At 42.0% G+C, this 57,671-nt stretch carries 59 protein-coding genes (2 of these 59 cut by a window edge); 55 read left to right on the forward strand and 4 right to left on the reverse strand.

Annotated elements, in window-relative coordinates; translation table 11 throughout:
- The 34 genes from MUB35_RS17520 to MUB35_RS17685 form a co-directional block, all read left to right on the forward strand.
- On the forward strand, positions 1–1,883 hold the 3' portion of the coding sequence (locus tag MUB35_RS17520; protein ID WP_006567789.1) for a VirB4-like conjugal transfer ATPase, CD1110 family. It extends 514 nt beyond the left edge of the window; only the last 1,883 of its 2,397 coding nucleotides appear in the window; its start codon lies beyond the left edge, outside the window; its stop codon occupies positions 1,881–1,883.
- A gap of 17 nt (positions 1,884–1,900) precedes the next feature.
- On the forward strand, positions 1,901–2,326 hold the full coding sequence (locus MUB35_RS17525) for a DUF4313 domain-containing protein (RefSeq protein WP_024739152.1): 426 nt from the start codon (positions 1,901–1,903) through the stop codon (positions 2,324–2,326).
- A 19-nt stretch (positions 2,327–2,345) separates the two neighbouring features.
- Positions 2,346–3,128, forward strand: a complete 783-nt coding sequence (locus MUB35_RS17530) for a hypothetical protein (RefSeq protein ID WP_024739151.1) — start codon at positions 2,346–2,348, stop codon at positions 3,126–3,128.
- A gap of 12 nt (positions 3,129–3,140) precedes the next feature.
- A complete protein-coding gene (locus tag MUB35_RS17535) occupies positions 3,141–3,920 on the forward strand; it encodes a DUF6674 family protein (protein ID WP_006567786.1) in 780 nt (259 codons plus the stop codon).
- A 5-nt stretch (positions 3,921–3,925) separates the two neighbouring features.
- Positions 3,926–4,615, forward strand: a complete 690-nt coding sequence (locus MUB35_RS17540) for a hypothetical protein (protein WP_006567785.1) — start codon at positions 3,926–3,928, stop codon at positions 4,613–4,615.
- Positions 4,616–4,771: a hypothetical protein gene (locus tag MUB35_RS17545; RefSeq protein ID WP_006567784.1), complete on the forward strand. Its 156-nt coding sequence runs from the start codon at positions 4,616–4,618 to the stop codon at positions 4,769–4,771.
- The gene (locus MUB35_RS17550; RefSeq protein ID WP_024739150.1) at positions 4,728–5,597 is read left to right on the forward strand and encodes a JAB domain-containing protein; all 870 of its coding nucleotides are present in this window, start codon (positions 4,728–4,730) and stop codon (positions 5,595–5,597) included. The genes MUB35_RS17545 and MUB35_RS17550 overlap by 44 nt, the downstream gene beginning before the upstream one ends.
- Positions 5,598–5,678: 81 nt before the next feature.
- Entirely contained in the window at positions 5,679–6,008 is a 330-nt protein-coding gene (locus MUB35_RS17555) for a nucleotidyltransferase domain-containing protein (protein ID WP_006567782.1), read from the forward strand.
- Complete coding sequence (locus MUB35_RS17560; protein WP_006567781.1) at positions 5,996–6,394, forward strand: HEPN domain-containing protein; 399 nt, start codon at positions 5,996–5,998, stop codon at positions 6,392–6,394. Before MUB35_RS17555 ends, MUB35_RS17560 begins: the two co-directional genes overlap by 13 nt.
- Positions 6,395–6,571: 177 nt before the next feature.
- Complete coding sequence (locus tag MUB35_RS17565) at positions 6,572–7,072, forward strand: hypothetical protein (RefSeq protein WP_233458274.1); 501 nt, start codon at positions 6,572–6,574, stop codon at positions 7,070–7,072.
- Positions 7,073–7,283: 211 nt separating this feature from the next.
- Positions 7,284–9,278, forward strand: coding sequence for a C40 family peptidase (locus MUB35_RS17570; RefSeq protein ID WP_006567779.1), 1,995 nt, complete (start codon positions 7,284–7,286; stop codon positions 9,276–9,278).
- 164 nt (positions 9,279–9,442) lie between these two features.
- Positions 9,443–10,000, forward strand: coding sequence for a DpnD/PcfM family protein (locus MUB35_RS17575; protein ID WP_233458273.1), 558 nt, complete (start codon positions 9,443–9,445; stop codon positions 9,998–10,000).
- Entirely contained in the window at positions 9,997–10,530 is a 534-nt protein-coding gene (locus MUB35_RS17580) for a hypothetical protein (protein ID WP_006567777.1), read from the forward strand. Before MUB35_RS17575 ends, MUB35_RS17580 begins: the two co-directional genes overlap by 4 nt.
- Positions 10,531–11,273: 743 nt before the next feature.
- The gene (locus MUB35_RS17585) at positions 11,274–11,645 is read left to right on the forward strand and encodes a TnpV protein (protein ID WP_025483324.1); all 372 of its coding nucleotides are present in this window, start codon (positions 11,274–11,276) and stop codon (positions 11,643–11,645) included.
- A 71-nt stretch (positions 11,646–11,716) separates the two neighbouring features.
- A complete protein-coding gene (locus MUB35_RS17590) occupies positions 11,717–16,966 on the forward strand; it encodes a DEAD/DEAH box helicase family protein (RefSeq protein ID WP_242355638.1) in 5,250 nt (1,749 codons plus the stop codon).
- Complete coding sequence (locus MUB35_RS17595; protein WP_001129922.1) at positions 16,947–17,321, forward strand: TnpV protein; 375 nt, start codon at positions 16,947–16,949, stop codon at positions 17,319–17,321. Before MUB35_RS17590 ends, MUB35_RS17595 begins: the two co-directional genes overlap by 20 nt.
- Before the next feature lie 366 nt (positions 17,322–17,687).
- Positions 17,688–19,607 carry a tetracycline resistance ribosomal protection protein Tet(O) gene (gene tet(O), locus MUB35_RS17600; protein WP_002596250.1) on the forward strand — a complete coding sequence of 640 codons (1,920 nt, stop codon included), beginning with the start codon at positions 17,688–17,690 and terminating at the stop codon, positions 19,605–19,607.
- A gap of 54 nt (positions 19,608–19,661) precedes the next feature.
- Positions 19,662–19,832: a cysteine-rich KTR domain-containing protein gene (locus MUB35_RS17605; protein WP_224783670.1), complete on the forward strand. Its 171-nt coding sequence runs from the start codon at positions 19,662–19,664 to the stop codon at positions 19,830–19,832.
- Positions 19,833–20,322: 490 nt separating this feature from the next.
- The gene (locus MUB35_RS17610) at positions 20,323–20,832 is read left to right on the forward strand and encodes a sigma-70 family RNA polymerase sigma factor (RefSeq protein WP_002596252.1); all 510 of its coding nucleotides are present in this window, start codon (positions 20,323–20,325) and stop codon (positions 20,830–20,832) included.
- Between the two features lie 95 nt (positions 20,833–20,927).
- Positions 20,928–21,359, forward strand: a complete 432-nt coding sequence (locus tag MUB35_RS17615) for a sigma-70 family RNA polymerase sigma factor (RefSeq protein ID WP_002596253.1) — start codon at positions 20,928–20,930, stop codon at positions 21,357–21,359.
- A 76-nt stretch (positions 21,360–21,435) separates the two neighbouring features.
- Entirely contained in the window at positions 21,436–21,909 is a 474-nt protein-coding gene (locus MUB35_RS17620; RefSeq protein ID WP_002596254.1) for an RNA polymerase sigma factor, read from the forward strand.
- A gap of 155 nt (positions 21,910–22,064) precedes the next feature.
- On the forward strand, positions 22,065–23,096 hold the full coding sequence (locus tag MUB35_RS17625) for an AAA family ATPase (RefSeq protein WP_002596255.1): 1,032 nt from the start codon (positions 22,065–22,067) through the stop codon (positions 23,094–23,096).
- Between the two features lie 330 nt (positions 23,097–23,426).
- On the forward strand, positions 23,427–23,606 hold the full coding sequence (locus MUB35_RS17630; RefSeq protein WP_004613323.1) for a hypothetical protein: 180 nt from the start codon (positions 23,427–23,429) through the stop codon (positions 23,604–23,606).
- A 6-nt stretch (positions 23,607–23,612) separates the two neighbouring features.
- Positions 23,613–24,578, forward strand: coding sequence for a MobV family relaxase (mobV, locus tag MUB35_RS17635; RefSeq protein WP_002596256.1), 966 nt, complete (start codon positions 23,613–23,615; stop codon positions 24,576–24,578).
- A gap of 8 nt (positions 24,579–24,586) precedes the next feature.
- Complete coding sequence (locus tag MUB35_RS17640; protein ID WP_002596257.1) at positions 24,587–25,441, forward strand: ParB/RepB/Spo0J family partition protein; 855 nt, start codon at positions 24,587–24,589, stop codon at positions 25,439–25,441.
- 45 nt (positions 25,442–25,486) lie between these two features.
- Positions 25,487–25,717 (forward strand): YdbC family protein, encoded by a 231-nt coding sequence (locus MUB35_RS17645; protein ID WP_002596258.1) that lies wholly within the window; start codon positions 25,487–25,489, stop codon positions 25,715–25,717.
- Between the two features lie 70 nt (positions 25,718–25,787).
- Complete coding sequence (locus tag MUB35_RS17650; protein WP_002596259.1) at positions 25,788–25,979, forward strand: hypothetical protein; 192 nt, start codon at positions 25,788–25,790, stop codon at positions 25,977–25,979.
- 54 nt (positions 25,980–26,033) lie between these two features.
- Positions 26,034–28,004, forward strand: a complete 1,971-nt coding sequence (locus tag MUB35_RS17655) for a recombinase family protein (protein WP_006567773.1) — start codon at positions 26,034–26,036, stop codon at positions 28,002–28,004.
- A 128-nt stretch (positions 28,005–28,132) separates the two neighbouring features.
- Positions 28,133–28,795, forward strand: coding sequence for a hypothetical protein (locus MUB35_RS17660; RefSeq protein WP_155858395.1), 663 nt, complete (start codon positions 28,133–28,135; stop codon positions 28,793–28,795).
- A gap of 32 nt (positions 28,796–28,827) precedes the next feature.
- Positions 28,828–29,445, forward strand: coding sequence for a septation protein SpoVG family protein (locus MUB35_RS17665; RefSeq protein WP_006567771.1), 618 nt, complete (start codon positions 28,828–28,830; stop codon positions 29,443–29,445).
- 3 nt (positions 29,446–29,448) lie between these two features.
- A complete protein-coding gene (locus MUB35_RS17670) occupies positions 29,449–29,850 on the forward strand; it encodes a hypothetical protein (protein WP_006567770.1) in 402 nt (133 codons plus the stop codon).
- A gap of 6 nt (positions 29,851–29,856) precedes the next feature.
- Positions 29,857–30,588 carry a hypothetical protein gene (locus MUB35_RS17675; RefSeq protein ID WP_141709597.1) on the forward strand — a complete coding sequence of 244 codons (732 nt, stop codon included), beginning with the start codon at positions 29,857–29,859 and terminating at the stop codon, positions 30,586–30,588.
- 510 nt (positions 30,589–31,098) lie between these two features.
- A complete protein-coding gene (locus tag MUB35_RS17680) occupies positions 31,099–31,431 on the forward strand; it encodes a helix-turn-helix domain-containing protein (RefSeq protein ID WP_006567768.1) in 333 nt (110 codons plus the stop codon).
- Positions 31,432–31,612: 181 nt separating this feature from the next.
- Complete coding sequence (locus tag MUB35_RS17685) at positions 31,613–32,530, forward strand: hypothetical protein (protein WP_008724762.1); 918 nt, start codon at positions 31,613–31,615, stop codon at positions 32,528–32,530.
- 164 nt (positions 32,531–32,694) lie between these two features.
- On the opposite strand, the gene MUB35_RS17690 is transcribed toward MUB35_RS17685, so the two are convergent.
- Positions 32,695–33,507: a hypothetical protein gene (locus tag MUB35_RS17690; protein WP_008724765.1), complete on the reverse strand. Its 813-nt coding sequence runs from the start codon at positions 33,505–33,507 to the stop codon at positions 32,695–32,697.
- Positions 33,508–33,757: 250 nt separating this feature from the next.
- Between MUB35_RS17690 and MUB35_RS17695 the strand changes: the two genes are divergently transcribed.
- The 9 genes from MUB35_RS17695 to MUB35_RS17735 all read left to right on the forward strand — a co-directional run bounded on the left by MUB35_RS17695 (position 33,758) and on the right by MUB35_RS17735 (position 43,365).
- A complete protein-coding gene (locus tag MUB35_RS17695) occupies positions 33,758–34,084 on the forward strand; it encodes a helix-turn-helix domain-containing protein (protein ID WP_233458272.1) in 327 nt (108 codons plus the stop codon).
- Positions 34,085–34,633: 549 nt separating this feature from the next.
- Positions 34,634–35,938, forward strand: coding sequence for a group II intron reverse transcriptase/maturase (gene ltrA, locus MUB35_RS17700; RefSeq protein ID WP_024739147.1), 1,305 nt, complete (start codon positions 34,634–34,636; stop codon positions 35,936–35,938).
- 371 nt (positions 35,939–36,309) lie between these two features.
- On the forward strand, positions 36,310–36,681 hold the full coding sequence (locus tag MUB35_RS17705) for a helix-turn-helix domain-containing protein (RefSeq protein WP_006567762.1): 372 nt from the start codon (positions 36,310–36,312) through the stop codon (positions 36,679–36,681).
- A 211-nt stretch (positions 36,682–36,892) separates the two neighbouring features.
- Positions 36,893–37,255: a helix-turn-helix domain-containing protein gene (locus tag MUB35_RS17710; protein ID WP_006567761.1), complete on the forward strand. Its 363-nt coding sequence runs from the start codon at positions 36,893–36,895 to the stop codon at positions 37,253–37,255.
- A 108-nt stretch (positions 37,256–37,363) separates the two neighbouring features.
- On the forward strand, positions 37,364–37,621 hold the full coding sequence (locus MUB35_RS17715) for a DUF6870 family protein (protein ID WP_006567760.1): 258 nt from the start codon (positions 37,364–37,366) through the stop codon (positions 37,619–37,621).
- A gap of 182 nt (positions 37,622–37,803) precedes the next feature.
- Positions 37,804–39,489 carry a recombinase family protein gene (locus MUB35_RS17720; RefSeq protein WP_006567759.1) on the forward strand — a complete coding sequence of 562 codons (1,686 nt, stop codon included), beginning with the start codon at positions 37,804–37,806 and terminating at the stop codon, positions 39,487–39,489.
- Entirely contained in the window at positions 39,482–41,140 is a 1,659-nt protein-coding gene (locus MUB35_RS17725) for a recombinase family protein (protein ID WP_024739136.1), read from the forward strand. The genes MUB35_RS17720 and MUB35_RS17725 overlap by 8 nt, the downstream gene beginning before the upstream one ends.
- Positions 41,141–41,142: 2 nt before the next feature.
- Positions 41,143–42,726: a recombinase family protein gene (locus MUB35_RS17730; RefSeq protein ID WP_006567755.1), complete on the forward strand. Its 1,584-nt coding sequence runs from the start codon at positions 41,143–41,145 to the stop codon at positions 42,724–42,726.
- A 33-nt stretch (positions 42,727–42,759) separates the two neighbouring features.
- Complete coding sequence (locus MUB35_RS17735; RefSeq protein WP_006567754.1) at positions 42,760–43,365, forward strand: hypothetical protein; 606 nt, start codon at positions 42,760–42,762, stop codon at positions 43,363–43,365.
- Between the two features lie 554 nt (positions 43,366–43,919).
- Here the strand turns inward: MUB35_RS17735 and MUB35_RS17740 are convergent.
- Positions 43,920–45,644, reverse strand: coding sequence for an ABC transporter ATP-binding protein (locus MUB35_RS17740; protein ID WP_006567752.1), 1,725 nt, complete (start codon positions 45,642–45,644; stop codon positions 43,920–43,922).
- The gene (locus MUB35_RS17745; protein ID WP_006567751.1) at positions 45,645–47,399 is read right to left on the reverse strand and encodes an ABC transporter ATP-binding protein; all 1,755 of its coding nucleotides are present in this window, start codon (positions 47,397–47,399) and stop codon (positions 45,645–45,647) included.
- Positions 47,400–47,525: 126 nt separating this feature from the next.
- Between MUB35_RS17745 and MUB35_RS17750 the strand changes: the two genes are divergently transcribed.
- The 5 genes from MUB35_RS17750 to MUB35_RS17770 all read left to right on the forward strand — a co-directional run bounded on the left by MUB35_RS17750 (position 47,526) and on the right by MUB35_RS17770 (position 51,702).
- Positions 47,526–48,143: a TetR/AcrR family transcriptional regulator gene (locus tag MUB35_RS17750; protein WP_006567750.1), complete on the forward strand. Its 618-nt coding sequence runs from the start codon at positions 47,526–47,528 to the stop codon at positions 48,141–48,143.
- A 78-nt stretch (positions 48,144–48,221) separates the two neighbouring features.
- Complete coding sequence (locus MUB35_RS17755) at positions 48,222–48,809, forward strand: MptD family putative ECF transporter S component (RefSeq protein WP_006567749.1); 588 nt, start codon at positions 48,222–48,224, stop codon at positions 48,807–48,809.
- On the forward strand, positions 48,809–49,534 hold the full coding sequence (locus MUB35_RS17760; protein ID WP_006567748.1) for an energy-coupling factor transporter transmembrane component T: 726 nt from the start codon (positions 48,809–48,811) through the stop codon (positions 49,532–49,534). Before MUB35_RS17755 ends, MUB35_RS17760 begins: the two co-directional genes overlap by 1 nt.
- Positions 49,535–49,547: 13 nt before the next feature.
- Complete coding sequence (locus MUB35_RS17765) at positions 49,548–50,807, forward strand: ABC transporter ATP-binding protein (RefSeq protein ID WP_331477563.1); 1,260 nt, start codon at positions 49,548–49,550, stop codon at positions 50,805–50,807.
- Between the two features lie 286 nt (positions 50,808–51,093).
- Entirely contained in the window at positions 51,094–51,702 is a 609-nt protein-coding gene (locus MUB35_RS17770; protein WP_117802443.1) for a DUF6664 family protein, read from the forward strand.
- Between the two features lie 52 nt (positions 51,703–51,754).
- Here the strand turns inward: MUB35_RS17770 and MUB35_RS17775 are convergent, their stop codons facing one another.
- Positions 51,755–52,006 (reverse strand): helix-turn-helix domain-containing protein, encoded by a 252-nt coding sequence (locus MUB35_RS17775; protein WP_015513363.1) that lies wholly within the window; start codon positions 52,004–52,006, stop codon positions 51,755–51,757.
- A gap of 132 nt (positions 52,007–52,138) precedes the next feature.
- On the opposite strand from MUB35_RS17775, the gene MUB35_RS17780 reads away from it, so the two are divergent.
- From MUB35_RS17780 to dcm, 7 genes are all read left to right on the forward strand, one after another.
- The gene (locus MUB35_RS17780; RefSeq protein WP_117802442.1) at positions 52,139–52,489 is read left to right on the forward strand and encodes a hypothetical protein; all 351 of its coding nucleotides are present in this window, start codon (positions 52,139–52,141) and stop codon (positions 52,487–52,489) included.
- Positions 52,490–52,607: 118 nt separating this feature from the next.
- On the forward strand, positions 52,608–53,378 hold the full coding sequence (locus tag MUB35_RS17785; RefSeq protein ID WP_015513364.1) for a phospholipase D-like domain-containing protein: 771 nt from the start codon (positions 52,608–52,610) through the stop codon (positions 53,376–53,378).
- A 13-nt stretch (positions 53,379–53,391) separates the two neighbouring features.
- Positions 53,392–54,171, forward strand: a complete 780-nt coding sequence (locus MUB35_RS17790) for a hypothetical protein (protein WP_117802441.1) — start codon at positions 53,392–53,394, stop codon at positions 54,169–54,171.
- A 257-nt stretch (positions 54,172–54,428) separates the two neighbouring features.
- Positions 54,429–55,337: a ParM/StbA family protein gene (locus MUB35_RS17795; protein ID WP_158293346.1), complete on the forward strand. Its 909-nt coding sequence runs from the start codon at positions 54,429–54,431 to the stop codon at positions 55,335–55,337.
- Positions 55,325–55,618, forward strand: a complete 294-nt coding sequence (locus MUB35_RS17800; protein WP_055155764.1) for a hypothetical protein — start codon at positions 55,325–55,327, stop codon at positions 55,616–55,618. The genes MUB35_RS17795 and MUB35_RS17800 overlap by 13 nt, the downstream gene beginning before the upstream one ends.
- A 218-nt stretch (positions 55,619–55,836) precedes the next feature.
- Complete coding sequence (locus MUB35_RS17805) at positions 55,837–56,409, forward strand: hypothetical protein (RefSeq protein ID WP_055155765.1); 573 nt, start codon at positions 55,837–55,839, stop codon at positions 56,407–56,409.
- A gap of 75 nt (positions 56,410–56,484) precedes the next feature.
- On the forward strand, positions 56,485–57,671 hold the 5' portion of the coding sequence (gene dcm, locus MUB35_RS17810) for a DNA (cytosine-5-)-methyltransferase (RefSeq protein ID WP_255786097.1). 115 nt of this gene lie beyond the right edge of the window; the window shows 1,187 of its 1,302 coding nt (coding positions 1–1,187); it begins with the start codon at positions 56,485–56,487; its stop codon lies off the right edge, out of view.

A 57,671-nucleotide genomic window follows, 5' to 3' on the forward strand; every position in this document is an offset into this window, starting at 1 on the left:
AGTTGGAGCCGCTTGACGCGGCGGAACGGCTCCGGGTTCTGTATAATTTTTATCGCATTGGTGACGAAGAAACATTTTCTTTTGATTTTGATGCGTATGTAAAAAGTAAAACAGATTACAAAAATGATATCTGCGGTTCCATGATTAAGTATTCCCCGAATGACTTTGAAACAGACCGGAAAATCTGCAGGGCTGTATTCATCAGAAGGTATCCGACAAGCCTGCCGGACACTTTCATTAATGAAATTACCAATGTTCCTGTACACAGTATCACCTCTATAGATATTGTGCCTGTGCCAAAGGACCTGACAACAAGAACATTGCAGAAAAAATATCTGGGTGTGGAGTCAGATATTTTACGCCAGCAGCGTGTCCGTAATAAAAACAATGACTTTGCAAGTGACATCAGTTATGGAAAGAAAGTGGAAAAGAAAACCCTGGAAGCGTTGATGGACGATGTACGGGAGAATGACCAGAACCTGTTCTTTGCAGGTGTAAATATGGTACTGATTGCGGATACCAGGGAAGAACTTAACAGTATTACAGAGACAATCCAGACGATAGGAAACAAATATCTCTGTAATATGGAGGTACATCATCTCCAACAGCGAGAGGCATTAAATACTGCTCTGCCCGTAGGGGTGCGACAAGTCGAAACCATGCGCACCATGCTTACACGGGATATCGCGGCTTTAATGCCTTTTAATGTGCAGGAGATTTATGAACCCACGGGCTTATGTTATGGAACGAACAGGATTTCTAAAAACCTGTGCGTGGCAGACCGGAAAAAACTGACCAATGGAAACGCTATGGTATTTGGCGTACCCGGCAGTGGAAAATCCTTTTTCTGTAAGTCCGAGATGTTGGGGGTATATTTGCAGACAGGTGATGATATCATCGTCATCGATCCGACACTGGAGTATTTTGATATTGCCCAGAACTTAGGGGGTGTATGCATCAACCTGTCAAATTACACCCAGAATTATATAAATCCGCTCTGGCTTGATGTGAATGAATTGGACCTTGCCGACAGTAAAGGACTGATCCGAGATAAGGGCGAATTTATGCTTGGTCTGTGTGAGCAGGCGATGTCGGAAATGCTAAACAGCCGGCATAAATCCATCATTGACCGTTGTATCCGTAAGCTGTATCTGGATATTGCCATGAGCAAGGAAAAATATGTGCCGGTTATGTCGGATTTTTATGACCTGCTGATGAAGCAGCCAGAGGAGGAAGCCAGGGATATTGCCTTGGGGCTTGAGCTGTTTGTAAGCGGTTCCTTGAATATTTTCAACCATCAAACCAATTTAGACGTAGACAACCGGTTCATTGTTTATGGAATCCGTGATCTTGGAAAAGAGCTGAGTGCGATTGCGATGCTGGTCATGCTGGAAAATGTCCGGGCACGGATTGCCAGAAATGCAGAAAAAGGAAGAGCTACATGGCTATACATAGATGAGTGCCATGTGTTGCTGGGAACCGGGGAACATTCTGGACGCAGTGAATATTCGGGAAAATTTCTCTATTCCCTGTGGAAAAAAGTAAGGAAACAAGGCGGCTTGTGTACCGCCATCACCCAGAATATTTCTGATATGCTCCAGAATTACACAGCCGTAACCATGCTGGCGAACTCTGAATTTATTGCTTTGTTAAAACAGGCAAATGTGGACAGCCAGGAGCTTTCACGGGTAGCGGGGATTCCGGAAGCACAGTTGAAATACGTGAACGGCTGTAATTCCGGTATGGGAATCCTGAAACACGGTGAAGTCATTATTCCTTTTGATGCCAGGGTAAAGAAGAATAATATCATATATGATTTGTTCAATACAAATCTTCATGAAAAAAACAAACAGGGAATAAAGACGGATGACCAGTATTCATAATTATGAGAGGTAAGGAAATGGAAGAAGAGAAAAAAACATTGGGTTATGATTGGGAATTTGGGCATGAGGAGCTGATGCTTGAAGTTGATGCCTATCGTTATGACAACAGACTGTATATCGGTCTTACCCATATGGAGGAGGGATATGAGGAATCTTTTGCTGATCTGACCATCAATCTGGCTCATATGCCTGTCGAAAGAAATGAGGCATACATTGACGCCTTTGCCAGTAAAAGCAAACTGGACTTTATTAAAAAGCACAAACTTGGAAAGGTGCTTCCGGAAATGGGTTATTCGGGCATGGAAAGTTATTATAAGGTGGCGTTTGACCTTAAACGCCTGGAGGAATTTGACAGGGCAGGAGTAGAGAGATACTGCTCCATCAATGGAATGGCAAAACCAGAGCAGACAAAGGCAAATAAAAAACCACCAAAGACGAGGTAGAAAGATTGGAGGAACATCGTTGAATAGAGATATCTTTGTGTTAGTAGTAAAGCATCTGCTGGAACTGCAAACAGACGGGGAACTTAGGACCTGGGTGAAATGGGCGGAGGACTGTGTTGCCATGGGGCAGTATGCTGGTTTTAGGGAACTGCCGCAAAATAAAGCGGTAGAGAAGTGGTTGGATTCCTATTATCATGTTTTTTCTGCTATTCAGTCTGAGTTTAGCAAGGAAACGGCGATTAAGGTCCTGAATTTATCACAAGAGAAATTGTGCTTGTATCCATATGAGATGCGGGCAGCGGCACGGGTCCTTAAGGCTGGAGGGACAGGAAAGGATATTTTACAGATGATTGTCGAAGGAACATTGGAAGATCCAGAACCCGTTGTGCCAGAACATTGCGAGAAGGGAAAGATAGAAGAAGCGGATACATGGTCCTGCAATACAGAAACATTGGACTGTATCCTGCGGAGTGTGCGGACCTGGCAGGAGAATCCGGAAATCCCTCTTTTGTATAAGCGTGGGGATTCACTGGCAGAACAGCTTTTCAACGCCTGTTTGGAGCTGTTACAGTATGAATTTGAGATAACATCAATTCCAAAATCCGATTATGATTTGATATCCGAACATGCTTTTTTCCTCGTAAACTCTTACCAGGTCCTTGAACCGGAAGATATTGACCTGGATGCAATCTTTGAGTGTTTTAACGATGCAAAAATAAATGAACGTATGATTGAAGCAGAGAATCGGGATAAAAAGGAAAAGGTAAGCAGTATTTCAGGAAAATCAGAAAAAAAGAGATAACAGGAGGCAGCTATGATGGAGGTATCGTTGAATGTTCCCTTGGGGGAACAGCCGCATTTAAAAGAAATGTTTGCCATGATGGAGGAAAACCGCATGGACGCGCAGGCGCAGAACCTGGAGGATTTTTTACAGTATTTTAACCAGATGGAAAAGTATTTTGAGGATATGCAGGACGAACTGCTGTATCTGCGCGGGCAGTTAGACGAATTAAATGATAAAACCCTGAAAGCTAAAATAGACAATTTTGTGAAGGCGTCCGGAGATAGAGTGCACGCAGCGAAAGTATGGCTGGGAGCTTTAAGAAATGAGGTATCGGAAGGCATTAAACAGGCAGTGGGGCATGTAAAGAGGCATGTAAAGTATTATGGAGAACAGGCACTATACACGTTTATTGATAAATCAAAAGCAGGCAGGGCGCTGTCGGTAATTCATGAGCATCTGGAACAATCTGCCAAAAACCTGGAAGATGGAGCACGGACCATGGGGGATATTGGGATGGAACTTAGCGCAGCGAAGGGACACCGGAAAAATGCTAAAAATCTTCTTATGGGGAAAGATGCAGCGGATGTTTTTGAGTATGACTACGATAAGGGTATTGTGGCAAAGATCAGGCAAGCCATAGAATTTTGTGGGAAAATTGTGAAAAGTATGGCGGGGCACACAGAAAATATGCAGAAATCATTGGACGGTTTTACGCAGAGGGCTTTGGATAACAGAGCCGGACGGGATAGTAAAGTTCCTGACAGTATGGAAGAAAAGATGAAATTGGCTGGACATGGGAAAGGAAGATAAACATCATGCCTGAAATGAAAGTAAACGGGGTACAAAAGTTATTCCCTCCAATAGAGTGTAGGGTTTTGAAGACAGGAAACAGAAGCAGATGGATATCTGTTAATCTGGATGATTTGAAACATGATCGTTTTGAGGAAGTCAAAGCCAGTGTAGTTGCAACGGTTGAACTTGCAGACCCGGATTTTGACAGATTGTGTTACCGCGGCCTTAATTCGCACGACTATCCCTTCGTAAGCCAGGTATATGGTAGGAAACGAAAAATACTGAAGAATGAGGCTGGAAGGGATGAATTTGAAGTGATACGCATAGAAAATGAAAAGATGGACTGGCTGTACATGGCAGTCAGACAGTATGGCAGTATTCCACTTTTCTCTAAGCAGCTTCTTAATATGGAAACTTTACGGGATTGGGAACAAAAGTTTGATGCTATGGAGAAATTTGTGAGTGACAACAAAATAGGGTACTTAGAGGATAAACTTTACTTTGATCCGGATATACCACCCAGTAGAGCAGATTTAATATTGTCGGCCGTGCGCGATGGGCGCGATTGGGGAGATTCCTTCGAGGGCAGTTTGAGTCTGTATTCTGCTGTGTCTCGCCATATTCACTCTTCCATAGATGAAGCGGCAGAAAAGTATCTGGACAAAATATACGGTAGCACACAGATACAAACACATAAGGAGGCAAAAAGATAGATGGATAGCCAGGATAACAATAATGTGGAAATACTGACACAGAGCGAACTTACTATGCGTATAAACTGTATTGAAGATGGTGAGTTACTGGTGATAGATAGGAGGGGTGCGGATGAAGGCAAATGGGCTGAAAATGGTAAGTATTCGTCTGGTTGATGATCCACCCATATACAGTGAGGATAAAATCCAAAATCCGAATGATGCAGTCCAACTCTTATTAAAGGAATTCGATTCTGTTGACAGGGAATTATTTTTCGTCCTTAACCTGAAGACCAATGGGCAGGTGATCAACGTAAATATAGCCAGCATGGGGACACTAAATAGCTGCATACTCTCCCCGAGGGAAATCTTTAAAGCCAGTATCCTTTCCAATGCGGCCAGTGTTATATTAATGCATAATCACCCATCAGGGGACTGCACACCTTCCAAACAGGACGTTTTAATGACTAAAAGGCTTGTGGCTTGTGGAGAACTGATTGGTATCACTGTGTTAGACCACGTTATATTAGGAAAGGAAACCTATTTAAGTATGAAGGAGGCGAATATGATGCCCGATGGGAAGAAAATATATAATGAAATAGCTGCAGAAAACGGAGTAGAGTATGGAAAGAAGCCGATTCCCACAATATCATTTTACGTGGCGGAATGTATGGAGTTTCCCTCGTTGGGGAAAGTGTATCAGTGCAGGAGCCTGGAACAAGCTGTGAAACGATACAGGAATCTCCCGGAAGAAATGGCGTGCATGGGGAATGGGATTGGATTCACAATCAAGGACGATGATTCTATCTATTCCGGTGAGTTTGATCTGGTGTCAGCAAACCGGCTGGATGTGGATATTATCAACTCTATCCCATATTATCGTGACAGCCCATTGGTACAGAAAGCAATTGAGGATATCAAACGACTGATGCCGGAAGTGAAGATTATTGAACCGGTACAGCACGGGGTACAAAATCCAAAGGAGCGAAAGCAGGCCAGATAACAGGCTTTCATATATGCATTGAATAAAAGCAAAAAATACGGTACAATATCCATATAAAAGATAAGACAGGAGGGAATCGGCGTGGATAAGAATAAGGAAATGTTTGACAGGCTGGTAAAGGGCCTGCGTGATATTTACGGTGATAAATTGGTAAGTATTTTACTATATGGTTCATTTGCCCGTAAAACCAATACAAAGGAATCGGATATTGATATAGCAGTTCTACTGAACGGAAAAGAAACAAAAGAGATGCATGACCGTATGGTGGACCTGGCGGTGGATATGGATTTGGAATATGATCAGGTCTTTTCCATTCTGTATATTGACTATAAAAACTTTTTGGAGTGGGAGGATACTTTACCATTCTATAAGAACGTGAAGGAAGAAGGGGTGGTACTGTGGGCAGCTTAGAGACATTAGCAAAGTACCGTTACCAGCGTGCGTTAGAGGATTTAGCTGCGGCAAAAGAAATGTTGTCAGGCGGTATGTATAAACCATCGCTGAACCGTTCCTACTATTCTATTTTTCATGCCATGCGTGCCATTACAGCACTGGAAGGATTTGATTCCAGTAAACATAGCGGCGTGATTGCGTATTTTAACCAAAATTTCGTGAAAACTGGGATTTTTGCGAAGGAGACTTCTAAAATAATCAAAAATGCCTCTATCATGCGTGAACAATCGGATTACTCGGATTTTTTCATTGCCTCAAGGCAAGACGCAGAGGAGCAGATTGAAAAGGCAAAGGAGTTTATCGGTGAGATTGAAAGATATTTAAAGGATAAAAATGTTCTATAGGAGATAAAATACAGGCGCACCAGTACGTTGTGGCTGTCTGGAAAACGGTCTGTGGATAAATAAAAATTGAAGAATGTATTACAAGAAAAAGTGGTTGCTTCTAGTGGCCACTTTTTTTATTGGAAAAACGGCTGCGAAAATTTGCAGCCGTTTTTTGCAGAAAGGTGGGTTGAGAATATGAGATTTGGATTCAGTATTGGATTTCAATTGTATGAGTGGGAGGTTGAAATCGAAATACCGAGAGAATACCGATTCCGTTCCGAAAGGGAAGCGCGGACAGCCTGCAGGGAAATGAATGTGGAGGCTATTGTGTTTCCAAATCAGATCGCCGTCCTGTTTGAACGGGATTATATGATGCTGGAAGACAGGGAGTTATACAATTTTCGGAAACTCAAGGATGAAGTATATGAGAAGTGTGGAACTTTACTTACTCCGGAGGAAGTTAGTGAACTGATTGAGAAAGGAACTTTAGAAGAAGTAGTCCTTTTCAGTGATAAGTATATGCCTGACGGAACGGAATACATGGAACTGGATGTGTCGGCAGAGGAAGCATACAAAATGTTGAAAGAAAAGTATGATCCACATTATCAGCTTCCTTTTGGTTTCTGCAGTCCTGCAATAAAGGGTGTAAAAGGATTCCACTTTGAAAGCCTCTATTATCAGGTGAAAAAGATATGAGCAATAGCTGAAGGGAGGAATACGAATCATTGACAACCGATTTAAAAGTAAAAAAGAAGCACAGATAAAGCTGAAGGCAGACGCAGAAGTAAAATTACAAACGCATAATTACCTGGGAACTGAAAAAAGTTCTGCATCGGGACTTCTTGGAAAAAAGATTGTTTCCGGGGGTATAGATGAAAAAGCCTCATTATCGGATAAAAAGATCCACATGAAGTCCACGGAGATTCATCCTGTATCAGAGCCGAAGGAACAAGAAGATAAGAAAAGTGCGGTTCTTGCAGCGAATTCTGTATCAGGGTTTAGAAAGCAGCCAGGAAAGAAAGAGAGTTCCCTGGATTATAAAAATACAGACAGGAAACCCAGACAAGAGAAAAAGAAGTCAGGTCAGGAATCACGCCAGGAATCAAGGGAAGAAACTTATCCCAGATATTTGGCTGGAAGTGAGAAGAACGCAGATTTTGAAGATGATGGAGTGCGGAAGAGTAAGGAGAAACCAAAAGAGAACTTTGTCCGGGAAAAGCAGAAGCAAAAAGCCAGCAAAGATCCTAAGTTTCACTTAGACAATGTTTCCGGGCCGGATATTAAACGGAAAGATTATGATTTTGGATTTAAAGATACCGTGACCCTCACACGAACGGAGCGAGGGTCTGAAGCAGTGGACCAGAAGTCTGAGGACAGATTTCAAAGTCAACAAATGCCGGGAGAGGACCGGGATACATTAAAGACCAGAAAAAAAGATGAGAAGATATCCTCAAAGAATGAAGTAAGACGAGGAAGGGTAAAAAAGGAACAGGAAAATACCCGGATGAAAAAAGCTATCCGGAGGCGCATGTATGCTTTCATGGTGAACAAGCTAAGCGGTGAGGAACAAAAGGACAGTTTTGCAAAAGCCGCAAAAGATATCGCCGTCATGAGGGCTGGATTGGTTGTCAAACAGCTTGTTTTGTATCTTCTGGGGCTGTTGGGGCCGTTATTGGGAGGGCTGGTTACGATTGCCTTGCCCTTTGTCCTGATTATTGTAATCCTGTATAACACCCCTTTGGCTCTCTTTCTACCACCATTACAGGAAGGGGATACGGTACAAAGCGTATTATCGGAGTATTACCGGGAATTTAACGAGGAAGTAAGGGCGGCGGAAGAAGACAGTGATGAGGATGTAACCTACAAAAATATGCAGAGTGGCGTGGCTCGTAGCAATTTTACCGATGTGATGATGGTATATATGGTGCGTTATGGAACCGGGCAGGGAAATTTCTCAACCGTCATGAGTGATAAGAATAAAAAGCACTTAAAGGAGATTTTTGATGAAATGAACCACTTTGCATCTGAGACAGTGACAGATACGATCCGGGCCGGTGAAAGCCTTGGAATCATGACATTCAGTGGTTATTGCAACTGTTCTATCTGCTGTGGCCAATGGTCGGGAGGTCCTACGGCAAGCGGCGTCATGCCGAAAGCAGACCACACCCTGGCCGTTGATGCTTATAATCCCACGCTTCCTATGGGGACACATATCATAGCAGGCGGAAAGGAATATGTGGTGGAGGATACCGGAGATTTTGACCGTTATGGTGTAGACTTTGATATGTATTTTGGAGACCATGGGACAGCCCAGAATTTTGGACATCAGGATATGGAGGTATTTTTGGCTGATTCCAATGGCAGCAACACGGTGGAAGTAACACACACCTCATTATATGTGTACAACCTTACCTATGAAGATTATATTGAACTTGGCAAACTGACACCCAGTCAGGAGAAGTTGCTGCGTGAGGTCATGAGTGACGAATTCCTGCACAGTATGCCTGCAAGCGGCATTGGCGAGCAGGTGGCACTTGCGGCGTTAGATAAGGTTGGCTGCCAGTATAGCCAGGATTTGCGGTATGAGGAAGGATATTATGACTGCAGTTCTCTGGTACAGAGGTTATATGCAGAATTTGGTATAAACCTTCCATCCGTTGCATCAACACAGGGACAGTATATTGTAGACAATGGTCTACAGGTTAGTGAAAATGAACTACGGCCAGGAGATTTGATCTTCCATTCCCGTGATACAAATGCGGGGGAATTTATGTCTATTGGGCATGTGGCGATTTATGTAGGAAATGGGATGCAGGTGGACGCACGAGGGACAGCATATGGCGTGGTTTACCGGCCATTGGTTCCGTCTAACATCGGTTTGTATGGAAGGCCATGTCGGTAGCATCAGCATACAAATTTGCTTTGAAGTTCTAATCGTAATGTAATTTAAAGGTAATGAAACTGAGGAGGGATAAACATGCTGTAAATGAAAAGAAGAAATCAATAAGAAATGAAGAAAAAATTGAGGGCAGTCGGCAAGACTGCCTTTTTGAAAGGAGAATGCCAATGTCTGACTATATGGAGGACAATTTTTATTATCTTGAAAAGGTCAGGATGAAAGGGGAATACCATGTAATACTGTATAAAGCCTGGATGGGGCTGTGGGAGGCACGGGAGGCGTTTCTGGACGGTCTGCAGGAAGGTATGATAAACAGGCAGCTAGTCTTGGGAGTAGAAAAGGATGGAGAGAAAATCCCATTTTTCCAGTGTGATGATGGTAAATTCTATATACCAGAAATAAAATCCAGAGATATGCTAGGGAAGCCTGCAGATACATTACTGGAAGAATTGAGTGGGCGTTTTGGGATAGAAGAATGTGGGGAGAAGCAAGTTGTTTATATAAGCGATACCAAAGAACAGGATTATGATATCCGCATAACCGAAACATTAAGTAAAATAGTGACGGTCAGGGCACAGAGCATGGAATCATCCTTATCAGAGGCACATGACAATTATTCGGACGCAAAAAGTGGTTATGTATTGGATTACAGCGACCTGCGGGGTGTAACCTTGTCAATGGTGGGTATCCATCGGGAAAAGCCGCGGAATATGGGTGGGAGATGAGTAGGGAAACATTAAAAGAAAGACTGGAAGACTCTTTTTGCCGCTGGGACAAGGAACTATTAAGTGGAGGCAGTGATCCTTATTATACTGACGGGCAAAATATGAACCTGTTAAGAAACCATATCATTAGCGCGAAGTATGATATGAAGGAGGCAGGGGAATTTCCAGAAATTTACCACCGAAAGACACCGGAGAAGCTGCCGGAACATTTTATGGTACAGGCGGAAAAGATTTATTGGGCAGCCGTTGGTATCTTCCGTCAATGTAGGGACGATGTGGACTATCAGTATTTATGCGGACTGGAACTAAGTCCTAAAATGGATAATGGGCTTGAAATCAGAAATGCATTAAGAAATGTAAGGGAATTGGAGGATGCAATCAGGAACCAGGATTTTGTCATTATGAGAAGGCACCGTGAGATACCTGATTTTAAAAAATACAGACAGATTATTGAAAGCAGCCCAGAGAAAATAGAACCCAAAATGGAACAGATGAGTTTATTTACTATGGCAGACCGGGAAAGAAGGTGAACCTATGGATCAGCACACCATGAAGGTATCAGATTTGTATGATATTGCAATTTTTGATATCTCGCGTGACGGTGAACAGTGGAGAAAATATCTGGAGTTTTCTGCCAGGGGGAATTTATATCGTTTTGACTTTTTGAATACATGTATCATTTACGAACAATACCCGGAGGCAGAAATCCTCCTGGGATTTTCAGACTGGAAGAAAGCAAAGCGTTATGTCAGGGGCGGTGAGATTGGAATCGCAACATTTCCCATTGAGATGCTGGGAGGTGCGCAGTATGTCTATGATATCAAAAGCACCGGCGGAAGGGTTATGCCTTGGATATGGGAAATCAATGAAGAAAATGCTCCTGCTTTTGCAAAGAGGCTATTTCCAGAACAATATCAGGAAGAAAATAATTTCAGGATAGCAATAAAAAACTTTACGAGAACATATGTACGTGCTATAATGGAAGAGGAAAACGACAGGATTCATGAAATAGCAGTTCTTACCAGCAAGGATGAATTGGACGATAAACAAATGTCACCAGTTGAAGAATTCATCCTGCAGAGCACCGCATACTTGGTATTAAGGCGATGCGGGATTGATACTTTTGATACAGGACTGTCTGCAATAACAAACTACCAGGAAGAGGTGATACTATCCAAAATAGGTATCCTCATATCGGATATTGCAGAGAGGACGTTGCGGAGATTTGCAGAGATTGCGAAAGAGATCCGGGAAGATGAAAGGAGAAATCAAGATGGTAGAACTGAATTACAGGAAAGAAAAGGACGGGCTGCTGTACCCGATGCTGGAGACAGGGAGCCAACAGGCGGAAGGGCTGGAGACGCTGGGCAGATACGCGAAGCTGGCACAGGAATACCTGCTGGAGAAGGAGGAAAGCCGGTACAGCCTGTTGCTGCGGACGGGCAAACTGCCGGAGCTGCTGAAACAGATAGAGGCGGAAGCGTGGGAGCTGCACGACCAGATCGTGGAGGACTACGTGAGGATAAAAGCGGTGGAGAGGAACATCAATCCGGCGGATACGATGGAGATGACCAGACTTCGAAACGAAGCAGCGATGATAGCTCAGGAAACCGTGATGCAGGAAGTAATCTGCAAGCCGAGGTAATAGATACTGATATAGAGGAAGGAACTGCTGTTGCGGTTCCTTCTTTTTCTGTTGAACCAGTGCCTGTAGAAGTGACAGATGAATTATGCAGAGAAGTGGTATTAGCAGGCGCACTGGAACCTATCCTAAAGAAAAAGATCTATGATTTCTTTGAGTTAAATGAAGGGATAGAGGAGCGTGTTGAATTTCTTTATCAGATTTACGAAGGTGGAGACACCATTATTACTGGTGAGGGACTTGAATTTGAATATGAGACAGATAATACGGGAATCCAGTTATACTGGCATGAGCAGAGGCAGTATCTAAGTGGGTATCTTCCATTTAAGATAGTGGCAGAAGAAATCCTATTATTAATCGAAAGCGGGGAATACTATCAGCCAATAAAAAAGGACGTGGAAATACCGGAATCATTGGCCGAAACAGTAGAAAATTTCCTGGAAACGGCAGATGGCAGGATAGTATTTGACATGATTTATGATGTAATGACCATAAACTTACTGCCCCAGCAGGAAACCGAATTTATACGGCAGAGTTTCCTTTCCCTGCTTGGTTCAGATGTGGATTGGATATTTACCTCAACACTGACCTTCCATGCTGGAGAGATTTCTTGTTCTTTTGACGGTAATAAGGTGCAGACCTATCCGTGGCGTGTGATCCGGGACATTCTGGCCCGGATAATCGAATTAGATCAATATCCTGAATCCAGCCAGGATTTCTCTGTAGAGGAAATTAAAAGAATTCCCTGGTTTCAAAATCTGGCGTCCCAATACCAGGGGTTATTAGAACAGGCCGGCGAGACACCGGCAGTAACAATACCATATTTAAGTGCGGATACCGTAATTGAGAAAGATGACAAAAGAACAGAGGATACAGGAGAAGAAATACAGGAGACCCAGGCTGATGGAAGAAGTGAACGGTTAAAGGCAGTATTTGAAGAGGCTGCAAATGCATATGCCCTTCATTCCATGGCATTGATTCCCTCCAAACCATTGATTCAAAGGTTCTTTGAACAGGCAGGGGAAAAGGAAAAACAGGAATTTCTTTCAAAAATTTTGAAAGTTCAGTCTAAGCAGGACTATGGAAAGTCTGCGCTAAATACAAGCTGGGGATTGATCCATTACACGTATGGTGAAAGTGGAGTCGTTGAATTCCGCCTTGTGAATGGAGAAAATGAAGGACATGGGGCTTTTACCATGCAGGAAGTATCGCGTGCAATCCAGGCAGCCATTGATGTGGGAGAGTACCTGCCACCGGGGGAATATGAAGCGGCACGCAAAGAAGAATTTGCCCTATGTCCGGAAGAAACCTTCCTATTATATAAGGAAATGAGTAACCGAAACCAAAACGTCATTCAGGTTTCGGATTTTTTTTACCCTGATGGATGGGAATTCCCTTCCGGTGACAAGACAAAGTATAAGAGTAATGTCGCAGCAATCCGTCTGTTAAAGGAACTGGAACAGTCCTCCCGCCCGGCTACACCAGAGGAACAGGATATCCTCGCCAAATACATAGGATGGGGAGGTCTTGCTAATGTATTCAATCCTAAGAGTCCAAACTGGACAAACGAGTATCAGGAACTGCAGACGCTGTTGACAGAGGAAGAATATGAGCAGGCCAGGGGAAGTATTAATTCCGCATTTTACACGCCGCCCGTTGTCGCTAAGTCAATCTATAAAGCATTGGAGCAGTTTGGGTTCACAAATGGTTCCATCTTGGAACCCAGTATGGGCGTCGGGAACTTTTATAGTGTCCTGCCGGAAGATATGCGGGATTCCCGTCTTTATGGAGTGGAATTGGACAGTATCAGTGGAAGGATTGCAAAACAGCTTCACCCTCATGCCGCAATTGAAGTCAAAGGATTTGAAAAGACAAAGTTTGAAAAGGACAGCTTTGATGTCATCGTGGGAAATGTTCCTTTCGGCGCGTACAAAATTTTTGATCCTGAATATAAAAAGTATGGTTTCCGTATTCACGATTATTTTTTGGCAAAATCCATGGACCTGCTTCGCCCTGGAGGAATCATTGCGGTTGTCACAACAAAATTCACCATGGATAAAGCCAATTCCACGATACGAAAATACTTGGCGGAGCGTGCAGACTTTATCGGCGCGGTACGTCTGCCAGGGATTGCCTTCAAAAAGGACGCGGGAGCAGAAGTGACATCTGACATTATCTTCCTTCAAAAGAAGGGAAGTGTACTGTCCACAAATAAATCAGAGGAATGGATGAACATCACCTATACCGATGATGGGGTGCCGGTCAATGAGTATTATATGAACCATCCGGAAATGATGCTGGGAAAGATGGCTTTTGACAGGCATACCTATGGTCAAAACTCTAATTATACAGAACTGATCGTAGAAGATGAGGAAAATTTTAATCTTGAAGAAGATTTGAATCATGCTATTTCTTTTCTATCAGCCGATTATTGTCCGGTAGAGGAAAAAACGCTGCTCCCTGATGTAAACAGCAAGGAAGAACTTCCCAATACCATGCCGGCCCTCTTAGATGTGGCAAATAACACATATACAGTCATAGAGGGAGAAATCTATTACCGGGATAATGATATCATGGTGAGATGGTCGGGAAACGAGACGCAACGGAATCGTATCCTTGGAATGCATGCTATCCGGCAGTCGGTCAGATACCTGATTGATATTCAGACACATGGGTGCAGTACAGATCAACTTGTTGAGGCACAGGAAAAGCTAAATAAGATTTATGATCCTTATGTAAAGAAGTATGGATATCTGTCCAGCCGTGCCAACAAGTTAGCATTCCGGGAGGACAATGACTACTATCTGTTATGCAGCCTGGAAACGGAAGATGAAAACAAGAATATAAAGAAGGCGGATATCTTTTATAAACAGACTATTGCGCCAGTTTCCATAGTTAAGAAGGTGGATACAGCCATGGACGCGTTGAAAGTCAGCCTGGCGGAATATGGGAAGGTACATATCCCCTATATGCTGAGTGTCTATCCGGTAGAACGGGAACGGCTCCTGCAGGAATTAAAAGGGCAGGTATTCTTAAACCCAGTCAAAGCGGCTGATGGGAATCCTAATCAGGGATGGGAAACGGCAAGTGAGTATTTGAGCGGTCCGGTTCGGAATAAACTAAAGGCTGCAGAAGTGTATGCAAAAGATAATCCCGTCTATTTGGCAAATGTAGAAGCCCTGAAAGCGGTGCAGCCGGAAGATTTGACGGCAACGGAAATCGGCGTAAAGTTGGGAACCTCTTGGATTGATCAGGAAGATTATGAGGCATTTATCTATGAGACGCTGAATACGCCGGATCAGTACAGAGACGGGACTTATGCAATCAAGGTACAGTTAAACCGATATACTATGTCTTACAAGGTTACTAATAAATCCAGCGACTATTCTTCTGTGGCGGCAAGCCAGACATATGGAACAAAAAGGATTGATGCATATTCCATCATAGAGGCGTTACTGAACCAGAATGTAATTACCGTCAAAGATAAGATTGAAGTTGGGGACAGTGAACGGTATGTAGTAAATCAGAAAGAAACAACTCTGGCAAGGGAAAAGGCAACCCTCATAAAAGATGCTTTTAAGGAGTGGATATGGAAAGATCCGCAGCGTAGAAAAAAATATGTGGATTTTTACAATCAGAACTTCAATGATAACCGTCTGCGGGTTTATGACGGTTCTTATTTATCGTTCCCCGGTATGAATCCGGAAATAAATATGCGGGACCATCAACGGAATGTTGTAGACCGGGCACTGCATGGAAGCACTTTGCTGGCCCATGCGGTTGGGGCTGGAAAAACCTATGAAATTGCGGCTATCTGTATGGAGTTGAAACGGCTGAAGCTGATGCATAAAGCAATGATTGTCGTACCGAATCATCTTGTGGGGCAGATGGCGGCAGAATTCCTGCACTTATATCCCAGTGCCAATCTACTTGTGACATCGAAAGAAGATTTTAAAAGTGAAAATAGAAGAAAGCTGACATGTAGGATTGCTGCAAATAATTATGATGCCGTGATTTTGGGACACTCTCAATTTGAGAGGATTCCCCTGTCTGCGGAAAGGCGTGCGAAAATTCTTGAAAATCAGGTGGAACGAATTTCGGGGGCCATTGCGGAGATGAAGGAGGAGCAGGGGGCTAAATGGGGGATAAAAGATATGGAGCGTCAACGGAAAAATCTGGAATCCCAAATTTTAAGTCTGAGAAATGATGCAAAAAAGGATGATGTTCTGGATTTTGAACAGTTAGGGATAGATGCATTGTTTGTAGATGAAGCGCATGTGTTTAAAAACCTGTCTATCTTTTCAAAAATCCGTAATGTGGCAGGTATTTCCACCAATGGTTCCCAGCGGGCTATGGATATGTTCCAAAAGATCCAGTATATCCAGGAACTGACCGGAGGAAGAAATGTTATCCTTGCAACCGGGACGCCTATCTCCAATACCATGTGTGAAATGTATGTCATGCAGTTGTATCTGCAGTCACAGAAACTACATGAGAAGGGGATTGACCATTTTGACAGTTGGGCGGCCAATTTTGGCGAAGTTACCACTTCGCTTGAAATGTCACCAGAGGGCGGATACCGAATGCGGAGCCGGTTCAATAAATTCTGTAATCTGCCGGAGCTTATGAATATGTTCCGGGAGGTGGCTGATATCCAATTGCCTTCAATGCTGAACCTGAATGTACCTAAGTTAAAAGGTGGGAAATACAAAATTGTGGAGAGCGTGGCGTCTGAGAGTGTTGAGTACATGATGCAGGAACTGGCTAAACGCGCGGAAGCAATACGAGCAGGGAATGTAGATCCAACGGTCGATAACATGCTCAAGATCACCAACGAAGCAAGGTTGCTCGGCACCGATCCCCGGCTGATTGACCCAGATGCGGAAGTAGATGGTGACGGCAAACTCTTTCAGGCGGCAGAGAATATTTATCAGGAATACATTGGTTCCCAGGAGTTTAAGGGGACACAAGCTGTCTTTTGCGATATTGGCACGCCCACAGGAAACAAGAAATTTAATGTATATGACTTTCTGAAACAGGAGCTGATCAGGAAAGGAATACCAGAAGATGAAATTGCATTTATTCATGATGCCCATAGTGATAAGCAGAAAGAGGAATTATTTGCAGACATGAGGAGCGGCAGGAAACGAATCCTCCTGGGAAGCACGTCCATGATGGGAACAGGAACCAATATCCAAAAACGCCTTGTCGCGGCTCATCACATTGATTGCCCGTGGAAACCTTCGGATGTAGGACGGATTTTGCGGACATTCAAAATAAAAAAGAATGTGGAGGTAACAGACAATGGCAAAATCATTATTTGAGGAACTGGGCGGCAAATACGAAAGGCAAGGGGATTATTTGATACCGTGCTTAACTGTACCCGCCGAAGAAGAACAGGCAATAGGCATCTGGGGGCAACGGCATTTAGATTATCTAAAACAGTACCGTAAAGTTACATACACCAATCTTCTTACAAGCGGCAGGCTAAACGCCTACCTTGCCGACATCAACAGACAGGCACAGGAACGCTTTGAAAGGCTCATAGAGGGTATGAAACAGGCACAGGGCATAACGGAACAGCTAAAGGCAGAAAACGCCTTAGAATGGACAGGATGCCTCAATAACATAAGGGCTTGTGCGAGGGAGATTGTGGAAAAGGAAATTATTTTTGCATAAACAGATGATTAGTGGCAGGGGGAAATCCTGCCGCTTTTTCTGCTTTAGTTTGTCAGCTTGACAAATAAAGGGTTAAGGAATATAATTAGATTCAGTATTATACAAGGAGTTAATAAATATGCGGCAAGGTATTCTTAAATAAACTGTCAATTTGATAGTGGGAACAAAAAGTAGCAGTCTCGTTTCACTTTTAATATGGGGCTTAGTTTTTTGTACCCAGTTTAAGAATACTTTTATCATGTAATTTTATATGCCCGAAAACATATAAGTGTTTTGGGGCTATTGGAGTTATTTACCCAGTGATAGGAGTATTTATCACTGGGTATTTTTATGCCCTTTTTTGGGTGTTGATAGGAGGAAAATCACATGAAAATAATTAACTTAGGCATTCTGGCTCACGTTGACGCAGGAAAGACAACATTAACGGAAAGTTTATTGTATACCAGTGGTGCAATTGCAGAACTAGGGAGCGTAGATGAAGGCACAACAAGGACAGATACAATGAATTTGGAGCGTCAAAGGGGAATCACTATCCAGACAGCAGTGACATCTTTTCAGTGGGAGGATGTAAAAGTCAACATTATAGATACGCCAGGCCATATGGATTTTTTGGCGGAAGTATACCGTTCTTTATCCGTATTAGACGGAGCAGTATTATTAGTTTCTGCAAAGGATGGCATACAGGCACAGACCCGTATACTGTTTCATGCACTACAGACAATGAAGATTCCGACAATTTTTTTCATCAATAAAATTGACCAAGAGGGGATTGATTTGCCAATGGTATATCGAGAAATGAAAGCAAAGCTTTCTTCGGAAATTATAGTGAAGCAAAAGGTTGGGCAGCATCCCCATATAAATGTAACGGACAATGACGATATGGAACAGTGGGATGCGGTAATTATGGGAAACGATGAACTATTAGAGAAATATATGTCAGGGAAACCGTTTAAAATGTCAGAACTGGAACAGGAAGAAAACAGGAGATTCCAAAACGGAACGTTATTTCCCGTTTATCACGGAAGCGCTAAAAACAATCTGGGGATTCGGCAGCTTATAGAAGTGATTGCCAGTAAATTTTATTCATCAACGCCTGAAGGTCAATCTGAACTATGCGGGCAGGTTTTTAAGATTGAATATTCAGAGAAAAGGCGGCGTTTTGTTTATGTGCGTATATATAGCGGAACATTGCATTTGAGGGATGTTATTAGAATATCTGAAAAAGAGAAAATAAAAATCACAGAGATGTGTGTTCCGACAAACGGTGAATTATATTCATCCGATACAGCCTGCTCTGGTGATATTGTAATTTTACCAAATGATGTTTTGCAGCTAAACAGTATTTTGGGGAACGGAATACTGTTGCCGCAGAGAAAATTTATTGAAAATCCTCTCCCTATGCTCCAAACAACGATTGCAGTAAAGAAATCTGAACAGCGGGAAATATTGCTTGGGGCACTTACAGAAATTTCAGATGGCGACCCTCTTTTAAAATATTATGTGGATACTACAACGCATGAGATTATACTTTCTTTTTTGGGGAAAGTGCAGATGGAAGTCATTTGTGCCATCCTTGAGGAAAAATATCATGTGGAGGCAGAAATAAAAGAGCCTACTGTTATATATATGGAAAGACCGCTTAGAAAAGCAGAATATACCATCCACATAGAAGTCCCGCCAAATCCTTTCTGGGCTTCTGTCGGGTTGTCCATAGAGCCGCTCCCTATTGGAAGCGGAGTGCAGTATGAAAGCAGAGTTTCACTTGGATATTTAAATCAATCGTTCCAAAATGCGGTTATGGAGGGGGTTCTTTATGGCTGCGAGCAGGGGCTGTATGGATGGAAAGTGACAGACTGTAAAATCTGTTTTGAATATGGATTGTATTATAGTCCTGTAAGTACCCCCGCAGACTTTCGGCTGCTTTCCCCTATCGTATTGGAGCAGGCTTTAAAAAAAGCAGGGACAGAACTATTAGAGCCATATCTCCACTTTGAAATTTATGCACCGCAGGAATATCTCTCACGGGCGTATCATGATGCTCCAAGGTATTGTGCAGATATTGTAAGTACTCAGATAAAGAATGACGAGGTCATTCTGAAAGGAGAAATCCCTGCTAGATGTATTCAAGAATACAGGAACGATTTAACTTATTTCACAAATGGGCAGGGAGTCTGCTTGACAGAGTTAAAAGGATACCAGCCAGCTATTGGTAAATTTATTTGCCAACCCCGCCGCCCGAATAGCCGTATAGATAAGGTTCGGCATATGTTCCACAAGTTAGCTTAACAGCTTGCAAAAGTCATATAAAATGAGATTTGAAAGGATTAGAGACTAATTATGATGAAATGCGAATGGATATTGTGTCCTGTTTGTGGGAACAAAACCCGTAATAAAATTAGGAAGGACACTGTTTTGGAGAATTATCCCCTTTATTGTCCAAAATGCAGACAAGAAAGATTGATTAAAGTTGACAACTTGAAGATAACTGTCATCAAAGAGCCAGACGCTTAAGACGCAGAGCCGATGAAATTGTGGAACAATTCACGAATCATCGGCTCTTTTTGTTTCGTATTTGAAAGAACAAACTCACCAAATAAAAAAAACGATATTCGGGTGGGTTATTTTGTTATACCCTAAATTACCCTCTGAATTTGTTTTTAAATTTGGAGGGATTTTTTTATGTCCTTTTTTCGGGCAGTTATCTATCTGCTCATACGAAGCAAAATTTATCAATACATAGCATATCAGAGAACGGCAGGAAACCAGTTAAAAAAATTTCTGCCTATGCAACGGCACTTCCTGCCTTGAATGTAGAAGTACAATCTCCATACAACAGAATTAATATTTCCCATAACCGTAAAGGTCATAGAGCCTTTGCGGTTTTTCTTTTGTCGATTTTTGTTGGAAAGTGCCATAGGGCTATTAGTGGTGTTAGGTGTCGTTCGCCACCTCTCCATCTGGATTTTGAACATTTCAAAAATTCAGATGGGAGGTACTTACAGTGAAATACGCACCGAGAAAGGTATATATCAAGGAAAGCGGCAGATATGTGGAACTGTCCTATACGGATTTCTGCCGCCGCAGGGAATCCGACCAGACCTATATGGACAAGCTGTTTATCCCCATTCAAGGCTGTCTGCTTGAAGTCGTGAGGGAGCAATACACGGACTTCTACCGAGATAAGGAACGGTGGCGTTATCTGAAAAAATTAGATACGAAGAACAGCCTGCTTTCTCTGGATGGATTTACGGACAGCGAGGGGAAGCCTTTAGACTTTATCGCTGATGAAGCGGCAGACATTGCGGAAACCGTTGTCAATGCGGTTATGGTGGACAGGCTGAAAGCCGCCCTGCCTTTGCTGTCGGATAGTGAACAGGAATTGATACAGGCAATCTTTTTTGACGGACTTTCTGAGCGTGAAGTCGGGGCGAGGTTCGGCATAACCCAGAGCGTTGTGAACAAACGCAAAGCCAGAATCCTAAGAAAACTAAGAAAGATAATAGAAAATTAAAATTTAAGGCGTTCAGCCCCCTTGTTTTTTCCTTTGGGAAAATGAGGGGGTTTTTCTCTGCCCTCTCAATCAATTCTGATTGGAGGAAAAGAAGCATGGCATATAACCACGGACGGGAGGACAGGAAATGGCGTATCTGGAAAGAAGCGGAGGAAAAGCTGCTGCGTGAGTGCGGCGTTGATGAAGCGACCATTGAGCAGATACGCATTGCGGACAGGGCAGACTTCAATTCCAACAGGCGGTTTTACCGATGGACGAATGACATTGCGGAATACCTTGAGGACATGGCAGACAGGGAGCGGCAGACGGAAGTGGGTACGGTTGCGGAGTTACTGGACGAGATTGAGAGCGAAAATCTCTATCAAGTATTAGTCGCGGTGGACGGGCGTACCTTGAAAATCGTCCTGCTGAAAATGCAGGGGTATTCCACAAAGGAGATTGCCCCGCTCGTGCATTTGACGACTGGTGCCATCTATGCGAGGTTAGACCATCTGCGGAAGAAGCTACGAAAATTTTATAGCGTCTAAAACAGCCTGCCGTCCTGCGGGCTACTGGGTGAGGGATGGAAATCCCCTCACTTATTTTTTGCAGGAGGCAAGCGGGATGGCATACAGAGTTAAGGCGTACACGCTTCGGGAGGAATCCACGGAAAGCGGCACAAGGTATTTTATCAGCTTTAAGGACGGGCAGGGCAAATCCCACGAGTTGGAAGTGTCGGAACAGTTCTTTATGGAGTTTCGGCAGATGGAACGCAGGAACAGGAATCTCCTCCAATGGGACGAGCGGCACAGGGAGTTTTCGGAAGTATGGGACGAAACGCTGAACAGGCGGGCGTTGAAGCTGCCTAAGAGCATAGAGGAACAAATGATTGAGGCAGAACGGGCAGAACTGCTCTGTAAGGCGGTTGACGGACTGCCAGAGATACAAAGGCGGCGTTTCCTGCTCTACTACGAGTATGAGTTCAATTTTTACCAAATCGCCGCTATGGAGCATTGCACCGCTTCGGCAATACAGAAATCTGTTGCGATTGCAAAGGAGAAAGTAAAGGCGGAAATGAGGAAGTATCTCCAACCGTGACCGACACCGCCCGAAAAAGAAATCTGTTTTTTATTTGTGTGGGATTGGCGGCATTACATACTCTCACTTTTTCTTCGTGGGAGTAAATCTATTTTTAAGGAGGTCAACGCCTATGTGCAACGAAAACAAAAACACCGCCCGAAAGGAGGAAAGCCATGCAGAAGTTACAGACAGTCAACGCCGAAACGCTCCTTTATGAACCGCTTGAGAAGCCGTCCTTTGTGGTGGACAGCCTTATCCCCACAGGCTTGTCGCTGTTCTGCGGCTCACAGAAGATAGGAAAGAGCTGGCTCATGCTGAAGCTATGTTTATGCGTGTCGCAGGGACTTCCCTTGTGGGATATGCCGACAATGGAGGGCGACGTGCTTTACCTCTGCCTTGAGGACACGTTCTGCCGTATACAGGACAGGCTGTTCCGATTGACGAACGAAGCGAGCAGGCGGCTTCACTTTGCCGTGGCAAGCTGCAAGCTGTCAGACGGTCTTATCGTGCAGCTTGAAGATTATCTGAAAGATTACCCAAACAGCAGGCTTATTGTCATTGACACTTTGCAGAAAGTCCGTACAGCTTCAAAAGACAATGCCTACGCAAGCGACTATGGGGACATCTCACTAATCAAAGACTTTGCCGACAGGCATTCATTGGCGGTCATTGTCGTACACCACATCCGAAAGCAGAATGACAGCGATGTGTTCAACAAGGTGTCTGGGACGACAGGCTTAACGGGGAGTGCGGACGCTACCTTTGTTCTGGAAAAGGAGAAACGGGCATCCGACACCGCCAAGCTGTATGTGACGGGCAGGGACACGCCCTATCAGGAATACACGCTGCGTTTCCGTGATTGCAGTTGGGAACTTGTGGAGAGAAAAACGCAGGAGCAGCTTGCGAAAGAAACGATACCAGACGTCCTTTTTCGGTTGGTGGATTTTATGAGGGATAAGGAAGAATGGGCAGGCACGGCAACGGAGCTGTTAGCCGCTATGAGGGAAACGGAAACCATACCCACGGTGATTACGAAATGGCTCAATGAATACCGCACCACATTTTTAAATGAGAACCATATCGTTTATCAGTACAGCCGCAAAAAACACGGCAGGCAGATTTCGCTTGCAAAGCGGGCGGGTGACAGCGGTGACGGTGGTGACAGCGATATTGGGATACCCCCTGTTACTGTCATTGACGCTTAAAGCCGTGTAAAGCTGGCGACTCTGCCCTGCGGGTGACAGCGGTGACGGCGGTGACAGTGATTTTAGGATACCCTGCCGCTGTCATCCCTGCGGGAGAACACCCCGTAAACGCAAAGTGCAGGCGTAGGATTTACCCGCCCTTTTCGGCGTGTAAAACCACCCCTGCGGTCAGAAAAATCCTTCCGATTTTTCCGACTGCGTTTACAGGGTGTAACACACTACACTTTGCCCTGCAAAGTCGTGTGCCAGACGTTCCCTCTGGACTCCCTTATGGCAGGTCTTACGCCCTGCTTATCCTACGCTCCACGCTTCGGATAAAAGAATGGCAGCATGACGGTGACGGCTCTTGCGAGGGGGTATTCCAAAAACACCGTCATCATCGACATGACCGTCATGCAGGGAATAAGGGTGACAGTTGAGGCAGTCGGTAGGGGGTATCCCAAAACTGCTGTCACCGCCGTCACCGCTGTCACCCAAAGGGCAGTTTACCCGCCGAAGAAAGGAAGATGATGAATTATGCCCTATGCAATCCTGCGTTTCCAGAAACGCAAAGCGGGCGGCGTTGCGGCTTGCGAACGCCACAACGAGCGTAAAAAAGAAGCCTATAAAAGCAATCCAGATATAGATATGGAACGCTCGAAAGATAACTACCATCTTGTGAATCCGCCGAGGTACACCTACAAGAAAGAGATTAACCGCATGGTAGCCGAAGCAGGGTGCAGGACGAGGAAAGATAGCGTGATGATGGTGGAAACGCTTATCACGGCTTCGCCAGAATTTATGAACAGCCTGCCGCCCAAAGAACAGAAAGCGTATTTTACGATGGCTCTGGATTTCATTTCAGAGCGTGTCGGGGAGAAAAATATCCTCTCCGCAGTCGTCCACATGGACGAGAGAACGCCGCATATGCACCTCTGTTTTGTGCCGATTACACCAGACAATAAGCTGTCTGCCAAAACAATTTTAGGCAATCAAAAGAGCCTGTCCGAATGGCAGACCGCCTACCATGAGCGGATGTCCTCACGGTGGAATCAGCTTGAAAGAGGTCAGTCCTCAATGGAAACGAAGCGGAAACATGTCCCCACATGGCTCTATAAGTTGGGCGGCAGGCTTGATAAACAGTATGAGGAAATTGTGTCTGCACTGTCCGACATCAACGCCTTTAATGCAGGGAAGAAGCGTGACAAGGCTCTGGAACTGATTGCGGCATGGCTCCCAGACGTGGAGAAATTCTCAAAGGAAATCAGTAAGCAGAGTGCCTATATCAATAGCCTAAAGGAGCAAATCGGGCAGGAATCAGACTATGCGGGGCGTATGCGTGATGAAAAGTATGAGCAGGAACTAAAGGTGCAGAAAGCGAACCAGAAGATATTTGAGTTGCAGAGAACCAACGAGCAGATGGGGCGGCTGCTCTCAAAGATACCGCCCGAAGTGTTGGAAGAATTGCAGAAAAACCATAAAAGCAGAGCGAAAGAAAGGTAGATATGTGAATGAAGAAACAGGATTTTAAGGTGTTAAAGACCAAAGACTTGTACCCGTTTCCCGACAATCCGTTTCATGTGGCAGAGGATGAAACGCTGTCAGAATTAGCGGAAAGCATCAAGGAATTTGGCATTGTCACGCCGATAATCACACGCCCGAAAGAGGACGGGAACGGCTATGAAGTGATTGCAGGGCAGCGGCGTGTCCGTGCGTCTGAACTTGCAGGGATAAATACCGTGCCTGCGTTTGTCCTGCCCTTAGACCGTGACCGAGCCATCATCACCCTTGTAGACAGTAATTTACAGCGTGAGAATATCCTGCCATCAGAGCGGGCGTTTGCCTACAAGATGAAATCCGAAGCCATGAAGCGGCAGGGTTTCCGCACAGACTTAACCTCGTCACAAGTTGTGACGAAGTTGCGGACGGACGACAAGGTGGCACAGGGCTTCGGCGTAGGCAGGATGACCGTACAAAGATTTATCCGTTTGACGGAACTGATACCGCCGATTTTGCGGATGGTGGACGAGGGGAAAATCGCCCTCACGCCTGCGGTGGAACTGTCCTTTTTGAAGAAAGACGAGCAGGAAAACCTCTTTGCCACGATGGAGAGCGAAGAAGCAACGCCCTCACTCTCACAGGCACAGCGGATGAAAAGCCTAAGCCAGAGCGGGCGGCTTGACATGGATACGATATTTGCAATTATGACGGAGGAAAAGGGAAACCAGAAAGAAACCTTGAAAATCAACACAAGCAAGCTGAAAAAGTATTTTCCGAAGAACACAACGCCGAAGCAGATGGAGGAAACCATCATTAAACTTTTGGAGCGTGAATTGCAGAGGAAACGGGGCAGGGACAGCCGCTAATCTTCTCTTTTCGGGAGGTAAATGCAGAAAATTGAGGTATGAAGAATGAAAGAAATCCAGTATGAGATTGTAAAGGAAATCGCCGTATTGTCTAAGGGCGACAGCGGCTACACAAAAGAAATCAATCTTATCTCATGGAACGGAAGAGAGCCGAAATATGACATCCGCAGCTTTTCCCCGAACCGTGAGAAGTGCGGAAAGGGTATCACGTTGAACGCTGATGAAGCAGCAGCACTCCTTGAAGCATTACAGAAAGAAGTAAACAGCGGGGATTGATGGTATCTGATTGACAGGGCGGGGCGTTTCCAGACGTTCTCCTGCCCTGTCTGGAAAGGAAGATTTAAGTATGGGCGAGGATAAGAAAGCAGATAAAAAGAGAAAGCGTATCGTGCCGAAAGCACCAGTTCAGATGATAATCAGCCGTGAATATGTCGGCACGCAGACAGTCACAGAAGCGTTTATCCCGATTATTTCCGAGGATATTCGGAAGAAGATTGCCGAGGGCGACACCTTCGACAATGAGGGGCTGTCCGCTTAGAATGTACGCAATGGAACATGAAAACAGATAGGACAGATATGGAGGTTTTACAGTATGGCAGGAATAAGAATGGAGAACAAGATTTATGAAGTCGGCATGTACTGCCGCTTGTCAAAAGACGATGGCACGGATAACGAGAGTGCGAGCATTGCGACACAGAAATCCATCCTCACGGATTATGTGAAAAAGCAGGGATGGCACTTAGCAAAAACGTATGTGGACGACGGTTACTCTGGTACAAATTTCCAAAGACCAAGTTTCCAGAACATGATTAAGGACATTGAAAGCGGTCTGATAAACTGCGTTATCACGAAAGATTTATCTCGTCTGGGGAGGAACTATCTTGATTGCGGACTGTATCTGGAAGTGTTTTTCCCAGAGCATAATGTGAGGTATATAGCGGTCAATGACGGCGTGGACACGCTCAATAAATCCGCTATGGACATCACGCCTTTCCGCAACATCCTAAACGAAATGTATTCCGCCGATGTGTCGGTCAAGATAAAATCGGCGTACCGAGCGAGGTTTCAGCAGGGGAAATTCATGGGGACGACAGCACCATACGGTTACGTCAAAGACCCCGCCGACCACAACCATCTGCTGATAGATGACAAAGTTGCCCATGTGGTAAGGGAAATATTTGACCTTGCGTTAGCGGGCAACGGAATCGCCAAAATCCGCAAGCACATCAACAAACAGCATATCTTACGCCCCGCCGCTTATGCGGCGGAGCAGGGGGCAACAGGCTATGAGAGGTATTTTGAGGAGAATGAGGAGAACCGTTATATTTGGAGCGAGAACAGCGTAAGGGGCATTTTAAGAAGCCCGATATATGCGGGAAACCTTGCAGGCTACAAGCGGATTGCCGCCAACATGAAAAGCAAGAAACGCCCCTCTAAGCTGCCCGAAGAATGGGAAGTGATACCAGACACCCATGAGGGGATAGTCACGCAGGAGGAATTTGATACCGTACAGCAGCTTATTACAAGCCGCAGATTACCAGAAAACAAGGGCGGCTTTGAGAACATCTTTGCAGGCGTTATTAAGTGTGCGGACTGCGGCTATGCGATGCGGGCTATGAGTGCCAACAGGAGGAAACGCCCCGACATCATCGACTGCGTACAATATTCCTGCAATAATTATGGCAGATACGGTAATATCATGTGTACCGCACACAGCATTGAAGCGAGGGACTTGTTCAACGCTGTCCTCACCGACATCAACCGATTTGCGGATATGGCAGTCAATGATGAAAAGGCAGTGAGGGCGATTGAAAAGCGGCTCACGGAAACAGACCAGAGCAAGGCAAAGGCACTGGAAAAGGAGCAAAGAAAACTGAACAAACGCCTTGCAGAACTGGACAGGCTGTTTTCCTCACTCTATGAAGATAAGGTGATGGAGCGTATTACCGAGCGGAATTTTGAGATGATGTCGGGAAAATACCAGAAAGAACAGCTTGAAATTGAAGCAAGGCTGAAAGAGGTAACGGAAACGCTCAGCGACAGCTATGAGAAGACGCAGGGTGTCCGTGATTTCCTCTCCCTAATCCGCAACTATCAAGGCATTAAGGAACTGGACGCAACCATCATAAACGCACTTATAGACAAGATACTTGTTTCGGAACGTGAGAAACTTACAGACGGAATGGTGCGGCAGGAAATCAAGATTTATTATAAATTCATCGGCTTTGTCGGTGAATTACATATCACACCGACAAAGCGGTGGACTGCGTTAAAGCCTAAGAATTGTACGGTGTGCGGTGTTGAATATGTTCCCCGCTCTGGCATATCGAAGTATTGTCCTGCTTGTGCCAAGAAGATACAGAGGGAGAAATCAAACGAGAGCAAACGCAGGAGCAGGGAGCGAAACAGACAGGCATGTATTGAACTGTCCGCAAAAAATGACCGACTGATATTGAGCAGAGGGAAGGGCGTATCATACGCCAGGGAAATGATAATGAAGAAGTCAATATATACCGCTATATCACGAAAAAGACATTTGACAGTTACCTCTGGGGGATTGTAGAAAATAAGCAGAGGTTTATCAGCCAGATAATGACAGACAAAACGGTTGAAAGGGAATGTCAGGACGTAGACGAAACCATTTTATCCTTTGCGGAAATCAAGGCAATTGCGTCTGGGAATCCTATGATTATGGAAAAAACCGAGGTAGACACGGAAGTTTCGCGTCTGCAGGTCTTGAAGGCAAGCTATGAGAGCCAGCGCTATGTCCATCAGGATAATTTCCTTTTCAAATATCCAGAATTGATTAAGAAGACTGAGAACCGATTGTATGCTATGGAAAAAGATATCAGGAAACGTGACCAGGCACTCTGTATGGAGCCGGACTTTTTCGTTACTCTGAACGGCCTTAGATATGATGAACGTGAGGCGGCGGGCAGCGTTATCTTAGAGATGGCACATTCCCTTGAAAGTATGGAAAGCAGGACGGTGGGCAGCTATAAGGGGTTTGATGTAGTGGTAGAAAAAAAGTATTCTGACTGTATCATAAAGCTGAGTGGGGAACTGACTTATTCGGCAGATATGAGCAGCAGTGCTTCCGGAAATATGGTCCGTATGGAGAACCTGTTGGGGAGTTTGGAAAAGAGAGTTGCCGCACATAAAGAAAAACTGGAAGAGTACAAAAGAAATATGGAGGAATCTAAAAGGGAGTTTAATAAAGAATTCCCCTATGAATCGGAGTTGAAACAAAAACTAATCCGCCAGCAGGAAATCAATAACGAGCTGGAGATAAAAGATGAGGGAGAAGAACTGGTGGTAACAGAGGAACTCCCGGAACCGGCGATGTCCAGATAGAATTCATTAAAAAAGTAGAAGGAGACTAAATTATGAAATATACAGTAAATATTTATGAGGTATCAACAGAGAAAGATAAAAAACTGAGGGCATTTGCTGCGGTAACGTTCGGTGACAGATTTAAAGTAACCGGTATCACTATCAGGGAGGGAAGATCAGGGAATCTTTATGTGAGTATGCCGCAGTATCCAACGGGGGAAAAAGATGAACAGAATAAGCCGATATACAGTGATGTGTTTTTTCCAAAAACTACGGATTTCAGTACCGCATTAAGGGGAGAAATTCTGGAGGCGTACCAGGAACGTATGGGAGGGAAAAACGAAGTTGACCTCACTTATGGGGAGGAAGATTTTGACTATTATGTTCAGGTAGTAAACAACAGAGATTTGTCCAATACCACTAAGGCATATGCCAGACTTGTGATTGGTGATGTATTTGTAGTTAATCAGATTTCTGTCAAACGATCCTTTGCAGGAAATAACTTTGTGGCTATGCCTTCCCAGCGACGCATGGTTGAAGGAAAGGCGGAATATCAGGATATCTGCTATCCAGTGACAAAGGATTTTCATGACAGGCTGCAGGGAGATATTATGAGCCAGTTTGAGCAGAATAGGGAAAAACTGCGCTCTGCAAAGGAAAAAGCGAGGTGACTTATGGAGAAGAAAATCAATACTACAATAGGCCGTCTGGAGGAATTGGAAGAGGAAGAATGGGATGGCGAGAACTTCCTTTTTGAAACGGATGAGGAACATCAGGTCTGGCTGGACAAAAAACACTTGGTTATCCAGGAACTTGGCTTGCAAATACATAGCGGTGTCTGGTATGAAAAATATGAAGATGATGAGGACGACAGCTTTGAACCGGATTTTGATTTTTATATGTTTTTTGATGCCGGTACAAAGGAGTATCTGTACATGGAACAGGGAAGTTCCCTAATTACCTGCATTCATAATTTTACCGGGTTGAGCTGGGAAGAGATTGAAGGACGGGCGTGTGAGGTTATCCAGACAGATCGTGATATTCAAGTCGAAGAACAGACATTAATCTATCAATAGGAGGTGGTGAGCATAGAAATAAACATGGAACATGTAGGCTGGACATTGAAAGGAAGATGCCGGGAAGTGGCGGTGTCATTTGAACACGAATTTGCCGGTTCAGTCATATATGGAGAAACCATAAAAGAAGGGCGCTGGTTTTATACTCTTCCTTACCGGAAATCTGGCGGTGCAATTGAAGAACCAAACGCAGGCAACATTGATTACAATGGAAAAATAATTGGAAACGACCTTGGTAGTGCGGAATTGGGTGAGATATTTTCAAAATCTATATCTGAAGATTACGAAATGCTAAAGACTATCCAGAATATTGTCCAACAAATGGAATTGATAGAGGATATCTCCATAAATAAGATGGTATCAGGAGAAATTTATGGTTTTGAGGATGATGGCTGCCACTCTCTTATTATCTCTGCCTTATCAGAGGATATAATCTATTTTCTGCGGCTTGATCAGGACGGCAAAGACTATATTTTTGCAGATGATGAGGATGAAAAGGTTGAATGCTGGCCATTGAATTGTCTGCAAAGTATGGCGGAATATAAGCCGGAGGATTTCGGATATGATGCTGGAACCTTGCGGGGATTATATTATTATGCTGATACAGAAATTTATAATCTGCCAGAAAAACTTGTAGACTATGAAAAAACGGAGTTTGTTAGCGCAATGGAGTTTGCGGAGCGGTTAAAACTACAGATTCCAGATATTATCCGGCCAGGAGAAAAGAAAATTCGATAATGCGCAGAAATGATTTAGAATAAGCAGATGGAATATGGAGGAATAAGTGGTGGATAACAAAAAAGTAATCAATCAAACTAGATATGAGGCACTGATACAGGAGGGATTCCCAGAAGGGATATTGTGCGTATAGCAGAATTAATCAAGTATATACCAGCTATCTTGCAGGCGTTAATTCAAAACCCCCTTTTTATGCAAATAGTTACAATTATGACCTGATAGACACCAGAAGGACATGTGCCCTGCGTCTCTATGGTTATACACTGGGAGATTATGGAACCATAATAGACAGTAATGCATACAGATATGTGGAATTTTGGGCAGGCAGCGGAATGTAACAATAAAATCCGCTGAAAACAGGGCTGATAGTTTGTGCTTTTAGATTGTTCTTTTACTGTTGTTTGTAACTAAAAGTTAATGCATGTAATAAAATGGTGGTCTGTATATTTGAAGAACCGGATTGTATACTAAATTATAACAAATGTAACTATTAGTGAATGGTGGGATTAAATGAATACCAAGAGATTAGGTAGGAAAATCAGGGAAAAACGTAAACAGTGTGGATTGACAAGCCAGCAATTGGCTGATCTATGTCATGTACATGACGGCTATATCCGACAATTGGAAAGCGGGAAAAAGGTTCCCAGTATGCCATTGTTATTGAGCCTGTGTGATGAGTTGGAAACGTCCCCCAATTACCTCTTGGAATATGCAGAAGCAGGCGATGATAAGCAACTATTAAATCGCCTGTATAAGCTTAGTCCAGAACAAAAAAACACAATGATATGTATGCTGGACGCTTATATAACTTATGAAGAAAAGAAAAAGGGTGAGGAGGCATAATCTGTGTCTCTGTATATTTAGAATATTCTCAAGTAATTGGTTGATGATTATTAAAGGGAGCGCGTTATTGCGGCTCCCTTTTGCATTTTGTTTTGTTAATGGAACGAGCCAAAGTTTGACAAATTACGAAATAACAAGTAACATAAAAGTCTAAATAATAGCTTTTTTGTGGAGGGTTAATTTGATAGATGAGATAAAAAAATATGTTAAGGAAATATTAATGATAGTCGAATTTGAAATATGGGAAAGAAACAGGGAGAAGCACATGATTCTCCAGACAAGAAATATACAGAATAACATGACAATGTTACCATATGAAAGCGACTTCCTGTGTTTAATCCACGATTATTGTAAAATGAATAGAATTTATATAAATGAAATAAAAATATATAGTAATGTAAGACTTTATGTTTTTAAAATATATTTAAAGAATAATATGGATATAATAGCCTTTCCAGTGGAAATAACAAAACATGAACTTATTTTAAGGCGTGAACAGCAAGAACCAGATGGTTTTCATTCTGTGGTGGATAAAGAAATTAAGATACGTTTATGTGATATTAAAATAATAAAAGTGATTCATGATTGTGATGATGTTGATGTTGGAAATCTGGAATTATCAAAACCAATGTATGGATATAAGGCTATACCTGAAATAAATGGGCGTTTGAAAACAAAAGGCTGTGAATATCGACTCAATATACCATGTATAGTAAAAGTAAGAAATCCATATGTTACAGATTTTCAGGATTGCTATTTACATTTTTGTACAACAATAGAGGGCGTAGCATTGTGTCCAGGCAGAACGGAATATTTAGAATCCATAAAAAACTATAAAAGAGGATCATTATCTGCAATAAGACTTTTTCAAGTGAAAGCAGAGGGACATTGTGTTCAATATAGCGGTGATTGGTGGGTCACAAATAAATTAACTGTAATAAAGGAAGTTACTAAAGAAGACATTTATTCATATTTTATGAACAATTCTTTTATAAAAGCAAAGGTTATGAAACACTTAAAGTTAAATCATGATTTTTGGGACGGTTTTCTTAAATCAGAAATCCCTCCATTTATCGAATCGGAAACGGATATGATGTGAAAAAATACAACAATCTTTTAATGCAATAAATTAAAATAAATTTTAGGGTGGGTGTCCGGACAAAATGATGTAAATTGTTACTTTGGCAAACGCCGCATGAACACTTCACTATGTTCATGTGGCGTTTTCTTTTGTGTATGTATCTTACGTAAAAAGCTCGTATTTTATTTCGTTTTCTCAAAGGTAATGCGGATGCATTCTGTACTTTTGGAAGACGCAGTGACTGTATATGGTGGCAAAGCAAGTTCCATACTATCAGATATAGGAAAAGGTGTACCTGATGCGTCCATGAGAAGTACATCGTATTTGTTCTCACTCCATATCTTTACACAATCCGTACATAGATATTTTGATATAAGAGATTCATCTGGCTGGGAGTCAGCCTGCATATATATATCTGCACGATAGCTCTCGGAGGTAATGGGTGAGGTTATAATCATAGTTCCGTTCTCGGAAGAGGTGATTGTGACACTATGATTTCCCTCCCAACTTCCTTTTGGAATAGTACTAACGGATCGTGAGTTTAAGTTTATTACACCAAATGCAGACTCATACGAGATATACGATTGGAGTTTACCCGAACAAATCCAGCATTCGGATTTGGAAACTGGACGGTGTACAATAAGCAATACAAAAGTAATAATAAAAAGAATACTAACAAGAGAAGCAATACAGAGCCGTTTTAGTTTGCGCTTTTTTCGGCAGCGCGCTATAGCCTGAGTGAATTGTTCCCATTCTTTTATATGCCGATAGTATGCAGGTTCAAGCCGGGCCCAAAGTTGCTCATACTGTTTGTCTTCAGTAAGATAGGGTAAAGGAAAGAATTCTTTACAAACATCCAGTAAATCAGAGATATCTTCATCACTTACATCACTTTGCGATAGAAAAAGTTGATTTGTTTCAAAGAACGCCTTCTCGACCTGGGAAGAATCGAAATTACCTTCTAGTGCTGTTAAAAATTTTGAAGCCAGCCTCATAGTATTTTCCTCCGAAATGTTATCTAAAAGTTTATTTTCGTATCTATAAGATAACGTTTATTCATATGGATGTCTAGTAAAACTAATCTACAAATGTTCCCTGAAATAGACAATCTTTTTATATACAAATGAAACTGAGATATAACATGTGTCATATTTTGGTGGACTGTTGCGGAGGGGAAAGTGGAATTATACTAGAAGATAACAAAAGTAGCTAATGGTAATATGCATATAGATGGTGAGGTGTGATGTGGACCCAAAAGAATTCGGTGCTAAGTTGAGAGGTAAAAGAAAAGAATGCAAATTGTCATACCAGGAATTGGCTGAAAGGTGTCATGTAAACCATGGATATATCAGGCAGTTGGAAGCTGGCAATAAGCTTCCCAGCGTTTCGCTTTTATTCATTATATGTGATGTTTTAGGTACATCCCCCAATTATCTGTTTGGATATACGGAGGATAATGCTGATAAGGAATTGCTGGAACGTATATATCAATTAACGCCAGAGCAAAAGCGGGTGATGCTTTGTATTTTGGACGCTTATTTAAGCTTAGAAAAGATAGAAACAGAAAGTTAAAGCTGGACAAGAGGCATCTCTGATCTTTGAGATGTCTCTTGTTTTGTGTGCCAAGCATGGCACTAATCTTGCTGGTGAAAGTCCAGCCACGGGTTTTTACCGCCAAGTGTAGCGAATCACAAGTCGGTATCAGTAATGATATAGATGGAGGAAGTGGTGTAGCAAAGTTCTTGAGCCTACGAACAGAAACTTGATAAGGCGATTAGGTGGGGAAGGCTGCAAACCAAGCCGAAGCCCAAATGGTAAACGTAAACCGAAGTTGTAAATCAAGAGGTTGTGGAATGAAAGATTAGTGTCTTACCTTGGGAGACCCTACCCACATATCGTAAGATATGGTCGAAAAAGGTTTGGGGAGGGAGTCAGATGAAGTCATAGTAGGGGTAAAAGCCGAAGGACTGAAACGATTTATAGTACGAATCGTTATTAAAAGAATGATGCATTAGCCAGAAATCAGATGGACTGGAAAAGTAGGAACGTAACCGAGGAATACTGTCTGGATCGAGAGGGGTGATGTGCATAAATTTTGTGATAATAAGAGGAGTAACAACAATGGAATTAATAGATGTGATTACATCAAAGGAAAATCTAAACAGAGCTTATAAGAAAGTAGCAGCGAATAAAGGGGCAGGTGGAGTTGACGGAATGAAAGTCGGGGAACTTGGTGCATACATCAAAGGAAACAAAGACGAAATTGTTCAATCAATCAGAAACCGAACCTATATGCCCAAACCAGTACGAAGAGTTTATATTCCGAAAGATAATGGAAAAATGAGGCCATTGGGGATTCCAACGGTTTTAGATAGAGTAATACAACAAGCGATTGCTCAGCCAATTATAGATATTTATGAAGAAATATTCAGTGAATTTAGCTATGGTTTCAGACCTGGAAGAAGTTGTCATGATGCCATAAAACAAGCACTGGAGTATCTGAACGAGGGATATGAATGGGTGATAGACATAGATATAGAGCAATTCTTTGATAAAGTAAATCATGACAAATTAATTCAAATTCTTAGAGAGCAAGTGAATGACAGTACCACATTGCACCTGATTCGGAAATATCTGAAAGCAGGAGCAATGGAAAAAGGGCTGGAAAAAGCAGCAATAAGCGGAGTGCCACAAGGTGGTCCCCTGTCTGTTGTGCTGTCAAACGTATATCTTGATAAATTAGATAAGGAACTGGAACAAAGGGGACTTCGGTTTACGAGGTACGCAGATGACACAATAGTATTCACTAAAAGTGAAAAAGCAGCCAACAGAGTAATGAAATCCATAACAGAATGGATAGAAAGAAAGCTGTTCCTAAAAGTTAATGTTACAAAAACGAAAGTAGTCAGACCAACAAGAAGTAAGTATCTTGGCTTCACTTTTCTCAAACATGGAGGGGAATGGAAAGTAAAACCCACAACAGGAAAGAAAAAGAAACTGAAACAGAAGCTAAGTGAATACCTTAAAAGAAATAAAGCGATTGCACGACCGCTGGCTGAAACAATAAAACGAGTGAATGAAATAGCGAGAGGGTGGATTAATTATTTCAGAATCGGAATGATGAAACAATTTATGGAAGAGTTTGGAGCATGGCTAAGGCACAAGATGAGGGTGATTGTTCTAAAACAATGGAAAGTGCCTAAGAGAATATACAAAAATCTGTGCTATTTAAACCAGAAATATAAGTGTGGATTTGACCATGAAGCCATATATAAGGTAGCAAACTCAAGGCTCGGTTGGTATAGACGAAGCGGAATGAATGTTGTTAATTATATAATCAGTCCGGAAGTACTGGAAACAAGAATAAAGGACGGAGCAGGACTGCTCAATCCTTTAAACTATTATCTAAGAAATGTTGGAATATAGGTTGTAGAGCCGTATACGAGACCCGTACGTACGGTTCAATGAGAGGGAAATAACACTCGCTGTTATTTCTCTACTCTATTCGATGGGATATGGTTCGAGTAAACGAGAAAAAATGTCTATTAAATCAAAAAATGTTGACATAGAAAAAGGCATGCTCTATAATAGCACATATTTTTATGGTAAACCGTTGAGTGGAGGAGTCGCGCTGATTATAGAGAGCTACTGGTGGTGTGATGGCAGCATTTTAAATCAATGTGAATGGGCTTGCGAGATGAAAGTGAAAAAATGATAGGTAATAATTTTAAACGTGTATTGCGATGAAAAATCGTAGTATGGGGACACTCGATAAACGGTAAACAGGAGACAAACATATGAAGGATCATACATGTTCAATAACAGAGAACATTAGAAGGGCACGCGAAGAAAGAGGTCTGACCCAGGAAGCCCTGGCCGAATTGGCCGGAATATCACATAGCCATCTGAGTAAGGTAGAATCTGGCTCCAGGACAATCGGCATGAAAACATATATAAAAATACTGGAAGCTTTAGAGGTTGTTCCTGTTTTGGTATCTGAAGCAGATGGGACGGAAAAGAGCATAGAACTATTGTCACGTTTCTTATGTATCTTAAAGGAATGTCCGGAGTTGGAACTTCAGTTTTACTTAGACACAATTGAGTCGATGAAAGGCAGTTTAAGCAAAATAGCCCTTTCAAATAATGACAATGATGATAAAGTTGCGTGAGTATAAATTTACGGCATTAGTTGAAAATAGAATATGTTTTGTAAGAGAGCTGCCATCTACAGGCAGTTCTTTTTTTCTGGATTTATGTCGGAAAATCTGAAATGGCAAATTATACGCTAGAATTGGATGATATTGGTCTTTACAGTCCGTTCTCAAACAGGAAATCATCATGTAAAATACATTCAAACTTAAAAAGGAGTATGGTACGAAGATGGTTAACAATTTTAATATTGCTCAAAACATTCGTACTTTAAGAGAAGAAAGAGGATATACAATAGAGAAGCTTGCAGAACGGGCAGGGGTGTCTGCAAATCATATGAGTAAAGTTGAAAACGGTTTGAGAAATTTAAGTATGGAATCCTACTTGAATGTATTGGAGGCATTGAACGTATACCCTGTATTGATAGAATCTTCAGATATTGGTGACACGAAGGAACAGTACATATTGGCCTTTATAAATATCATAAAAGGCTGTTCAGGGAGAGAAGCGAGTTTTTTACTGGAGACTGCTGCTTGTATTAAAGAAAACATGAATAAAGCCGGATTTACCCTTCGTGATGGAACCGGGAGATGATAGATACAACCATTTCATAAGGTCTGTATTGAGTATGACACTTTTGGCGTTTGTGAAATATCGTTAAGAAGATGTAAAGAAAATCATTGTCCCGGGAGGTATAGAGAAATGCTTACGATTGAAGAGCTGGATGCTTTCCAACAGATAAAGTTGGATGAGGTTGATATTGATACGCTGGTGGATTTGAATAGTGTAAAAATAGATACCTCTTTACCATGTGAGAAGAGAATGAGAAAAATACTGGACGAAGGAGTAAATCCCTACCTGTTCCGCGTGGGGGACATGAAGATAAAGGTATCTTATTCAAGTACGGGCAGGACCTTATCCGACATAATTGAAAATTTGATAGAAAAAGCAGAGTGTTGATTGAGATTCGCAAAAGAGAAAAAAAGAAGGTGATAAATGGTTAGATAGGTGTGGACAACTGGAATGAATCATGGTAAAATAAAAGCGGAATAGAACTAAACATTTAAGCAGGTTCCTGCTACTTATTTGATGTATGACCCAGGGTTCATGCGCTAACTAATAAGTGGTTAGGAGCTGTTTTTATGCGTAAAAATCATATCTATCGTGCTTATGCTTATCTGCGCTTATCCGTGGAGGATGGCGATCAGATTGAAAGCGACAGCATTAAAAATCAAAGAGTCATAGTACAGCGTTATTGTGGCGGACAACAGGAAATCCAAATCATCGGTGAAGCAGTCGATGATGGGTATACTGGTACAAACTTCAATCGCCCCGGTTTCAAGAAAATCCTGAATCTGATTAAAAGTGGGGAGATTGACTGTATTATCGTAAAAGATCTGAGTCGTTTGGGCAGAGATTTTACGGAAGTATTGCGGTATGTACAGCGTAGATTCCCGGAGTGGGGCGTCCGTTTTATTGCGATTGATGATAACTATGACAGTGAAGCCGAATCCTGCAAAGAGGATTTTCTAACATTACCCATTAAAAGTCTGTTAAATGAAAGCTATCCGGCAAATACAAGTATCAGTATCCGAAATACATTAAAGGCTATGCGTGAGCAGGGACTTTTTGTCGGGGCATACGCGTATTATGGCTATCAAAAAGATCCAAATGATCATCACAGGTTGATTCTTGACCCTATCGCTTCGGAGGTGGTGCGGGATATCTTTCGCTGGAAACTCTGTGGTTTAAGTCAGGATGCCATCGCAACACGGCTTGACAGCCTTGGTATTTTGCCGCCGGCAGACTATAAAGTATCACAGGGGGTCCGGTACAGGACAACATTTAAAAAATATGAACGTAGCCATTGGACTGCCGTAGCTGTAGGAAGAATTCTTAATAATACCGCTTACCTGGGAATACTGATACAAGGAAAAACCACTACTCCGAACTTTAAAGTAAAGAAAATAATCTACAAAAGCGAAGAGGAGTGGGCTGTCGTAGAGGGGGCAATGCCTCCCCTTGTGAGCTGGATTGATTTTATGATTGTCAATCACTTGTTAGAGCATGATACGCGGACAGCGCCTGGTCAGGAAACCGTATATCTTTTTTCTGGGCTACTGGAATGTATAGACTGCCATCAATCACTTGTACGCAAATCCACGAAAGCAGGTGGAAAGGAATATGGATATTATGTGTGCTCTACCAACAGGGAGAATAGCAGGACATGTTCGCCTCACAGGGTTTCAGAATCAAAGTTGAAAAAAAACATTCTTCTGCTGATACAATACCATATTTCTGTTCTTACTGATTTAAAATCAATCTTGTCATATGTTGATACAATACCATTTTCGGACCGCAGGGTACAGAAGGAAAGCTCTCGGATGGAAATGTTAAAAAAGGATTACCAGAGGAATATGAAATTAGCTGCCTCATTATACGGTGACTATCAGGACGAGCTGCTGACAAGAGAGGAATACCTTCAGCTGAAAAAACAGTATTCAAGCCGTTGTACTGAACTGGAAAAGCTGATTGAGCAGCAAAAGGTAGAAAATGATAATATATTTCGGAATATCTGTGGTAAGAATGCATGGATTGATCATTTTTTGCAATTCGGTCAGGTAAAGGAACTTGACCGGAGGCTGGTAGTTAGTTGTATAAAGAGTATTCAAGTCTCCGAAAAGGGAAATCTGGAAATTACGTTCTGGTTTAAAGATGAATTTAGAAAGGTCATAGCAAAAATCAGACAGATTTGTACAGAATTGCCTAACCAGAAAATGGAAACATTCCTGGAAAGCTTAGGGGAAGGCGGTGTCATGTGTGGCTAGAAAAAGCAGAAGGAATCTGGTTGAAGAACAAGTTATTTTCTCACTTAGAGAATACAGATTTGGATCTTATGCACGCTTATCGGTTAGAAGCAATAAAATAAAAAACGATGATTCCATTAGTCATCAGCTGCAGAGAAACGGGGAATTTATAAGCAGGAATCTGTCAGGAAGTATTCTGACCGGTGAATACTGCGATAATGGTGTTTCGGGCACTACATTTAATCGTCCGGGCTTTTCTGAACTGCTCAAAGATATTAAGTCTGGAAAAATCAATGCAGTAATCGTTAAGGATTTTAGCAGATTTGGAAGAAACTATTTGGAAGCGCTGGAGCTGTTAGATGTAGTATTCCCGGAATTAGATGTTCGTTTCATCAGCATAGACGATGGATATGACAGTGCAGATCCACAATGCAGCAAAGAACGAATGGTTTATGTGATTAAACATCTGGCAAATGAATATTACGCCCGTATCTCTTCCAAAAAACTTACCCAGGCCCATGAACTGGCCAGAGGCAATGGGGAGTTCTGGGGAGCGAGGCCGCCATATGGATTTGAGCGTTCAAAAGCCAATAGTAAAATACTCGTGATTGACCCGGAAGCTGCCTCTGTTGTTGTCCGTATATTTAACATGTTTGTGCTGGAAGGATATTCATACTATAAGATTGCCCAAATATTGAATAGGGAGAATATTCCCTCGCCGAAAGCCTATCACTTGATAAAACATGGAAAAGCAGAAAAGGTAGAAAAGAACCCGGAAAAGTATCTGTGGCTGGGCAATTTCATTTCTAGTATCATTCAGAACCCCGTTTATATTGGCTGTTTGGTTACCCATAAAACAGAACAAAGCTATTATAAAGGAAAAAAATTAAAAAGGGTGCCGCGGCAGGAATGGAATATTGAAGAGGATGCTCTACCCCGTATCATAAAGCAGGCAATTTATGACAGGGCCCAAAAGAACGCACAGAAAATCTGGGTGAATAGCTTTACCAGAGAAATTGATAAGAAATATGGATTATTCGCAGGGAAGCTCGTATGTGGAGTTTGCGGAAGGCATATGTCACAAAGCAGGTATCATACAAAGCAGGGAATAGGTATTGAATATCATTGTCCTGGACATGATGTAGCACCTAATCATTGCAAGAACAAATTTATCAATGAAAAAGCAGTATTAAAAGCTGTTACGGTCCTCTTAGATAAGTGGGTCAGTATAGCAATGAAGGAGAAAAAAGCATATAAAAAGGACTCTTTTATAACCAAATTGAAACGGGAATACCAGAATCAGATTGCTGACATTGACCGGGAAATCCAGAGCCTTTTAGTGAGGCAGCAACAATTATACGAAGATTATGTAGATCAGATTCTGGATAAAAGAGAGTACATAGAATTTAAAAGACAGAATATGGAGAAGGTTGATGAACTGAGGGCACTAAAAGGGAGTTTGATTATAGAGTCAAATGATATGGTCAGGAGATATTCTTTAAAGAACAAATGGCTTTCTGCATTGATGGACAAGCAGGGAAATCTCTGCGTGACAGCGGAGATTATTGATGAATTGATTTCGGAAATCAAAATTATAGACAAAACCTCCATGGAAGTTATCTTCAAATTTGAAGATATATTCAGCATGGATTTGATTGCAAAGGCGGTGTGAGGATGAAGAAAAAATTTCTGCTTTTTTATGAACGTCTTTCCAGGGAAGATGGAGACGATGAAAGCTGCAGCATTACAAACCAAAGAAGATTGCTTAACCGATTCAAGGAGGAACACAGTGAATTTCATGATTATCAAGTAGAAGAATTTATTGATGATGGCTACACTGGCAGTAATTTTAACCGACCTAATTTTCAGAATATGATGAGCAGAGTCCGTTCTTTATATGGAAATATGATAGTAATAGCAACGAAGGATTTCTCCAGACTTGGCAGGGACACCATAGATACCGTCAATTATTTAGAAAAGATATTTCCTTTTTTGGAAGTACGCTATATTGCGATTAATGATGATTATGACAGCAAAGATTATCAATATGGTATAGATTTTGAAGCCAAATTCAAGAATTTGATTAATGGGTTAGTTCCAATTCAGGCGTCTACCACTCAGAAGAGAATTAAGATGGAGGAGGCTCTTCAAGGAAAGCATAACGGCCCAGTACCTCTTTATGGATATCGGTATACAGCTGACCGTGAATATGAGGTGGATTGGGAGGCGGCATATGTACTACAAATAATTATGGATCTATTAGACCAGAAAAAAAGTTATAAGTTTATAATTAAGTTCCTGGCTGAAAAAGGAATTGATCCGCCGAGCGTTTATTTGGCTAAAAAATACAATGCCAAATTATGTAAGACCAGTTCTATCTGGAATAAAACAACACTGAAAAAGATTGCAAGGAATAAAGCTTATTTGGGATATTCAGTACGTCATAAGGAAGAGGCTTGTGTATTGGGGACAAAAGGAACACGGGCAGTGAATAAGGCGGACCAAATTCTTGTTCCAAACAGACAGCCGAAAATTATCAGAGAAGAGCAGTTTAACAGGGTGAATGAGTGGCTGGATGAGAGGGCTGCTAAAAGTGGTTGCAAAAGTGGACCGAGGCGCAGAGTATCAGCATTATATAAAAATGTGTATTGTGTACATTGCGGTTCAGCATTAAGCAGGCGCAGATATCATGAAGATAATGACTTTTACTATTGTTTGGCTAAGCGTGAAAATCCATTGTCGGATTGTACTTTTCCGCCTATTGAAACAGCGGTATTAGAAAAAGCAGTGTTTTCGGTTATACAATTCAATTTAAGATTATTTACTGACAGCAAAAAGAAAATCTTAAAGGCTTTGAATCATAATATGGCAGATTACCATGCAATCATGGAAAGATTTCAGGAGAGGGCAGAAGAAATAAAGCAGAAGAAAATGAACTTGTATGAAGATTACAGAGCAGGGCATGTAAGCAGAGAAGAATATCTGATAAAAAAACAGAAATTGTCAGAACAGCTTGTTCCATTGGAGGCAGGAATTCAAAAGGTGGAAGAAGGAATCCGAAAATATGATGAGGCAAATATCATATTCTATTCAGATTTTGCCCGATTGGTCGATGAGTTTAGAAATGAGGAGGCGTTGTCTCCGGAGTTGGCTGATGCCTTTATTGAAAAAGTGTTGGTAGACAAGAATCATAATATTGAAGTTGTTTTTAAATTTCAGGACGAAATTAATATGCTGTGTATGAGAAAAGCAAGTTAATTACTTTCAAATTAAAAGGAGTGGACAATCTATATGAAGAATATTAAGGATTGTATGAAAAGTCGTATGAAAAAGAGGGCCGAGTTCGTAAAGGCACCCTATGGTTATCGTATTAAGGACAGGCAGTTAGTTGTAGAGGAAATGGAAGCTTTTCGCGTGAGGTCTGCTTTAAAGTTTGTTATGGATTATCTGAACAATCCGCCGGAATACATGGTATTGGAGTTCATAGATTATAAAAAAGATACACAGCATCTTGTCTTGAATTACGAGGAGGCGGCAAACAGTATTCCCTATAGTTGGATTTGCCGGCAGGTGGGAAAAGAAATAGAACTTCGGGAACAATACTTTCAGGCGGGAGAAGATATATCATTGCTTGCTTTACAGAATGTGATGGAGCTGTCATTTACAGAAGTGGAATCACATTGGAGTAATCAGGGGAATCTAATGAGAAGTGCAGGCATATGGGCAAAGAGATTGAGAAAAATGCCTGCCTCCGTATACTATGCAGGGGTTGTTACGGCGAGAACAAAATCATATTCAGAAGAGTTGAGATATATAGGCAATTATGAGCCAATAATATCAAAGGAGCAATTTGATGCATTGAATAAACGGGTGAATGAAACTGTATTTGTGGACTAAATATTACTGAATAAACACCTGAAAACATAGAACCGATAACTTATGAGCATATTTCTCATGGTTATCGGTTTTTTTCTTTCTGAACTATGTTGATGAAAACTGTGACTTAGAAGTAGTACAGGAATGCTATAAAAAGCTACATGAATTACTGGCCTGGGGATATCCATTCACATTGATCCGCATTAATAAAAGCTGTATGCATGTAGAATATCTGGACTATATCAATCAGATGGTGAAAAAGCTGTCGAAAAACAATTTGGAAGGCTTTGTAGATGTATGGAAAGAACTTATGTTAAGGGAGGAAAAACTGGCAACTGCAAATACTTTGATTAGATAGGAAAAATAAATTAAAGAGGAATGTGTAGGTTCAGGCAATTGTTTAGTAAAAACAGGTCTATGCAAAAGCGAAAGGTGAGGTATATGGCCTGACGACTGCCCGGTTCTGGAAGGTTAAGAGAAAATGAGTGCCTTGGCACAAAAAGAAAATCAGGGAAGGAATTCATTAAATCCTTCCCTGGTTTTCATTGATACAGAGGGGTGAAATGGGGTAATATTTATAATTGCCATCCGGTGGCTTCCACACGTAATTTAAGGAAATTCCGGTAAATTCCGTCCTTTTTACTGAGCTGGTCATGGGTGCCCTTTTGTTTGACGTGCCCATTATCAATCACAATAATCTGGTCAGCTTTTTGTACGGTACTCAATCGATGGGCTATGGAAATTAAAGTTTTATTTTTAGTCAGCTCCTCAATCGCAGATAAAAGAGCCTGTTCATTTTCAGGGTCAACACTGGAGGTTGCTTCATCTAAAATGACAATGGGTGCGTCTTTTAAAATTGCCCGTGCAATGGAGATTCTTTGTTTTTCGCCGCCAGATAATGTAGATCCACTTTCGCCAATTACAGTTTGATATCCATCCGGCAAGGCCATAATAAAGTCATGACAGCAGGCTCTTTTTGCTGCCTCCATTACTTCTTCAAGTGACGCATCAGGCTTCCCAAACTTAATATTATTTTCGATTGTGTCATGGAATAGATAAACCTTTTGGAAAACCATACTGATACAGTCAAGCACACTGTCAGCGGTATAGTCTTTCACATTTTGGCCGCCAATACACACAGAGCCTTCCTGAACGTCCCAGAAACGAGCGATTAAGTTACATAATGTCGTTTTACCGCTTCCTGACGGACCTACAATCGCACATGTAGTATGCTCTGGTATGTTTAAGGATATGTGGTCAATAATTCTGCGGGAACCATAGCCAAATGATACATCTTTTAATGAAATCTCATAATTGGAAGGATGGAGTTTATCTGTGGTGGTGTCCATCTGGGGAATATTTGTCACTTCTTCCAAACGGTCTAATTCGGTATTTATTTTCTTACTCAAGAATGCACTGTTTCCCATAGTTTCCAAATCAGAATAAACGGTAAATGCACAAAACAAAAATGTCATACAGAATGGTAGGGAAATTTTTCCGTCCATGTATAAGATACCAGCAGCAGCGATTAAGACGCAGCTCATCAATTTATAGACAAGGCCATATAGCCGGAGAACACCTGCGGTTGCCTTTTCCTGTGAATAATCAGCGTCCCATTTCTTTTGAAATGCAGTGTGTACCTCTTGCTGGCCGCTTTTGCCGTTTGAAAATGAACGGAGAACAGCAATCCCACGTATGTACTCTAAACATTTATTAACCAGATTTTCCTGGGCAGCCTGATAAATTGGCGAATGTTCTGCGGCCCGCTGTCTGACCAGGCGTAATACTGTCAGGCCAATTACTAAGCCTATCATACTTAGTGTCCCTATTATTGGGTTGAAAAAGAACATCATGAAAGACATAAGGAATGCCATGGCAACACCACTGGTCATCTGTTCGATAGCCATCATGGAGTAACCTTCCAGATCCGCTATGGTAGTGGTTAAAATTGTTTGGATGGTTCCAAGGTTCTGCTCTGAAAAATAACCCATAGGTGCTTGTTTTAATCGCTCACCAATTTCTAAACGGTAATCACGGAAAATATCATAACCGGTTCCGCTCATGGTACGGTCACTCATCCATTGGAAAAAGAAACGTCCAAGAATACTAATAAGAATGATAGTTACAGCTTTTAAAATTATTGAGGAGGTTAGTGTATCAAGATTTAACATGATTAAAAATACACTGAGCATCATAAAACTTTGAAAAAAGGATTTTAAAATATTGCACAGTATTCCAACTGTTATTTTTTTTCTGCTGGAGCCGGCGATTTGATAAATACGAGAAATCATTTCAAACATCTAAGATTCTCCTTTCGTTTTGGAAGTTACCGCATCTGAATAATTCTCCCACATTTTCTTATAAAGAGGGCAGTTCTCTAACAGTTCATTTTGCGTTCCGCATCCAGCTATTTTCCCATCAGCTACAACAAGGATTTGATCGGCATTGCGGATTGTATTCAGACGATGTGCAACAACAATTAGGGTTTTCCCGGAAATTAACTTACTGATTGCTTCTTGTATCAGTGCTTCATTTTCCGGGTCTGCATAGGCAGTTGCTTCATCAAGAATAACCACGGAAGCTTTTTTAAGCATGGCACGCGCTATGGTGATACGTTGGCGTTCTCCACCAGATAGGCGGTCTCCGGCATCTCCGGCCATAGTGTCGTAGCCTTTTTCTAATTGCATGATAAAATCATGGCAGTTTGCAGCTTTTGCAACGGTTTCTATTTGTTCGTCCGTTGCGGCTGGATTTCCCATGCGGATATTATCACGGATGGTTTTATCAAAAAGAAAGTTATCCTGTGCAACATAACTGATTTCTCCCATCAGCTGCTCAAAGGGGATGTTGCGAATATCCTGTGAACCAAAAAGCACAGTCCCGGAGGTGGCATCCCAAAATCCCGCCATTAATTTGGCTATGGTAGATTTACCAGATCCGGACGGACCGACAATCGCTGTCATTGATTTCGGTGACGTCTTAAATGAGATATCGTGCAGCACTTCACTTTTGTTATAACCAAAGCAAACGTGACTAAATTCAAATGTCGGTTCTGTGAGAGTAACCGGGTCCGCAGGCCGCTGCAGTTCAGGAGTTTTTAAGAAGGCAGTAACTTGTTCAAGGTTTCCTTTGATCATACTTACCTGCTCCATGGCTTCCGATACTTTCATCAGCGGCCCTGTAAAGCCAAGGGGGACAATAAGACATATCATCAGAACCGGTAAAGTAATCGAACCATTCATAAAAAGCAAAGCGCCGATAGGAAGTGTGCCAAGTAAGGTGGAGGGAAGGACTGCACGAGCGGCCGCATTCCATAGCCAGCACTCACTCCACCATTCCATGGTGCAGTCGTGGAAGTAATTGACAGCTTTTGAGTATTGCCCATAGGACGAGCTGGACCGGTTAAAAGCTTTAATGACCTGAATACCATTTACATATTCCACAAGAGAACTGTTCATTTCATTCGCAGAACACATATAGTTTTCCATACGGGAGGCATATCCGCGCATCATGGCAGCGAAAAACAAACCTCCCAACGGGACAGTAATTAAAGAGGCCAGCCCCATGCGCCAATCCAAAATAAAGATTAATAGAATACTGCATAGAGGTGCTGTGATGTGTGACGGAAGTTCAGGCATAAAATGGGCCATAGAATCCTCTAGCTTTGCCACATTATCTACAATTAAGTTTTTAAAAATGCCGGAAGGGGTTTCCAACATGACGCCCATGGGAACCTTCGCCATTTTATCGGCAATTCTTTCACGTATATTTTGTAAAATAGTAAAGGAAATACGGTGGGACAGAAGGGACGACCTCCATGTAAGGAATGTCTTAATGCACTGGCAAAGTGCCGCGATTCCCGCCAGTATCACCGTATCTTTAGTAGTAGCTGTTCCGGAATAGAGTGAGTCTGCCAACATAGCCAGTATAAGGAATGGAACCATACCAAATAGTTCCCCTAAAACGGCCATAAGAATGGAAAATTTCATTTTCCCCTTGCTACTGCCAACAAACATAAAAAGCTGCCGGATTGCCCCCGGTTCTTTTGATTTCATATAAACATCTTCCTTTCTGCTAATCAGAATTTGTAATTGGGTATTGATTTTTTAGGAAAAGGGTGGTAAAATCTATATTACGGTGTAATATTACAGTGTAATATAGTATAGAATGGAGGGGAGGAAATGTCAAGGGATTTCCAGCAAACTCATGAAAATCTTTTGGCCTGTGCAAAGAAACACTTCTTAGAATTTGGCTTTGAAAGAGCCAGTATTAGGGAAATCTGTAAAGACGCAAATGTAACCAATGGTGCCTTTTACAATCATTTTGCTGATAAGGAAGCTTTATTTGGTTCTTTAGTGGAATCAGTTGTTCAGACAATCCAAAAGATATATTCAGAATCAATAGATAAGCATTTTGATTTAGTAAAAACAGATGAGCTTAAGAATTTGTGGAGGCTGTCAGAAAGTACGATTATCCAGATAATCGAATATATTTATGAGCATTTTGATGTATTCAGGCTGCTTCTGATGTGCTCGTCAGGAACAAAGTATGCAGGCTTTTTAGACGACTTGGTACGCGCAGATGTGCAGGAGACAATAAAACTCATTGCAGAATTAAAAGCACGCGGTGTACCTGTCAATGATTTAGATGAGGACGAGTGGCATATGTTGGTCCATTCTTACTATGCTTCAATTGCGGAAATTGTTATGCACAATTATCCAAAGTCAGCTGCATTGAAGTATGCTCATACGCTATCGGTATTTTTCAGCTCGGGCTGGCAAACTGTTTTGGGGATTTAATCCCCAAAAAATTTCCCCTACAGTTAGCTGAATCTAACTATAAAATATGAAATTAGTCATAACGAAAGGACGATTAAAATGCAAAAATCTAATAAACTAAATGGAAAAGATCTTATCAATGTAGGAATTTATACTGCCATGACTCTTGTAATATTTTTTGTTTTCGGATTACTGACTGCACTGCCTGTAATATATCCATTCCTTCTGTTTATCTGGCCGTTTGTATGTGGCATTCCTATGATGCTGTACTACACAAAAATTCAGAAATTCGGGATGCTGACAATTACAGGTGTCATCTGCGGTCTGTTTTTCTTTCTTATAGGCTATACATGGATTGGGCTGGTGGGGTGGACACTGGGCGGAATTCTTGCTGATATTGTGTTAAAGGCCGGTCAGTATAAAAACTTTAACGTTACCCTCCTAAGCTATGCGTGTTTTTGCCTTGGCATGATGGGATGCCCTGCGAATCTTTGGATTGCCGGGCAGTCCTACTGGGAAAATATTCACAGCTCCATGGGGAACCAATACGCAGAAACATTACAATCTATGATGCCATCATGGATGATGTATGCGGGATTTGTGATTTTGTTTGTCGGCGGGATTTGCGGTGCTTTGCTCGGTCATAAAATGTTAAAGAAGCACTTTGAGAGGGCGGGTATTGTTTGATGCACATGCTTGCTGTTACAGAGACGAAAGGATTCCATTTAGACCCACGGACAAAATTACTGCTGATGGCCGTTGTAGCTACCGCCGAGTTTTTATATGGCCATACCGCTTTTATGCTTGCAGTGGCTTTGATACCTTTTATTCTATTACTTACAAACAGACAATATAAGGCAGCGGCCATTTTTATAGTTCTGTTTGTAGCTGCTTTGGTGGTTAAGGAAATCCAAAACTCAATTCGTTTTCACATGGTTGTCAATATGATTGTAGTTTTATTGGTGGGATTGGTTTTAAGGCTTTTTCCTGCTTTTGCAATGGGGAATTACATAATTAAATCTACTACTGCCAGTGAGTGTATTACATCACTGAGCAGAATGCATATCGGTAGGAATATTACCATTCCTCTTTCTGTATTATTTCGCTTTTTGCCTACCATGCAGGAAGAATCAGCAGCTATTAAAGACGCTATGAGAATGAGGGAAATCCAGTTTGGTACGAAAAAATTTTGGCAGAATCCAATGGCACTGCTTGAATATCGTTTCATACCGCTTATGATTTCGGTTGTAAAGATTGGTGATGAACTGTCTGCGGCAGCGTTGACCCGTGGGCTGGATAATCCAGCAAAGCGGTCAAGCATAACGAGAGTTGGATTTACCTGTTACGATGCCATTGCGGTAGTAATTTCAGGCGTTATGCTGTTTGTCACCTTATTTATTATTAAATGGTAGAAGGGGAAGTGAAATGATAGAAATTAAAGATGTGTCCTTTACCTATGAAAGCGGAGAATCAGAGAATAGCCTGCGTAATATCAATTTGAAAATCGAAGATGGAGAGACTGTTTTACTATGTGGTGAATCTGGTTGCGGTAAAACAACTTTGACGCGCCTGATTAACGGATTGATTCCGCATTATTATAATGGACAGTTAACGGGACAGATTTATTTGGATGGGAAAGAGGTAAAGGATTATCAGTTATATCAGATTGCCCCCATGGTTGGCTCTGTATTTCAAAACCCGAGAACACAGTTCTACAATGTAGATACGACAAGCGAGATTGTGTTTGGATGCGAAAATTTGGGGTTGCCGGTGCAGGAAATGCTGGCAAGGCTTGAGAATACAACAAAATGCCTTAAATTAGAAAATCTGCTTGGACGGAGCCTGTTTGCTTTATCTGGTGGAGAAAAGCAGAAGATAGCCTGTGCATCGGCAGATGCTATCTGCCCTAATACTTTTGTTTTGGATGAACCGTCCTCAAATTTGGATATTTCTTCGATAAAAGATTTAACAGAAGTAATTCGCCAATGGCAATCTGAAAATAAGACAGTAATCGTTGCCGAACACCGCCTTTATTACCTGGCTCCATATGCGGACCGAATCATATATATGAAGCGCGGAGAGATATGTAATGAATATACAAGAGAGGAATTTTTGGAACTAGATCCAAAGGAGTTAAAGAAAATGGGATTACGTGCATTAAATCCATTTGACTTGATGCCTGAAAAAAAACCTGAAGCAAATGAAAAAAGCCTGCAGATTGATAACTTTTGGTTTTCATATGAAAAACGGGGATATCCGATTGTAAACATACCGAATTTAACATTGCCGCAGGGAGAAATCATTGGAATCATTGGTGACAATGGAGCTGGTAAATCCTCTTTTGCCAGATGTCTATGCGGATTAGATAAATCTTCAAAGGGCACTTTGAAATTAAATGGCAATGCTCTCAATGCGAAGAAGCGCCGGCATATTTCCTATATGGTAATGCAGGATGTAAATCACCAGCTTTTTACAGAAGATGTACTTGATGAACTTTTGCTGAGTATGGATGGAGAAAATGAGGAAGAGGACAAGGTTCGGGCACAAGAAATTTTGGCCGGGCTTGATTTGTCGGATAAACTGAAACTGCACCCAATGTCGTTATCCGGTGGTGAAAAGCAGCGAGTCGCTATTGGCAGTGCTGTTGCATCTGGGAAAGAAATAATCATATTTGATGTAAAATGAGGTATAGATGGTAGGCGTGTATGGAGTGTATACAGTTTGCTTTTAGAGGAAAATAGGTACATGATACACAGATAATGGAAAAGAATGTGTATTCAGTTGAATATAGAAATAAGTAGTAGGTATGAAAGAATAAGATTCTTCCATGCCTTTTTTTATTATAAAGAAAGGATAGGTTGCACAGTATCCGCCCGGTCATTTTAGTAGATCTGCTGAATAGCTTTCTCCCGGAAGTGTGGTATAGTCTTGTGCTTGGAACAGGGAAACGACACAGAAAGGAGAAAACGATATGTCAGTACAGCCAGATATCATCTGGAACGAGCAATGTCTGGGGATACGGATAGGAGAACAGGTATGTATCTATCTGAAAAAGCATAATGCGGAATACCAGAGACTGCAAAAGAAAATACTGGAACTTATAGAGAAGTATCCAGTGATAGAAACATTTATGGAAGCGGCTCAGTCAATCAGTCTGACAGCAGACGAACATCAGGCACTGCACCAATATTTCCAACTGGAGAACGGAAAGGAAATGATAGAAGAAGAATATCATTTCTATATGGGACAGGCACAGATGATTTCGTATGGTGCCATGCTTGGAAAAATCAAAAAAGCAGTGTCAGGAAAGGACGAAAGTGATACAAAGAAATTACTGGAACTGCTAATGGATACCTGGATTGATGAGGTAGAAAATGAACTGAAAGAAAATGCAGTGTACCAGAAAATGCTCGAAAAAATATCAAAATATGAAGATCAGGTTCAGGCAATGGGACTTGAAAAAGAAAAACGAAAAATGATAGATGCATACGTTACGAAAGTAAATGAGAGATGGATTCTATATGCGGAATCCTTGTATCAGGCTGGTATGCAGAAAATCCTGGAATTACTGAATCTGTAAAAGAGACGGATAAAATGGGGAAGCACGAAAGACACTTCCCCATTTGTCACTTCTATTCATCTTTGCCATCAATGAGAAATATGTATGAAACCTGAAAGATTTCAGCAATGGCTTTTAATTCAAGATCAGTGACATAACGCTTGTTTGTTTCGATTCTGGTGATTACATTTTTATCCATATCGTAACCAGCTAACTGGAGTTTATAGGCAAGATCACGCTGAGACATATTGTGGGTCTTGCGAAGTTCAATCAATCGCTGGCTAATCAGATTCTTCTCACCAGACTGTGTCCTTGGCTTTGGCATCTTAAATCTCTTCCTCTCTGGTAAACAGATGGTTTGTCTCACTTTTTGCACCATCTGTATTGATTTTAACGATTGGACAAGGTAGAATCGGTTGTAAAAGTGAGACAAGGACAGAAGAGAAGGGAGAAATATATGGAGCAGGCAAAAATAGAACAGCTTGCATTTTTATATTTATGCAGCGAGCATGATAAAAGGTTATTGCTGAAAAAAGAAAAAATGCCGTTAGCTGATTTTGACAGGTTGACCTACTTGATTTACCATTTAGGTTTTAAGGAATATCATATAAAAGTATGGATGGAATTTGCTGGGGACTTCCAAAAGGAATGGGATTGCCTGGAAGCACTTCAGGAAACAGGTGGGCGTGTTGGAAACATAGATAGTACAGAATCAGAAGTTAAACTCCATGAGATGTGGATTCAGGATTTTTGCAAAAGCACACCAAAAGAGATCGGAGAGTGGATACAAGACCTAGATTATAAATAAAAAATATGATATCATTAGTGGTAGAAATCGAATTTTGTTAGGAAATGACACAATAATGAGTAGTGATAAAGAAATTGCTCATAGCATTGCGATATATATAAAGCTATAGGGGGATGTTATGACAGAACAGCAGTATAAGGATTTATTGATAGCAACAGCAAAGATGAGTGATTATGAGCATAAAGATGAGGTGGTGGAGGCGCTTAAAGTTGCTTCTGTTTCATTTCAAAAGGAATGGGCTTTTACATATCATTTGCCTGATCATCGTCAAGAGTATATTATTATTAGCGTTGTTCCAGATAAATTAATTGTCTTGAAAGAACATGAAGATTTTGTTGATGATTTGTGCAAACAGGTTTATGAACCAAACGATTATAATGAGTATAGCGGATTGGTATTAAAACCCGGAATACTTAATATTGCACCAGAAGAAGTAAGCCAAGAGATACTTTTTGATGATATACAAAATCGGATAATTGATGAAATTCGAGAAGCAAAGTTCTCAATTTGGATAGCAATGGCATGGTTCACCAATAAAAAAATATTTGATGAATTATTGAAAAAAAGAAATGAAGGGTTAGATGTAAAAATTATTATTGATAATAATCGTGTTAATAAGGAGAAACCTTCGTTCACTTTGGAAGATCACTTTGAGGTTTATCGGGTGGATGTGATGTCAGAGCGGTACAAAAATATAATGCATAGGAAGTTTTGTGTGATCGATTTAGAAGTTGCAATGCACGGTACTTTCAATTGGACAAACGCTGCAAACTATAATAAGGAACATTGGGATGTAGATCATAATAGAGAAACAGCAAAAACATTTGCAGAAGAATTTGTGAAAATGAGAAGAGATGCTGAATTGTCGATGTTGTGGCTTGATTTTTGAATGGAGTATGTTCATGGATTTAAAAGAATTTTATTTTCAAAATATAAAGGAATCCGAATACCATTATCGTTTTCTGGAATCTGTTAAAAAGGTAAATTATACATATAATATTTTTTATGGTGAAGAAGAAACTCAGAATTATCAATTTGAGATTTATGATGTTGAAGAAGCAATAACGAAATTTAAAGAACTGTGTCAGCCAGATGTTGATTTTTCAGGTGAAAATAAATGTTGGTTTTATCTAATAACATATTATCTACATATGCTCGGTTATGAGATAAAAGAGTTTCCTAGAATACTAGCAAGACCCCCTGTTGATCCAACAGACTTTACATATAGAGATATTAGAAATCGAATTATTGCTCTAGGTGGAGATGATAATGGAACTGTTCGTTATGCGACTAGAAGAACCTTTGTAGCAGATCTGACATTTGAGCAAAAGTCTTGTAATATTGAAGTGAACGATTCTATAAATCAGAAATTTATTGAAATTTCTACTAGACAGGCATCTTTCAATAGTATGCATATAGATGAAAAAATTGCTGAGATTGCAAACCTTATTGAAAACCTGTTGAAACAAGATGGAAAATTTATCACACCAGAATATGAAGATGTATGTTGTGGCTTCATTGACGATACGATAGTAAAGAATTATAGAAAGAAAATGCAGTGCTTTAGACATTGCACAGATGAAGCAATAGAGGAAAGAAAGACATACTCCGAAGAACAAAAAAAATTCCTTGTTGATTATGGACTTACAATGGTAAAAGCTATTCATGAATTGGTGAAATAAAGAATAGTAACATAGGCAGCTAGTAGGAACATTTTAAAGCAGTATTTATGTGCTACAAGAACAGAAATAGAGAATCCAAGTTATAAATTAATTAAAAGTGATAGCATACAGTTATGCATATTTGTTTGTAAATATACATAACTGTATTTTTTATTACGGGCAGGGCTCTTCGGGGTTCTGCCCTTTTTCTCTTTTTCCAGACCGAAAGACCACCTGCTGGAAAAGAACAAAGAAAACCAGAAAGGATGTGGTGACTTATCATTATAGGAATTGACCATGGATATTATGCCATCAAAACTCCCCATGTGTGCTTCCCGACAGGATTGACCGGGTATGATTACGAGCCGTACACCATGCAGAATGTCCTGCAGTACAATGGGAAATTTTATGTGTGTGGAACCGGGCGGCAGACGCTGGTGAGAAGCAAGACTTCCAATGACAATTATTATCTTTTGACAATGGCAGCTATTGCTCAGGAAATCCGCTATCGCCGGGGAGAGAGGAAAACAGATGTGGTTCTGGCAGCCGGCCTCCCACTGGCAAGTTTTGGCAGGGAGAAAAAAGGTTTCCGGGAATATCTGTTTCGGAAAGAGCAGCCTCTGCGTTTCCGGTACGAGGATGAGAGCTATGAGATCCGGATTCAGGATGTAAAACTGTTCCCACAGGGATACTCTGCCCTGGCTCTTCACCCGGAATGTGTTCGGGATGAGCCTTCTGTTCTTCTCGCAGATATCGGTGGCTGGACCGTAGACCTGATGCGGCTGGACAACAGTGTTCCAAATGCCGCTACCTGCCGCAGCCTGGAACTTGGTGTGATCCGGTGTGTGGATGAGATCACCGAGCAGGTACGCAGAAATACCGGACTGTCTGTAACGGATATTCAGATCGAACGTGTTCTGAACGGCCAGAGCTGCAGCATGGACCCGGCCGCAAAAGAAATCATTGTCCGGCAGGGAAGACTCTACACGGAGAAAATACTGTCTGCAATTATGGAAGCCGGGTTCGATCTGAAGGCAATTCCGTCCGTGATCATGGGCGGCGGAGCCAGCATTCTGAAACGGCACGTGACACCGCAGGACAGGCTGTGTCGGCAGATTTACCTGACAGACATACACGCCAATGCTTCCGGCTATGAGCGGATTGTGGGGCAGATGTGCGCGAAGTAAAGAGACCCGTTTTCTCGTTCCGCCTGAACCTTGATAACCCAGATCACAAAAAGGCATGGGAGATCCTGCAAAGTGTTCCAGATGGACAGAAGAGCAGCTATCTGGTTCAGGTGATTTTAAAAGATCAGGAAAACAACCAGCTGGAGAAAAGCATCCGGCAGGCAATCCGGGAAGAACTGGCAGGTGTTTCCATTTCTGGCTCCGGGGAGAGGGTTTCAAAAAAGGAAGAAATCCCGTCCCAGATGCTGGATTTTCTCTCCGGGCTTGAGGATGCATTCTGAAAAAGTCAAGTCTTTCCTGGTGATAAAATAGCCAAATTTCAAGCAGTCAAATTAGTATAAATCACGGATTTTTGAAAGGGGTGATGCCTATTGAATGTTATTGGATCTGCATCCTTTGGGAGCTTTTGAGAGCCTCATATTCGTTGGGTATTGTGAATAGCTTTCTGTCATGTTTTAGGGTATGTTGTATGTAGAAAAAAGAAAGGAGAACGAACACAATGGAGATGAAAAACATATGCGGAAAAATTCCGGTAGAGCTGCATGAAAAGCTAAAACTGGAAGTCGAAGAGTTAGGAATCAGCATACCAAAATACCTTGAAATGGTAATCGAAGAACACATGACAAGAAAAGGAGAAAAGACGAACATGGCAGATTTAAGAACAGTAGCAGTACAGGTAACCGAGGATTTATTTTCCAGACTGAAAGCAGTCCTCGCCAGGAATGGCATGAAACAGAAAGACTTCTTAATCGGGCTTATCGAAGATGCAATCGAAAAAGAAGAAGCCAAATGGAAAGCAGAGTCAGAGGAAGCCGAAGAAACAGAAATGGAAGATCCTGAGACTGCGAAATCAGAACCGGATGAAGAGTCAGCAGAACCTGAAGCAGAAGAGCCTGAGACAGAAGCACTGGAAGCTGAAACAGACGGAGAAATGACAGAACCGGACGAAGCTGAAGCAGATGAAGAGCCGACAGAGCCAGAAAACGAAGAGCCAGCGGAAGCAGAGCCAACAGAACTGGAAACCGAAGAAGCAGAAGAATCTGAGCCAGAGGAAGCGGAATCAGAAGAATAGACATCACAAAACAGAAACCAAGAGACGGAAACGGTGCAGAGAAATCTGCACTGTTTTTTTCACAGCGAAGGGAGGCTGATAGCCGGAACAATTCGATTTTTTGACCTGTTCAGTGGAATCGGAGGATTCCGAGAAGGGCTGCACAGGGCAGGGGGCTTCACCTGTGTCGGACACTGTGAAGCAGATGCATATGCAGACCACAACTACCGGGTGCTGTTTGATACGGAAGGAGAGTGGTTCTGCAATGACGCAAGAAATATTGAAACAGAACGAATGCCGGACTTTGATCTTTTATGTGCGGGATTTCCTTGCCAGGCATTCTCAATCGCTGGACGAAGGGAAGGATTTGCCGATGCAAGAGGAACCCTTTTCTTTGAAGTTGCCAGACTGGTTGCAGACAAACGACCTGCGTATTTTCTCCTTGAAAACGTACCCGGTCTGCTTTCGCATGACAAAGGGCGGACGTTTCACACCATCCTCAGTACGCTATCTGAACTGGGGTATCATGTCGAATGGAAAGTGCTTAACAGCAAGGATTTCGGAGTCCCCCAGTCAAGGAAGCGGGTGTATATTGTCGGATATCTTGATGGAAGATGTGCCGGAAAAATATTACCTTTCCCAAAAGCAAATGGAACAGCTCTTATACAAGTCCATGCTGGCAAACAGGGAGAAAGAGTCTACGCAGAAGAAGGACTGAGCTGCACGCTGACCAGCGGGGCTGGTGGTATGGGCGGCAAGACCGGATTATACGAAGTCGGTATCCCAATCAAGGAAAACACCCGAAAAGGATACAAGATGGCCTACGAGGGGGACAGCATCGATCTCGGATATCCGGGAATCAACAGCCGCAGGGGAAGAGTCGGGCATGAGATCGCCCATACCCTGACGACCGGAAACCAGCAGGGAACACTGCATTTTGTAGATATCTCCCCTCTGCCGCTGGTGACAGACGTTGCAAGATGTCTGAATACCAGACAGGATTCCAGCATCCATAACCACAGGGGCGAAAGTTCCGGGGTGCTGGTGGAAGAACCGCCAAGGGCAGTGCTGACACCGGCCAGGGAAAAAGTCCGCCAGAATGGAAGAAGGATGAAAGAACCGGAAGAGCCAATGTTCACCATTACGGCAACTGACCGTCATGGAGTGATTTACCACGGCAGAATCCGCAGGCTGACGCCAAGGGAGTGTCTGCGGCTGCAGGGATACCGGGATGGTCAGATTTCCAAGATGGAAAAAGAAACATCGGATAACCAGCTTTACAA

It is taken from the genome of Blautia sp. NSJ-175, assembly GCF_022867815.1.
In the GTDB taxonomy this organism is placed as follows: domain Bacteria; phylum Bacillota; class Clostridia; order Lachnospirales; family Lachnospiraceae; genus Blautia; species Blautia celeris.

Bases quoted from the DNA above. Each gene is read 5' to 3' on its own strand.
- MUB35_RS17525 (WP_024739152.1), top strand. From the start codon at position 1,901: ATGGAAGAAGAGAAAAAAACATTGGGTTATGATTGGGAATTTGGGCAT.
- MUB35_RS17535 (WP_006567786.1), top strand. From the start codon at position 3,141: ATGATGGAGGTATCGTTGAATGTTCCCTTGGGGGAACAGCCGCATTTA.
- MUB35_RS17540 (WP_006567785.1), top strand. From the start codon at position 3,926: ATGCCTGAAATGAAAGTAAACGGGGTACAAAAGTTATTCCCTCCAATA.
- MUB35_RS17545 (WP_006567784.1), top strand. From the start codon at position 4,616: ATGGATAGCCAGGATAACAATAATGTGGAAATACTGACACAGAGCGAA.
- MUB35_RS17550 (WP_024739150.1), top strand. From the start codon at position 4,728: ATGAAGGCAAATGGGCTGAAAATGGTAAGTATTCGTCTGGTTGATGAT.
- MUB35_RS17565 (WP_233458274.1), top strand. From the start codon at position 6,572: ATGAGATTTGGATTCAGTATTGGATTTCAATTGTATGAGTGGGAGGTT.
- MUB35_RS17570 (WP_006567779.1), top strand. From the start codon at position 7,284: ATGAAGTCCACGGAGATTCATCCTGTATCAGAGCCGAAGGAACAAGAA.
- MUB35_RS17575 (WP_233458273.1), top strand. From the start codon at position 9,443: ATGTCTGACTATATGGAGGACAATTTTTATTATCTTGAAAAGGTCAGG.
- MUB35_RS17580 (WP_006567777.1), top strand. From the start codon at position 9,997: ATGAGTAGGGAAACATTAAAAGAAAGACTGGAAGACTCTTTTTGCCGC.
- MUB35_RS17585 (WP_025483324.1), top strand. From the start codon at position 11,274: ATGGTAGAACTGAATTACAGGAAAGAAAAGGACGGGCTGCTGTACCCG.
- MUB35_RS17595 (WP_001129922.1), top strand. From the start codon at position 16,947: ATGGCAAAATCATTATTTGAGGAACTGGGCGGCAAATACGAAAGGCAA.
- MUB35_RS17605 (WP_224783670.1), top strand. From the start codon at position 19,662: ATGAAATGCGAATGGATATTGTGTCCTGTTTGTGGGAACAAAACCCGT.
- MUB35_RS17615 (WP_002596253.1), top strand. From the start codon at position 20,928: ATGGCATATAACCACGGACGGGAGGACAGGAAATGGCGTATCTGGAAA.
- MUB35_RS17620 (WP_002596254.1), top strand. From the start codon at position 21,436: ATGGCATACAGAGTTAAGGCGTACACGCTTCGGGAGGAATCCACGGAA.
- MUB35_RS17625 (WP_002596255.1), top strand. From the start codon at position 22,065: ATGCAGAAGTTACAGACAGTCAACGCCGAAACGCTCCTTTATGAACCG.
- MUB35_RS17630 (WP_004613323.1), top strand. From the start codon at position 23,427: ATGACGGTGACGGCTCTTGCGAGGGGGTATTCCAAAAACACCGTCATC.
- mobV (WP_002596256.1), top strand. From the start codon at position 23,613: ATGCCCTATGCAATCCTGCGTTTCCAGAAACGCAAAGCGGGCGGCGTT.
- MUB35_RS17640 (WP_002596257.1), top strand. From the start codon at position 24,587: ATGAAGAAACAGGATTTTAAGGTGTTAAAGACCAAAGACTTGTACCCG.
- MUB35_RS17645 (WP_002596258.1), top strand. From the start codon at position 25,487: ATGAAAGAAATCCAGTATGAGATTGTAAAGGAAATCGCCGTATTGTCT.
- MUB35_RS17650 (WP_002596259.1), top strand. From the start codon at position 25,788: ATGGGCGAGGATAAGAAAGCAGATAAAAAGAGAAAGCGTATCGTGCCG.
- MUB35_RS17655 (WP_006567773.1), top strand. From the start codon at position 26,034: ATGGCAGGAATAAGAATGGAGAACAAGATTTATGAAGTCGGCATGTAC.
- MUB35_RS17660 (WP_155858395.1), top strand. From the start codon at position 28,133: ATGGAAAAAACCGAGGTAGACACGGAAGTTTCGCGTCTGCAGGTCTTG.
- MUB35_RS17665 (WP_006567771.1), top strand. From the start codon at position 28,828: ATGAAATATACAGTAAATATTTATGAGGTATCAACAGAGAAAGATAAA.
- MUB35_RS17670 (WP_006567770.1), top strand. From the start codon at position 29,449: ATGGAGAAGAAAATCAATACTACAATAGGCCGTCTGGAGGAATTGGAA.
- MUB35_RS17680 (WP_006567768.1), top strand. From the start codon at position 31,099: ATGAATACCAAGAGATTAGGTAGGAAAATCAGGGAAAAACGTAAACAG.
- MUB35_RS17690 (WP_008724765.1), bottom strand. From the start codon at position 33,507: ATGAGGCTGGCTTCAAAATTTTTAACAGCACTAGAAGGTAATTTCGAT.
- ltrA (WP_024739147.1), top strand. From the start codon at position 34,634: ATGGAATTAATAGATGTGATTACATCAAAGGAAAATCTAAACAGAGCT.
- MUB35_RS17705 (WP_006567762.1), top strand. From the start codon at position 36,310: ATGAAGGATCATACATGTTCAATAACAGAGAACATTAGAAGGGCACGC.
- MUB35_RS17710 (WP_006567761.1), top strand. From the start codon at position 36,893: ATGGTTAACAATTTTAATATTGCTCAAAACATTCGTACTTTAAGAGAA.
- MUB35_RS17715 (WP_006567760.1), top strand. From the start codon at position 37,364: ATGCTTACGATTGAAGAGCTGGATGCTTTCCAACAGATAAAGTTGGAT.
- MUB35_RS17720 (WP_006567759.1), top strand. From the start codon at position 37,804: ATGCGTAAAAATCATATCTATCGTGCTTATGCTTATCTGCGCTTATCC.
- MUB35_RS17730 (WP_006567755.1), top strand. From the start codon at position 41,143: ATGAAGAAAAAATTTCTGCTTTTTTATGAACGTCTTTCCAGGGAAGAT.
- MUB35_RS17735 (WP_006567754.1), top strand. From the start codon at position 42,760: ATGAAGAATATTAAGGATTGTATGAAAAGTCGTATGAAAAAGAGGGCC.
- MUB35_RS17740 (WP_006567752.1), bottom strand. From the start codon at position 45,644: ATGTTTGAAATGATTTCTCGTATTTATCAAATCGCCGGCTCCAGCAGA.
- MUB35_RS17745 (WP_006567751.1), bottom strand. From the start codon at position 47,399: ATGAAATCAAAAGAACCGGGGGCAATCCGGCAGCTTTTTATGTTTGTT.
- MUB35_RS17750 (WP_006567750.1), top strand. From the start codon at position 47,526: ATGTCAAGGGATTTCCAGCAAACTCATGAAAATCTTTTGGCCTGTGCA.
- MUB35_RS17755 (WP_006567749.1), top strand. From the start codon at position 48,222: ATGCAAAAATCTAATAAACTAAATGGAAAAGATCTTATCAATGTAGGA.
- MUB35_RS17760 (WP_006567748.1), top strand. From the start codon at position 48,809: ATGCACATGCTTGCTGTTACAGAGACGAAAGGATTCCATTTAGACCCA.
- MUB35_RS17765 (WP_331477563.1), top strand. From the start codon at position 49,548: ATGATAGAAATTAAAGATGTGTCCTTTACCTATGAAAGCGGAGAATCA.
- MUB35_RS17770 (WP_117802443.1), top strand. From the start codon at position 51,094: ATGTCAGTACAGCCAGATATCATCTGGAACGAGCAATGTCTGGGGATA.
- MUB35_RS17775 (WP_015513363.1), bottom strand. From the start codon at position 52,006: ATGCCAAAGCCAAGGACACAGTCTGGTGAGAAGAATCTGATTAGCCAG.
- MUB35_RS17780 (WP_117802442.1), top strand. From the start codon at position 52,139: ATGGAGCAGGCAAAAATAGAACAGCTTGCATTTTTATATTTATGCAGC.
- MUB35_RS17785 (WP_015513364.1), top strand. From the start codon at position 52,608: ATGACAGAACAGCAGTATAAGGATTTATTGATAGCAACAGCAAAGATG.
- MUB35_RS17790 (WP_117802441.1), top strand. From the start codon at position 53,392: ATGGATTTAAAAGAATTTTATTTTCAAAATATAAAGGAATCCGAATAC.
- MUB35_RS17805 (WP_055155765.1), top strand. From the start codon at position 55,837: ATGGAGATGAAAAACATATGCGGAAAAATTCCGGTAGAGCTGCATGAA.